At 64.4% G+C, this 55,731-nt stretch carries 55 protein-coding genes (2 of these 55 only partly in view); 39 read left to right on the top strand and 16 right to left on the bottom strand.

The window, feature by feature from the left end; translation table 11 throughout:
• The 5 genes from HV765_RS17905 to HV765_RS17885 all read left to right on the top strand — a co-directional run.
• On the top strand, positions 1-716 hold the 3' portion of the coding sequence (locus HV765_RS17905; protein ID WP_175170496.1) for a phosphodiesterase. Its footprint begins 82 nt before the window's first position; 716 of the gene's 798 nt are visible here — the last part of the coding sequence; its start codon lies off the left edge, out of view; it ends in the stop codon at positions 714-716.
• Positions 717-839: 123 nt separating this feature from the next.
• Complete coding sequence (locus tag HV765_RS17900; protein WP_054421001.1) at positions 840-1,895, top strand: ABC transporter ATP-binding protein; 1,056 nt, start codon at positions 840-842, stop codon at positions 1,893-1,895.
• A gap of 34 nt (positions 1,896-1,929) precedes the next feature.
• Positions 1,930-3,225, top strand: coding sequence for an ABC transporter substrate-binding protein (locus HV765_RS17895; RefSeq protein WP_054421000.1), 1,296 nt, complete (start codon positions 1,930-1,932; stop codon positions 3,223-3,225).
• A gap of 13 nt (positions 3,226-3,238) precedes the next feature.
• Entirely contained in the window at positions 3,239-4,114 is an 876-nt protein-coding gene (locus HV765_RS17890; protein ID WP_054420999.1) for a carbohydrate ABC transporter permease, read from the top strand.
• On the top strand, positions 4,111-4,911 hold the full coding sequence (locus tag HV765_RS17885) for a carbohydrate ABC transporter permease (RefSeq protein ID WP_006224480.1): 801 nt from the start codon (positions 4,111-4,113) through the stop codon (positions 4,909-4,911). The genes HV765_RS17890 and HV765_RS17885 overlap by 4 nt, the downstream gene beginning before the upstream one ends.
• 10 nt (positions 4,912-4,921) lie before the next feature.
• On the opposite strand, the gene HV765_RS17880 is transcribed toward HV765_RS17885, so the two are convergent.
• Both HV765_RS17880 and HV765_RS17875 read right to left on the bottom strand, forming a co-directional pair.
• A complete protein-coding gene (locus tag HV765_RS17880; protein WP_054420998.1) occupies positions 4,922-5,239 on the bottom strand; it encodes a hypothetical protein in 318 nt (105 codons plus the stop codon).
• A gap of 78 nt (positions 5,240-5,317) precedes the next feature.
• Positions 5,318-5,656, bottom strand: coding sequence for a DUF1840 domain-containing protein (locus tag HV765_RS17875; RefSeq protein WP_054420997.1), 339 nt, complete (start codon positions 5,654-5,656; stop codon positions 5,318-5,320).
• Between the two features lie 303 nt (positions 5,657-5,959).
• On the opposite strand from HV765_RS17875, the gene argS reads away from it, so the two are divergent.
• The 5 genes from argS (at position 5,960) to HV765_RS17850 (ending at position 11,507) form a co-directional block, all read left to right on the top strand.
• On the top strand, positions 5,960-7,645 hold the full coding sequence (gene argS, locus HV765_RS17870; RefSeq protein ID WP_054420996.1) for an arginine--tRNA ligase: 1,686 nt from the start codon (positions 5,960-5,962) through the stop codon (positions 7,643-7,645).
• Positions 7,646-7,654: 9 nt separating this feature from the next.
• Positions 7,655-8,392 (top strand): SPOR domain-containing protein, encoded by a 738-nt coding sequence (locus tag HV765_RS17865; protein ID WP_054420995.1) that lies wholly within the window; start codon positions 7,655-7,657, stop codon positions 8,390-8,392.
• Positions 8,393-8,495: 103 nt separating this feature from the next.
• Entirely contained in the window at positions 8,496-9,128 is a 633-nt protein-coding gene (locus HV765_RS17860; RefSeq protein ID WP_054420994.1) for a thiol:disulfide interchange protein DsbA/DsbL, read from the top strand.
• Between the two features lie 160 nt (positions 9,129-9,288).
• Positions 9,289-10,512: an ABC transporter substrate-binding protein gene (locus HV765_RS17855; protein WP_175170495.1), complete on the top strand. Its 1,224-nt coding sequence runs from the start codon at positions 9,289-9,291 to the stop codon at positions 10,510-10,512.
• Positions 10,491-11,507, top strand: a complete 1,017-nt coding sequence (locus tag HV765_RS17850) for an alpha/beta hydrolase (protein ID WP_420840125.1) — start codon at positions 10,491-10,493, stop codon at positions 11,505-11,507. Before HV765_RS17855 ends, HV765_RS17850 begins: the two co-directional genes overlap by 22 nt.
• Before the next feature lie 52 nt (positions 11,508-11,559).
• Here HV765_RS17850 and metC read toward each other — a convergent pair whose 3' ends face one another.
• Both metC and HV765_RS17840 read right to left on the bottom strand, forming a co-directional pair.
• A complete protein-coding gene (gene metC / locus HV765_RS17845) occupies positions 11,560-12,753 on the bottom strand; it encodes a cystathionine beta-lyase (protein ID WP_175170494.1) in 1,194 nt (397 codons plus the stop codon).
• A 115-nt stretch (positions 12,754-12,868) separates the two neighbouring features.
• Positions 12,869-13,657 (bottom strand): nitroreductase, encoded by a 789-nt coding sequence (locus tag HV765_RS17840; RefSeq protein ID WP_254600625.1) that lies wholly within the window; start codon positions 13,655-13,657, stop codon positions 12,869-12,871.
• Between the two features lie 113 nt (positions 13,658-13,770).
• On the opposite strand from HV765_RS17840, the gene HV765_RS17835 reads away from it, so the two are divergent.
• Entirely contained in the window at positions 13,771-14,397 is a 627-nt protein-coding gene (locus HV765_RS17835) for a LysE family translocator (RefSeq protein WP_054420989.1), read from the top strand.
• A 45-nt stretch (positions 14,398-14,442) separates the two neighbouring features.
• Here the strand turns inward: HV765_RS17835 and HV765_RS17830 are convergent, their stop codons facing one another.
• Entirely contained in the window at positions 14,443-15,510 is a 1,068-nt protein-coding gene (locus HV765_RS17830; protein WP_054420988.1) for an MBL fold metallo-hydrolase, read from the bottom strand.
• Between the two features lie 73 nt (positions 15,511-15,583).
• Here HV765_RS17830 and HV765_RS17825 point away from each other — a divergent pair, with 73 nt between their 5' ends.
• From HV765_RS17825 to HV765_RS17815, 3 genes are all read left to right on the top strand, one after another.
• Complete coding sequence (locus HV765_RS17825; protein WP_006216751.1) at positions 15,584-15,964, top strand: MerR family transcriptional regulator; 381 nt, start codon at positions 15,584-15,586, stop codon at positions 15,962-15,964.
• Positions 15,965-15,974: 10 nt separating this feature from the next.
• Complete coding sequence (locus tag HV765_RS17820; RefSeq protein ID WP_175170493.1) at positions 15,975-16,307, top strand: YnfA family protein; 333 nt, start codon at positions 15,975-15,977, stop codon at positions 16,305-16,307.
• A 137-nt stretch (positions 16,308-16,444) separates the two neighbouring features.
• Entirely contained in the window at positions 16,445-17,536 is a 1,092-nt protein-coding gene (locus tag HV765_RS17815) for an FmdB family zinc ribbon protein (RefSeq protein ID WP_175170492.1), read from the top strand.
• 46 nt (positions 17,537-17,582) lie between these two features.
• On the opposite strand, the gene HV765_RS17810 is transcribed toward HV765_RS17815, so the two are convergent.
• The gene (locus HV765_RS17810; protein WP_054420985.1) at positions 17,583-18,557 is read right to left on the bottom strand and encodes a Bug family tripartite tricarboxylate transporter substrate binding protein; all 975 of its coding nucleotides are present in this window, start codon (positions 18,555-18,557) and stop codon (positions 17,583-17,585) included.
• A 90-nt stretch (positions 18,558-18,647) separates the two neighbouring features.
• A complete protein-coding gene (locus HV765_RS17805) occupies positions 18,648-19,826 on the bottom strand; it encodes a M20 aminoacylase family protein (RefSeq protein WP_054420984.1) in 1,179 nt (392 codons plus the stop codon).
• A gap of 247 nt (positions 19,827-20,073) precedes the next feature.
• Here HV765_RS17805 and HV765_RS17800 point away from each other — a divergent pair, with 247 nt between their 5' ends.
• From HV765_RS17800 to HV765_RS17770, 7 genes are all read left to right on the top strand, one after another.
• A complete protein-coding gene (locus HV765_RS17800; RefSeq protein ID WP_054420983.1) occupies positions 20,074-21,252 on the top strand; it encodes an isovaleryl-CoA dehydrogenase in 1,179 nt (392 codons plus the stop codon).
• 22 nt (positions 21,253-21,274) lie between these two features.
• On the top strand, positions 21,275-23,194 hold the full coding sequence (aceK, locus tag HV765_RS17795) for a bifunctional isocitrate dehydrogenase kinase/phosphatase (RefSeq protein WP_175170491.1): 1,920 nt from the start codon (positions 21,275-21,277) through the stop codon (positions 23,192-23,194).
• Positions 23,195-23,196: 2 nt separating this feature from the next.
• The gene (locus HV765_RS17790) at positions 23,197-24,378 is read left to right on the top strand and encodes an acetyl-CoA C-acetyltransferase (RefSeq protein ID WP_054420981.1); all 1,182 of its coding nucleotides are present in this window, start codon (positions 23,197-23,199) and stop codon (positions 24,376-24,378) included.
• Positions 24,379-24,596: 218 nt separating this feature from the next.
• On the top strand, positions 24,597-26,204 hold the full coding sequence (locus HV765_RS17785) for a carboxyl transferase domain-containing protein (RefSeq protein WP_054420980.1): 1,608 nt from the start codon (positions 24,597-24,599) through the stop codon (positions 26,202-26,204).
• Between the two features lie 57 nt (positions 26,205-26,261).
• Positions 26,262-28,289, top strand: a complete 2,028-nt coding sequence (locus tag HV765_RS17780) for an acetyl/propionyl/methylcrotonyl-CoA carboxylase subunit alpha (protein WP_175170490.1) — start codon at positions 26,262-26,264, stop codon at positions 28,287-28,289.
• A gap of 154 nt (positions 28,290-28,443) precedes the next feature.
• A complete protein-coding gene (locus HV765_RS17775; RefSeq protein ID WP_054420978.1) occupies positions 28,444-29,685 on the top strand; it encodes an MFS transporter in 1,242 nt (413 codons plus the stop codon).
• A 121-nt stretch (positions 29,686-29,806) separates the two neighbouring features.
• Complete coding sequence (locus tag HV765_RS17770) at positions 29,807-30,181, top strand: glutaredoxin family protein (RefSeq protein ID WP_175170489.1); 375 nt, start codon at positions 29,807-29,809, stop codon at positions 30,179-30,181.
• Positions 30,182-30,233: 52 nt separating this feature from the next.
• Here the strand turns inward: HV765_RS17770 and HV765_RS17765 are convergent, their stop codons facing one another.
• Positions 30,234-31,451, bottom strand: a complete 1,218-nt coding sequence (locus HV765_RS17765; protein ID WP_254600624.1) for a hypothetical protein — start codon at positions 31,449-31,451, stop codon at positions 30,234-30,236.
• A 57-nt stretch (positions 31,452-31,508) separates the two neighbouring features.
• On the opposite strand from HV765_RS17765, the gene HV765_RS17760 reads away from it, so the two are divergent.
• On the top strand, positions 31,509-32,006 hold the full coding sequence (locus tag HV765_RS17760) for a hypothetical protein (protein WP_175170488.1): 498 nt from the start codon (positions 31,509-31,511) through the stop codon (positions 32,004-32,006).
• Here HV765_RS17760 and HV765_RS17755 read toward each other — a convergent pair.
• Positions 31,984-32,598 carry an ABC transporter ATP-binding protein gene (locus tag HV765_RS17755; RefSeq protein ID WP_175170487.1) on the bottom strand — a complete coding sequence of 205 codons (615 nt, stop codon included), beginning with the start codon at positions 32,596-32,598 and terminating at the stop codon, positions 31,984-31,986. The genes HV765_RS17760 and HV765_RS17755 overlap by 23 nt on opposite strands.
• A 75-nt stretch (positions 32,599-32,673) precedes the next feature.
• Between HV765_RS17755 and HV765_RS17750 the strand changes: the two genes are divergently transcribed.
• From HV765_RS17750 to HV765_RS17730, 5 genes are all read left to right on the top strand, one after another.
• Entirely contained in the window at positions 32,674-33,468 is a 795-nt protein-coding gene (locus HV765_RS17750; RefSeq protein ID WP_254600623.1) for a hypothetical protein, read from the top strand.
• Complete coding sequence (gene gph / locus HV765_RS17745) at positions 33,465-34,157, top strand: phosphoglycolate phosphatase (RefSeq protein ID WP_254600621.1); 693 nt, start codon at positions 33,465-33,467, stop codon at positions 34,155-34,157. The genes HV765_RS17750 and gph overlap by 4 nt, the downstream gene beginning before the upstream one ends.
• Positions 34,154-34,630: a hypothetical protein gene (locus HV765_RS17740; RefSeq protein ID WP_175170486.1), complete on the top strand. Its 477-nt coding sequence runs from the start codon at positions 34,154-34,156 to the stop codon at positions 34,628-34,630. The genes gph and HV765_RS17740 overlap by 4 nt, the downstream gene beginning before the upstream one ends.
• A gap of 197 nt (positions 34,631-34,827) precedes the next feature.
• Entirely contained in the window at positions 34,828-35,646 is an 819-nt protein-coding gene (locus HV765_RS17735; protein WP_175170485.1) for an SDR family oxidoreductase, read from the top strand.
• 6 nt (positions 35,647-35,652) lie between these two features.
• Positions 35,653-37,569 carry a glycoside hydrolase family 15 protein gene (locus tag HV765_RS17730; RefSeq protein ID WP_175170484.1) on the top strand — a complete coding sequence of 639 codons (1,917 nt, stop codon included), beginning with the start codon at positions 35,653-35,655 and terminating at the stop codon, positions 37,567-37,569.
• Between the two features lie 26 nt (positions 37,570-37,595).
• On the opposite strand, the gene HV765_RS17725 is transcribed toward HV765_RS17730, so the two are convergent.
• On the bottom strand, positions 37,596-38,036 hold the full coding sequence (locus tag HV765_RS17725; protein ID WP_054420969.1) for a DUF3806 domain-containing protein: 441 nt from the start codon (positions 38,034-38,036) through the stop codon (positions 37,596-37,598).
• Positions 38,037-38,168: 132 nt separating this feature from the next.
• Entirely contained in the window at positions 38,169-38,942 is a 774-nt protein-coding gene (locus HV765_RS17720; protein WP_254600620.1) for a class I SAM-dependent DNA methyltransferase, read from the bottom strand.
• Between HV765_RS17720 and HV765_RS17715 the strand changes: the two genes are divergently transcribed.
• Positions 38,937-39,527, top strand: a complete 591-nt coding sequence (locus HV765_RS17715; protein WP_175170483.1) for an HD domain-containing protein — start codon at positions 38,937-38,939, stop codon at positions 39,525-39,527. The two genes, HV765_RS17720 and HV765_RS17715, sit on opposite strands and share 6 nt — an antisense overlap.
• Here HV765_RS17715 and HV765_RS17710 read toward each other — a convergent pair.
• The 3 genes from HV765_RS17710 to HV765_RS17700 all read right to left on the bottom strand — a co-directional run bounded on the left by HV765_RS17710 (position 39,506) and on the right by HV765_RS17700 (position 41,748).
• A complete protein-coding gene (locus tag HV765_RS17710; protein WP_054420966.1) occupies positions 39,506-39,826 on the bottom strand; it encodes a hypothetical protein in 321 nt (106 codons plus the stop codon). The two genes, HV765_RS17715 and HV765_RS17710, sit on opposite strands and share 22 nt — an antisense overlap.
• 122 nt (positions 39,827-39,948) lie before the next feature.
• Entirely contained in the window at positions 39,949-40,308 is a 360-nt protein-coding gene (locus HV765_RS17705; RefSeq protein ID WP_054420965.1) for a cupin domain-containing protein, read from the bottom strand.
• 246 nt (positions 40,309-40,554) lie between these two features.
• Complete coding sequence (locus HV765_RS17700; RefSeq protein ID WP_054420964.1) at positions 40,555-41,748, bottom strand: acetylornithine transaminase; 1,194 nt, start codon at positions 41,746-41,748, stop codon at positions 40,555-40,557.
• Positions 41,749-41,964: 216 nt separating this feature from the next.
• On the opposite strand from HV765_RS17700, the gene HV765_RS17695 reads away from it, so the two are divergent.
• From HV765_RS17695 to HV765_RS17665, 7 genes are all read left to right on the top strand, one after another.
• Positions 41,965-42,930 (top strand): Bug family tripartite tricarboxylate transporter substrate binding protein, encoded by a 966-nt coding sequence (locus HV765_RS17695; RefSeq protein WP_175170482.1) that lies wholly within the window; start codon positions 41,965-41,967, stop codon positions 42,928-42,930.
• Between the two features lie 190 nt (positions 42,931-43,120).
• Entirely contained in the window at positions 43,121-43,894 is a 774-nt protein-coding gene (locus HV765_RS17690) for an SDR family oxidoreductase (protein ID WP_175170481.1), read from the top strand.
• An 18-nt stretch (positions 43,895-43,912) separates the two neighbouring features.
• Complete coding sequence (locus tag HV765_RS17685) at positions 43,913-44,821, top strand: LysR family transcriptional regulator (protein ID WP_175170480.1); 909 nt, start codon at positions 43,913-43,915, stop codon at positions 44,819-44,821.
• 233 nt (positions 44,822-45,054) lie between these two features.
• On the top strand, positions 45,055-45,837 hold the full coding sequence (locus HV765_RS17680; protein WP_054420960.1) for a transporter substrate-binding domain-containing protein: 783 nt from the start codon (positions 45,055-45,057) through the stop codon (positions 45,835-45,837).
• Positions 45,838-45,855: 18 nt separating this feature from the next.
• Entirely contained in the window at positions 45,856-46,524 is a 669-nt protein-coding gene (locus HV765_RS17675; protein WP_054420959.1) for an amino acid ABC transporter permease, read from the top strand.
• A complete protein-coding gene (locus tag HV765_RS17670; RefSeq protein ID WP_175170479.1) occupies positions 46,521-47,177 on the top strand; it encodes an amino acid ABC transporter permease in 657 nt (218 codons plus the stop codon). Before HV765_RS17675 ends, HV765_RS17670 begins: the two co-directional genes overlap by 4 nt.
• Positions 47,158-47,895: an amino acid ABC transporter ATP-binding protein gene (locus HV765_RS17665; RefSeq protein ID WP_175170478.1), complete on the top strand. Its 738-nt coding sequence runs from the start codon at positions 47,158-47,160 to the stop codon at positions 47,893-47,895. The genes HV765_RS17670 and HV765_RS17665 overlap by 20 nt, the downstream gene beginning before the upstream one ends.
• A 45-nt stretch (positions 47,896-47,940) precedes the next feature.
• On the opposite strand, the gene HV765_RS17660 is transcribed toward HV765_RS17665, so the two are convergent.
• Entirely contained in the window at positions 47,941-49,080 is a 1,140-nt protein-coding gene (locus HV765_RS17660; RefSeq protein ID WP_054420956.1) for a DSD1 family PLP-dependent enzyme, read from the bottom strand.
• Between the two features lie 326 nt (positions 49,081-49,406).
• Here HV765_RS17660 and HV765_RS17655 point away from each other — a divergent pair, with 326 nt between their 5' ends.
• The 4 genes from HV765_RS17655 (at position 49,407) to gluQRS (ending at position 54,241) form a co-directional block, all read left to right on the top strand.
• Complete coding sequence (locus tag HV765_RS17655) at positions 49,407-50,366, top strand: TAXI family TRAP transporter solute-binding subunit (protein ID WP_175170477.1); 960 nt, start codon at positions 49,407-49,409, stop codon at positions 50,364-50,366.
• A gap of 104 nt (positions 50,367-50,470) precedes the next feature.
• The gene (locus HV765_RS17650; RefSeq protein WP_054420954.1) at positions 50,471-52,504 is read left to right on the top strand and encodes a TRAP transporter permease; all 2,034 of its coding nucleotides are present in this window, start codon (positions 50,471-50,473) and stop codon (positions 52,502-52,504) included.
• Between the two features lie 341 nt (positions 52,505-52,845).
• The gene (locus HV765_RS17645) at positions 52,846-53,304 is read left to right on the top strand and encodes a Smg family protein (RefSeq protein WP_050447430.1); all 459 of its coding nucleotides are present in this window, start codon (positions 52,846-52,848) and stop codon (positions 53,302-53,304) included.
• 49 nt (positions 53,305-53,353) lie between these two features.
• Positions 53,354-54,241 carry a tRNA glutamyl-Q(34) synthetase GluQRS gene (gene gluQRS / locus HV765_RS17640; protein WP_175170476.1) on the top strand — a complete coding sequence of 296 codons (888 nt, stop codon included), beginning with the start codon at positions 53,354-53,356 and terminating at the stop codon, positions 54,239-54,241.
• A 95-nt stretch (positions 54,242-54,336) separates the two neighbouring features.
• Here gluQRS and HV765_RS17635 read toward each other — a convergent pair whose 3' ends face one another.
• Positions 54,337-55,731, bottom strand: the 3' portion of a protein-coding gene (locus HV765_RS17635; RefSeq protein ID WP_175170475.1) for a GDYXXLXY domain-containing protein. 1,233 nt of this gene lie beyond the right edge of the window; the window shows 1,395 of its 2,628 coding nt (coding positions 1,234-2,628); the start codon falls outside the window, past its right edge; it ends in the stop codon at positions 54,337-54,339.

Below are 55,731 nucleotides of genomic sequence, written 5' to 3'. Positions count from 1 at the left end.
TGGCACCTGCCGTGCGCGCGCTCAATGCCCTGACGCCGCGCCCCGACTGCGTACTGATCACGGGCGACCTGACCGACCTTGGCCGCCCGCACGAATACGCGGTGCTGCGCGAACACCTGCAAGCGCTGGAGATTCCGTACTTTCTCTTGCCCGGCAATCATGACGACCGCGCACAGCTGCGCGCCGCCTTCCCCGACCATGCTTACCTGCAAGATGGCGGCGACTTTATCCAGTACGCCATCGAAAACTATCCGCTGCGCATGCTGTCGCTGGACACGGTGGTGCCAATGAAGAGCCATGGCGAGCTATGCCAGGACCGCCTGGACTGGCTCGCCGCGCGCCTGGCGGAGCAACCTGACCGGCCCACGCTGGTGCTGATGCACCATCCGCCATTCCTGACGGGCATCGAACACATGGACGCCATCGGCCTGTTGGCCGGCGCGCCGGAACTGGAACGCATCATCGCGCGCTTTCCGAACGTTGAACGCGTGCTGTGCGGGCACTTGCACCGCACCATCTTCCAGCGCTTTGGCGGCACCATTGCGTCGACCTGTCCCGGCACCGCGCATCAGTTGGCGCTGGAGCTGGGGCCGCGCCCCACGCTGCAATACATCATGGAACCGCCGGGCTACCAGCTGCATTGGTGGCAAGGCAAGAACCTCGTCACCCACCACGCCGTTATCGGGGATTACCCCGGGCCTTATCCGTTTGCCTGAGCCGTAGAACGGGGGCTATAACCCCCGGGCATTGCCACGAATCCGTCATGTTTGCGCTGCACAATGAAAAGGTTTTCATAACAGGCAACAATGCGGATCTAACAATTAGATCGTCGAGACAGCATGTCATCCATCGTTCTGGATAACCTCACCAAACAGTATGGCGGCGCCGCCGCGATTCACGGCGTGAGCTTCACCGTGCCAGCGGGCAGCTTCACGGTGCTGCTGGGCCCGTCGGGCTGCGGCAAGTCGACCACGTTGCGCATGATTGCCGGATTGGACACGCCCACCTCGGGCACCATCCACATCGGCGACCGCGACGTCACCCAACTGCCGCCGGCCAAACGCCGCATATCGATGGTGTTCCAGTCGTATGCGCTGTTTCCGCATCTGTCGGTGCGCGAAAACATTCTGTTCGGCCTCAAGGTGCGCAAGGAACCGGCGCGTGATTTCGACCGCCGCCTGCAACGCGTGGCCGGGCTGTTGGGCCTGGGCCATCTGCTGGACCGCAAGCCTTCGCAATTGTCGGGCGGCCAGCAGCAGCGCGTAGCGCTGGGCCGCGCGGTGATTTCGGAAGCGCCGGTGTGCCTGATGGATGAACCGCTGTCGAACCTGGATGCGCAGCTGCGTCACGAGATGCGCCGCGAGATCCGGGCGTTGCAGCAAGACCTGGGCATCACGATGGTGTACGTGACGCACGACCAGACCGAAGCCATGAGCATGGCGGATCAGGTGGTGCTGTTGCGCGGCGGCCAGATCGAACAGCACGATACGCCCGACGCCTTGTACGCGCGTCCGGCCAGCGAATTTGCGGCGCGCTTCATCGGCACGCCCCCCATGAATCTGATCGGTCTGGCGAGCCCGCAAGGCGCCACCGTCATCGCCGGCACGCAGGGCCCCGTCATCGCGAATGCGCCGGCGGGTGCGGTCAAGCTTGGCGTGCGCCCCGAACACATCCGCATTGATGGCGACGGCATTCCCGCCACGGTGGAAAGCGTCGAGTACTTCGGCGCGGACTCCATCGTGGTCTGCCGCGTCGGCGATACCAGCGGCGTGGCCGTGCGCGTCGGCGGCCATTTACGCGCCCGTGCAGGCGAGGCCTTGCGCCTGTCCTGGCAGGACGCGCAGCAGCATTTCTTTGCCGCCGATTCGGCGGTCATCAACACCGTCGGGCGCTAGAAGACGCCCACATCCACAGGAAGGAAACGCCACCATGCGACGCATCGTACTGAAGACCCTGGCCGCCAGCCTGGCCGCCGCCTGCCTGTCCCTGCCTGTGCAGGCGCAGAACAAGCCCGTAGAAGTCGAGTTCTATTACCCGGTTGCCGTCGGCGGCCCGATCACGAAGATCGTTGACGACATGGTGGCGGACTTCCAGAAGGAAAATCCCGACATCAAGATCAAGCCGATCTACGCCGGCTCGTATCAGGATTCCATCGCCAAGGCGCTGACGGCGCTCAAGGGCGGCACGCCGCCGCAGCTGGCCGTGCTGCTGTCCACCGACATGTTCACGCTGATCGACGAAGACGCCATCGTGCCGATCGATTCGCTGGCGAAAAGCGACGCCGACAAGAAATGGCTGGGCGGCTTCTATGACGCCTTCATGCAGAACAGCCGTTCGGGCGGACACACCTGGGGCGTGCCGTTCCAGCGTTCGACCATCGTCATGTACTACAACAAAGACCTGTTCAAGGCCGCGGGCCTGGACCCCGAGCGCGCGCCCGCCACGTGGGCAGAGCTGGTCGACTACGGCAAGAAGCTGACCAAGCAGGATGCGTCCGGCAACACCACGCAATGGGGCATCGAGATCCCGTCGGGCGGCGCGTTCGCGTACTGGCTGTTCCAGGCACTGACCACGCCCAACGGGGCCATCCTGATGAACGAGGCGGGCAACGAGGTCTACCTGGACAAGCCGGCGGTGGTGGAAGCCGCGCAGTTCTGGCGCGACCTGTCGGCCAAGCACAAGATCATGCCGACCGGCACCATCGATTGGGGCACCACGCCGAAGGACTTCCTGGAGAAGAAGGCGGCCATGGTCTGGACCACCACCGGCAACCTGACCAACATCCGCAAGAACGCCGACTTCCCGTTTGGCGTGGCCATGATGCCGCAGCAAAAGCGCGGCGGCAGCCCCACGGGCGGCGGCAACTTCTACATCTTCAAGAGCGGCACGCCGGCGCAACAGCAAGCCGCGCTGAAGTTTGCGCAGTGGGTCACGACGCCGGAACGCGCCGCCGACTGGAGCATCGCCACGGGCTATGTCGCCGTGACGCCGGCCGCCTGGCAAACCGAAAAGATGAAGAAGTATGCGCAGGAAGTGCCGGCAGCGGCGGTCGCGCGCGACCAGTTGGAAGTCAGCGTGGCGGAGTTCTCCACGCATGAAAACCAGCGCGTCACCAAGACCCTGAACGACGCGCTGCAAGCGGCGCTGACGGGGTCGAAGACGCCGCAGCAAGCGCTGACCGACGCCCAGCGCGAGGCCGATCGCATCCTGCGTCCTTACAAGTAAACCGACAAGCACGATGAGCCGCTCTTTGAATGCGCTTTATGGCTGGCTGCTGTTGCTGCCAGCCATCGTGCTGCTCGCCGCGTTCACGCATTACCCGGCGGTGGCGACGCTCTGGCACAGCTTTTTCTCCACGCCCAAGGGCGCGCGCCCGGCGCGCTTTGTGGGCCTGGATAACTATGCCGTCATGCGTGACGATCCGGTGTTCTGGCAGTCGCTGTGGAACAACCTGTGGTTTGCGCTGGGCACGATCCCCACGTCAATCGGCATTGCGCTGATCATGGCGCTGTGGGTAAACCGCAATCTGCGCGGGCGCGGCTTTTTGCGCATGGCGTACTTCACGCCGACGGTGTTGCCGATGGTGGCGGTGGCCAACATCTGGCTGTTCTTCTACACGCCGCAGTACGGGCTGATCGCGCAGGTGATGGGCTGGTTCGGTTCGCCCGGCCCCAACTGGCTGGGTAACCGCGACACGGCGCTGCCGGCGCTGATGCTGGTGACGGTGTGGAAGGAGTCGGGCTTCTTCATGATCTTCTACCTGGCCGCCTTGCAGACGGTGTCGCCGTCGCTGCGCGAGGCCGCCATGCTGGAAGGCGCATCGCGCTGGCAGTATTTCCGCCGCATCCTGTGGCCGCTGCTGATGCCCACCACGCTCTTCGTGCTGATCAATGCGCTGATCAACGCGTTCCGTCTGGTGGACCACGTGGTCGTCATGACGCGCGGCGGGCCGGACAACGCCAGCACCTTGCTGCTGTATTACATCTACCAGGTGGGTTTCAGTTTCTGGGACACGGCTTACGCCGCCACGCTGACCGTCGTGTTGCTGGTGGTGCTGGCGCTGACCGCGCTCATCAAGTTCCGCTGGCTGGATCGCAGGACGCACTATCAATGAAAGACAAGCTCGATACCCTGGGCGCGTGGGCGCTGGGCCTGTTGTGGATTCTGCCGCTGGCCTACGCCATGTGGGCGGCGTTCCACCCGCCGGCCTATGCGACCCGCTTTGAACTGTTCGCCCCGCTGACGCTCGATAACTTCGCCCGCGCCTGGCAGGCCGCGCCGTTTCCGCGCTACTTCCTGAACACCTTCCTGCTTGTCACGATGGTGCTGGCGGCGCAGCTGGTGCTGTCCACGCTGGCCGGCTACGCGTTCGCGCGCTTCGAGTTTCGCGGCCGCGATTTCGTCTTCATGCTGGTGCTGTTGCAGCTGATGATCATGCCGGACGTGCTGCTGGTGGAGAACTACCGGTCAATGAGCCAGCTGGGCATTCGCGATACGGTGTTCGCGATCGGCCTGCCGTACTTTGCGTCGGCCTTTGGCATCTTCCTCTTGCGCCAGACGTTCAAGACGGTGCCGCGCGAGCTTGAAGAAGCCGCGCGCATGGAAGGCGCGAACGCCATGCAGATTCTGTGGAAGGTGTACGTGCCGCTGGCCAAGCCGATCTACGTGGCCTATGGGCTGGTGTCGGTCAGCCACCACTGGAACAACTTCCTGTGGCCGCTGATCATCACAAACTCCGTGGAGTCCCGGCCGCTGACGGTGGGGTTGCAGGTGTTCTCGTCGACCGATCAGGGTATCGATTGGTCGGTGATTACCGCGGCCACGCTGATGTCGGCCGCCCCCTTGCTGATCGCCTTCCTGCTGTTCCAGCGGCAGTTCGTGCAATCGTTCATGCGGGCGGGAATCAGGTAGCCGTGGCGGGTCAATAGCCGACCGTCAGCCCCGGCAAGTCCACCGTGATGCGCGGTCGCTCCAGCGCCAGCGCCAGGTTCTCTGCGAACTCACGCGCTTCTTTTTCGTCGGTGGACAGGGTGTCGTAGCCCAGGGCGTCGGCCACGCCCAGCACCTTGTCCAGCAACAGCACCTTGCCGCTGGGCCGCAAAGGTTCGCAGCCCAGGGTTTCCCAGGCGCCGTCGAACCAGTCGCGCGCTTGGGCTTGGCGTTGCGGAGACGTTTCCACGGTGGCGGTCAGGTCCAGCGAACGCCGGGGGTCAAAAACAATGGTGATGTCGCTGCGCATAGGGAATTCCTTGAAAAGGCGTCAGGCCGAAAGGGTAGGCAAAAAAAGCCGGTCAGATTGTCTGCCCGGCGACATTGCCTACCAGCCGCGTGACGCCTCCCAGGTGACCTCGACATTGGCGGCTTGGGATTGCCGCATCATGTCCAGCAAGGGGAAGGCGCGTTCCTTCATGCCGACTGCGCGGGCCATGGGGGAGCGGGGCGCCTTGTCCTCGTCGTCTTCGTCGGCGGGGTGTTCGGCGATTTCGATGGCTCGTTCGATGCCTGCGATGGCGGGGCCCAGCTGGTCGACGGTGAAAACGCCGCGCTCGGGAATCTTGTCACCGATGGACTTGCCCGCAGCCTGCAGAATGGGACCGGCGTGGTCGGACAGCATCAGCACCTCGGCAACCGCCTTGGAGTGAAAGGTAATCAGCATATTGCGGTCTCCCTCATTGAGTACGTTACATACACTACCGCAACGCCCGGGGGATGCCAACTGGCCCCGAAGCGCCCGCCGCCAGGGCGCCGTCGCCCCGGGCTAGAGGTTTGATTTTATTGACAGTTCCGGCGGCCCGGCGAACGCTTGCCGGACGGTTTGACGCCCGTTGGCCGCCGATTGGCCCGCCAAATCAACTATCATTCAGCATGATTCCCGTGACATTGCCGGCCCGGACCGCGTCCGCTTGATCCCCGCCAGATCTCCGCATCGGTCACTCACCCAGAACTTCTCCAGACGCCCATGCTCCCCGAGCAACAAAAACAGCTTATCTCCCTGATCCAGGCCGCCGTTGCGCAGAGCCTTCCCGACGCCCAGCCCAACGTGCTGCTGGAGCGCCCCAAGGTCGCCGCCCACGGCGACGTCGCCACCAACGTGGCCATGCAGCTGGCCAAGCCCGCAGGACGCAACCCGCGCGAACTGGCCCAGGCCATCGTTGACGCGCTGATGGCCGCCCCCGGCGCGCGTGATCTGGTCGACAGCGCTGAAATCGCCGGCCCCGGCTTCATCAACCTGCGTATCACCGCCGCCGCCCGTCAGGCCGTCATTGCGACGGTCGCCGAGCAGGGCGCAAGCTTTGGCCGCGCCGCGCGCAGCGGCGAGAAGATCCTGGTCGAATTCGTGTCGGCCAACCCCACCGGCCCGCTGCACGTGGGCCATGCCCGCCAGGCTGCGCTGGGGGACGCCCTGTGCCGCCTGTACGACGCCAGCGGCTGGGACGTGACCCGCGAGTTCTATTACAACGACGCTGGCAACCAGATCGAAAACCTGGCCATCAGCGTGCAAGCGCGCGCCCGCGGCCTGACGACCGACTCCCCCGAATGGCCGGCCGACGGCTACAAGGGCGACTACATCGTCGACATCGCCCGCGACTTCCAGGCCGGCAAGACCCTCCAGGCGTCCGACGGCCAGCCCGTCACCGCCACCGGCAACATCGACAGCCTGGACGACATCCGCGCCTTCGCCGTGGCCTATCTGCGCCGCGAACAAGACCTGGACTTGCAAGCGTTCGGCCTGAAGTTCGACAACTACTACCTGGAAAGCTCGCTGTACACGTCGGGCCGCGTCGAAGCCACGGTCAACGCGCTGATCGCCGGCGGCCATACCTATGAAGAGGGCGGCGCGCTGTGGCTGCGCACCACCGAATTGGGTACGGGCGACGACAAAGACCGCGTGATGCGCAAGAGCGAAGGCGGCTACACCTACTTCGTGCCTGACGTGGCCTATCACAAGGCCAAGTGGGAACGCGGCTTCCACCGCGCCGTCAACATCCAGGGCAGCGACCACCACGGCACCGTGGCCCGCGTGCGCGCCGGCCTGCAAGCGCTGAACGAAGGCATCCCGAAGGACTACCCGTCTTACGTGCTGCACAAGATGGTCAAGGTGATGCGCGGCGGCGAAGAGGTCAAGATCTCCAAGCGCGCCGGCAGCTACGTCACCATGCGCGACCTGATCGACTGGGTGGGCCGCGACGCCGTGCGCTACTTCCTGATCCAGCGCCGCGCCGACACCGAATTCGTGTTCGACGTGGACCTGGCCTTGTCCAAGAGCGACGAAAACCCGGTCTATTACATCCAGTACGCCCACGCGCGCATCTGCACGATGATCAACAACGCCGGCATGCCCGCGGCCGATGTGGCCGCCGCCGACGTGTCCGTGCTGACCGCGCCGTCGGAATTCGCGCTGATGCAGCGTCTGGCCGAATTCCCGCACGTGGTGGCGTTGGCCGCCCAGGACCTGTCGCCGCACCACATTGCCTTCTGGCTGCGTGACTGCGCGTCGGACTTCCACGCCTGGTACAGCGCCGAACGCGTGCTGGTCGACGACGTGGCCCTGAAGCTGGCCCGCCTGCGCCTGGCCGCCACGACGCGCCAGGTGCTGGCCAACGGCCTGGAGCTGCTGGGCGTGTCCGCCCCCGAGCGGATGTAACATCGGTTCATGGCAACCAAGCGCAAACCCACCCGCCGTTCCTCAGGCGAAAGCGGCAGCACCCTGTACGGGGCGCTCGCCGGCCTGCTCATCGGTCTGATCGTGGCCGCCGTCGTGGCCTTTTATGTCACCAAGGCCCCGGTGCCCTTCGTGGACCGCGCCAGCCGTCAGGGCGACACGGGCAAGCTGCCCGACCCCCGGCAGGCGCCGGACCCCAACGCGGGCCTGTACGGCCGCGACGGCGCGGCGGGTGCGCCGCCTACCGGCCCCACCGCCACGGCGCCTGCGCCCTTACCTGGCGCCGGCACGGGCGCGGCCAAGCCGGACGAAACACCGTCACGGCTGGACGACCTGGGCGCGCTGATCGCCACCTTGCCGTCGACCGCCAAACCGCAGGCCACAGCTCCCGCGGCGGTCGCCATGGCGCCCAGCCAGGCCCCCACGCCGATCTCCAAGCCCGCGGCAACACCCGCGCCTAAAGCCGCTGCGCCCGCTACGGCCACGGCGTCCGCCGCCACCGGCACGTACTTCCTGCAAGCTGGCGCCTTCCGTGGCGAAAACGACGCGGAATCGCTCCGCGCCCGCATCCTGCTGCTGGGGCTGCCCGTGAACGTGCAAAAGGCGGAAGTGAACGGCAAGCCGATCAACCGGGTCCGGGTGGGTCCGTTTGCGCGCCTGGACGACATGAATCGCGCCCGCGGCCGATTGGGCGAGAACAAGATTGAAACCGCCGTGGTGCGCCAGTAGTGCGCCAGTAGTGCGCCAGTAATGCACTCTGGCGCCATTTTTTCGATTGAACTTATCCGCGTTTGAACCTGTCTGTAACTTTTTACTCAGGAACCTCTCATCCATGCTGTCCCCCAAGATTGTTCGTATCCTGGCCGCGGCCGCACTGACGGCCACCGCGTTCTTCAGCCCGGTCAGCCACGCTCAAGGCACGCAAGCCTATGTGGCGATCAACCCGCCGCTGCCCTCGGATACCCCGGGCAAAGTGGAAGTGCTGGAATTCTTCGCCTACACCTGCCCGCATTGCGCCGCCATGGAACCCATGGTTGAAGACTGGGCCAAGACCGCCCCGTCTGACGTCGTGCTCAAGCAAGTGCCGATCGCCTTCAACGCCGGCATGAAGCCGCTGCAACAGGTCTACTACACGTTCCTGGCTCTGGAACGCCCCGACCTGCACGCCAAGTTCTTCACCGCCATCCACGGTGAACACAAGCGCCTGTTCGACAAGAAGGCCATGGGCGACTGGGCGGCTTCGCAAGGCGTGGACCGCGCCAAGTTCGATTCGATCTTCGATTCGTTCAGCGTGCAAACCCAAGTGCAGCGCGCCACCCAGCTGGCCGACGCCTACCGCATCGACGGCACGCCGTCGTTTGCCGTCGGCGGCAAGTTCATGACGTCCCCGGTCATGGCGGGCAACAGCTACGAAGGCGCCCTGAAGGAAGTGAACCAACTGATCCCGATGGCGCGCAACAAGTAATCCGCGTCCTCCGCATCACCGCAAAGCGCCTCGGCCAATCTGGCCGGGGCGTTTTCTTTTGGGAAATCGTTAAGAAAGTGCTGCGCTCCGGCGCGGGGGCAGCGCTAAACTTTCACCACAAAATTCGCCGCAACGACGGCATAAAACGGGTGGAAGACAAATGACATCGCAATCTCTGCGCGCACGCGCGGCATTGAGCCTTGGGCTGGGCCTCAGCTTGGCGCTCGGCGCCTTCACCACGCACGCCAGCACGGCCGACGGCGTGAAGATCGGGGTCCTGACGGACATGGCGGGCGTCACCGCTGACGCCACGGGCAAGGGGTCGGTGGAAGCCGCCCGGCTGGCCATCGAGGAAATGGGCGGCACGGTGTTGGGCAAGCCGATCTCGCTGGTTTCGGGCGACCATCAACACCGCCCCGACATCGGCAGCAGCATGGTCCGCAAGTGGTACGACACCGACGGCGTTGACGTCGTGGTGGACGTGCCCAACTCGTCCGTCGCGCTGGCCGTGCAGGGCATCGCGCGCGAAAAGAAAAAGCTGGTGCTGTTCTCCAGCCCCGGCACCACCGCGCTGTCGCAAGCGCAGTGCTCGCCCTACGGCGTGCAATGGACGTACACGACCTACGCCTTGTCGCGCGGCACGGCCACCGCCGTCGTCAATGAAGGCAACAAGCGCTGGTTCATCCTGGCGTCCGACTACGCCTTCGGCAAACAGTTGGCGGCCGACACCGAAGCCGTCGTCAAAGCCAACGGCGGCGAAGTCGTAGGCACCGTTTTCCATCCGTTGAACGCGTCGGACTTTGCGTCCTTCCTGCTTCAGGCCCAAGGCTCCAAGGCGCAGATCATCGCCATTGCCAACGCGGGCGGCGACACGATTTCCGCCATCAAGCAGGCGGCGGAATTCGGCATTGGCGGCACGCAGCAGCTTGCGGCCATGCTGCTCTTGATCACGGACGTGCACAGCCTGGGCCTGCAAGCGGCGCAGAAAACGTATTTGACCGTGCCGTCGTACTGGGACATGAATGACGGCACGCGCGCCTTCACCAAGAAGTTCGAAGCGCGCGTCGGCCGTCCGCCCACCTTCTTGCAGGCGGGTGTGTACAGCTCGGTGCGCCACTACCTGCAAGCCGTGAAAGCGGCCGGCACGGCGGATGCCGACGCGGTGATGGCGAAGATGAAATCGCTGCCCATCGACGACCCGTTCAGCTTGAATGCCCACATCCGTGAAGACGGCCTGGTGGTGCGCGACATGATGCTGGCGCAGGTGAAGACGCCCGCGCAATCCAAAGCGCCTTGGGACTACTACAACATCGTGCGCAACATCCCCGGCGACACGCTGGCGTGGCCGCTCGCGGAAAGCCAATGCCCGCTGGTCAAGAAATGACCAAACAGGCGCATCAACCGGGGGGGCAACGGCCGGGGCAACAACCAGGGCAGCAACCCCTCTCGCTCGCTGACTTCGGCAGCTTCTACGCGGGCGGCAGACCGGTGCGCATTGCCGGGCTGCCACAGCGCGAGATTGCGTTCACGAAAAGCGCGTCGCTGGCCTACGACCCGAACGGGCTCTACCACTTCGAACAGGCGTACGTGCAGTACTTCATTCCGTCGCGCCTGACGCATCCCTTGCCCATCGTGCTGCTGCATGGCGGCGGCATGACGGGCGCAATGTGGGAACAGACGCCTGACGGACGCCCCGGCTGGACGCAGCATTTTCTGCGCCAGGGCCATGCGGTGTATGTGGTGGACAACGTTGAGCGCGGCCGCGCCGGCTGGGCGCCGTTTGAGCAGGTCTGGCCCGAACCGCCCATCATCCGCACCGCCGAAGAAAGCTGGTCGTTGTTTCGCTTTGGCCGCGCCGAAGACTACGCGTTGCGCCGCGCGTTCGCGGGGCAACGTTTTCCGGTTGATGCGTTCGATGATTTCATCCGGCATGCCGTGCCGCGCTGGCTGGGCAACAACGATGCGGCCCTGCACGGTTTCTGCGCCGTGCTGGACCGCATCGGCCCATGCCTGGTGCTGGCGCACAGCCACGGCGGCGAAGTGGCGTACCGGGCGCTGCATGCACGGCCCGATCTGGTGCGTGGCGTGATCGGCATCGAGCCGTCGGGGTTTTCGGGCGACGTCACGGCCGCCGCCGTGGCGGGCAAACCGTTCCTGTTTGTCTATGGCGACTATCTGGATGCCACGCCGCTATGGCAGCGCCTGTGCGCAAGCGGGCAGGACTACGCCGAATCACTTGCCCGGCATGGTGCGCGGGTGGATACGTGGCGGCTGGCGGACCAGGGCATTGCGGGCAATTCCCACATGCCGATGATGGACGACAACAGCGATGACATCGCCGCGCGCATCGGCGCGTGGATACGCAGCGCGGCAGTCTGAACCCGTCGCACCGCATTCCGAAATATGGCGCGGCGGGTTCAGACCTTCGCACTTACTCGCCGACCGCCGCCGCCTTTTCCAGCGCCTGGGTCAGATCCGCGATGATGTCTTCCGGCGATTCCAATCCGATGTGCAAGCGCACCAACGCGTTGTCACCTTCGCCCCAATAGCGGTGATGGGACAAGTCCTTGGGCGATACGAGCTGCACCAGGCTTTCGTAGCCGCCCCAGGAAAAGCCGATGCCAAACAAGGTCAGTGCGTCCACAAAGGCGCGCGCGGCCGCGGGCGACAGGCGCAGCTCAACCGACAGCATGCCGTTGGAGCCGGAACAATCACGCTTCCACAGCGCATGGCCGGGGTCGGCCGGCCAGGCCGGATGGAACAAGCGCACGGTCTCGGGGCGGCTCTTGAAGAACTCGCATACTTGCAGCGCATGGCGCGCGTGCTGCGCCATACGGATGGGCATCGTGCGCACCCCGCGCAGCGCCAGCCACGCGTCGTCCGCGCTGATGGAATACCCCATCGCGTACTGCGTGCGGTTGAGCTTCTTGGCGATGGCCTCGTCGTTGGTCACCACCGCGCCCAGCATCAGGTCGGAGTGGCCGCCCACGTACTTCGTGCCTGCAATGACGGACACCTGCGCGCCCAACGTCAGCGGGCGATAGATGTAGCCGGAGCCCCAGGTGTTGTCAGTCGCCAGCACCAGGCCGTGCGCGTTGGCAAAGGCCGCCATCGCGCCCATGTCCAGCATTTCAAACAACAGCGAACCCGGCGACTCCACGTACAACAGCTTCGTGTTCGGCTGCACCAGCGATTCCAGGTCATCACTGGTTGAGAAGTACGTGATGTCGATGTTCATGCGCTTGAGCACGGCGTCGTCCAGCTCACGCATCGGGCCGTACACGCAATCGGAAATCAGGGCGTGGTCACCCGCCGAGCACAACGCCATCATCACCATCGTCATGGCCGACAGGCCCGACGACGCCAGATAGCAATGCGTGCCGCCTTCCAGCTGCGTGAAGACTTCCTCCAGCGCGGCGTGGGTGTCCATGCCCATGCGGCCGTAGGTGGTGGCGCGGCCGCCAGCGGCCTTGCTGCGCTGCGCCTGTTCCAGCGCGGCCAGGTTCTCGAAACGCACGGTGCTGGCGCGCATCGGCGGCAGCGGCACGGGCGCGGTGCCGGTCTCGGGGTTGAACGGGGCGGTGCCCGCGTGCTGCAAAACCGTATCGATGTGTTTGGAAGTCATCTGCTGAGGGAATGCGGTAGTGTGAACAAGGCCGAATCGGGGCGAATAGGAGCGAATAGGGGCGAATAGGGTGAACCTTATCAGGCGCGCGGGCGCCTGTCCCTAGCCCCTGTCCCTAACTCGTGACCCAGTTGACGGTTTCCGGCAGCTCGGCGCGCCGGGTGCGGTAGCTGTTGGCGGGATGCGCGGTATCGGCGTAGCCAAAGGAAATGCCGCAGACCACGCGCCGGTCGGGCGCAATGCCCAGCACGTCGCGCAGCACTTCGGGGTACATCGCCAGCGACGCCTGCGCCACGGTGGCCACGCCATTGGCCTGGGCCGCCAGTAGGAAGTTGGCGACGTACCCGCCGCAGTCCATCGCGCCGTATTCGCCCAACGCCTCGTCGGTCGTGATGATGGCCACGTGCGGCGCGTCGAACAATTGGAAGTTGCGCATCTCTTGCTGGCGGTAGGCCTCGCGGTCGCCGCGCGCCACGCCCACCGCACCGTACAGCTGAAAGCCCGACTCGCGGCGGCGGGCCAGGTATTCGTTGCGGTACTCGCGGGGGAAGGGGAAGTCGGGCGTGAAGCCGGCGTGTTCGGCTCGTGCGGTAAGCGCCGCCCGTAAACGATCAGTGCCTGCGCCTTCGGTAATCGCCACCTGCCAGGGCTGGCAGTTGCACCACGACGCCGTGCGCTGGGCCAGGGTCAGAATCCGTTCAATGACGCCGCGTGGCACAGGCGCGGGCAGGAACGCGCGGCAGCTGTGGCGCGCCAAGAGCCACGCTTCGAGCGCGGCGTCGCCACCGGCCGGCTGGGCTGTTGCATCAGCGCTTGCGTCGAGCTTTGCGTGAAGGTTAGGGTCAAGACTGGCGTCAGGGTTTGCGCCAGGGGTAGTGTCAGCGCTTGCAGCATGAGTCGTCATGGCGTGTCTCTCTCTCCTTGTATGTCCGGTGGTGCGGGGTGGACGGCGTGGATTTTGCCCTTATGATGCCATTCTCCGGCTGACCGGAACCCACCCGAACCAGGCGAAATCCCATGCTGCCCCTTGATACCTTGATCGCTTTTTTCGGCATTGCCGTCCTGTTGGCCTTGACGCCCGGGCCGGACAATCTGTTCGTGCTGATGCAATCGGCTATCTGGGGACGCAAGGCGGGCATGCTGGTGGTGCTGGGCCTGTGCACCGGCCTGTTGGGTCACACGGCGGCCGTGGCGCTGGGTTTGGCGGCGGTGTTCGCCGCGTCGCCCATGGCGTTCACGGCGCTGAAGCTGGCGGGCGCCGCATATCTTGCGTATCTGGCGTGGCAGATTTTGCGCGCGCCCGTCGAAGCGGAAGATGGCAAGCGGCCCGAACCGCTCAAGCCCGGCGCGCTGTACCGGCGCGGCATCGTCATGAACCTGACGAACCCCAAGGTGCTGCTGTTCTTCTTCGCGTTTCTGCCGCAGTTCACCACCCCCGCGCTTGGCCCCGTCGGCGTTCAGGTCATGCAGCTGGGCGCGGTGTTCATGGTGTCGACGTTGCTGGTGTTCGGCGCCATCGCATTCTTCTCGGGCGCGTTCGGCGAACTGCTGCAACGCTCGGTGACGGCCAAGCGTTGGCTGAACCGCATCGCCGCGCTGGTGTTTGTGGGCCTGGCCGTCAGGCTGGCCACCGCCACGCGCTAAGAGGGGCCGCAACGCCCCCATCAGCGCGGCGGTGTGAGTGGCCGATCACGCCGCCGTGAAGCGCACGATGCCATCCGCCCCGGTCGCGCGTTTCAGCTTGCCTTCGAAATACAGCGCGTGCAGATGCGCCAGCGCCTCGCCCATGGCGAAGGTCAGCTGATGCAGATCCAGCTTGCGCTTGAATAGCACCGGCACGATGTCGGACGTGGACTGCGGCTGCACCGTGCACGCTTCCAGCACTTCCGCCAGCCGGTCACGGTGATGCTCGTGCTGTTGCGCGATGCGCTCGTGCAAACCGGTGAACGGCCGGCCATGCGACGGCAGCACCAGCGTGTCATCCGGCAAGCCGTCATAGCCATCCAGCGACCGCAGATACAAGGGCAGGGGATTGGCGTCGGGTTCGTAATCGAACACGCTGACGTTGGTCGAGATGCGCGGCAACACCATGTCGCCAGAGATCAGCACGTTCAGGCCGGGCGAGTGCAGCGACGCATGTTCCGGCGCATGGCCGTAGCCGACAATCACGCGCCAATCGCGGCCGCCGATGCGGACCTGATCGCCGTGCATGATGCGCGTGTAGCGCGCGGGCACGGCGGGCACCAGGTTCGGGTAGTAGTTGGCGCGCTGGCGGATTTGCTCCTGCGCGTCCGGGTCGGTCAGGCCGTGGCGGGCGAAATGCGCCACCGCCGATTGGCCGCCTGGGCCGCCGCCGGCCTCATTGCGGCGCGACGACCACAACGACGCCACCATGAAGTCCGTCATCGTCATCCACAGCTGTGCGTCCCAGCGCTCGCACAGCCAATGGGCCAGGCCGATGTGGTCAGGATGCATGTGCGTGACCAGCACACGCAACACCGGCAGCCCTTCCAGTTCGTTCTTGAAAACGTCTTCCCACAACGACTTGACCTCGTCGCGCGAGATGCCACAGTCAACAATCGTCCAGCCGTCGCGGCCGTCGATGTTGTCGCGCAGCAGCCAGAGGTTGATATGATCCAGCGCGAACGGCAGCGGCATCCGAATCCATTTGACGCCCTCCGTCACCACATGGGCATGGCCGGCTTCGGGCTGGAAGTCCGCCCAGGGATACTGCAATTTCTGTTCGTTGGGGTTCATTGCCTCTCGCTCCACGCTTGACGTTCACGTCAAGTCATCATAATTTACGTTTACGTAAACTGCCACACGTCGCATGCCCTCGTCAACCTGGACCATCTCTGAACTCGCCCGCGAGTTCGACGTCACGCCCCGCACGATCCGCTTCTACGAAGACCAGGGGATCGTCAGCCCGGCGCGCGAGGGCCGCAACCGCATCTTCGGTCCGCGCGACCGCACGCGCCTGAAGCTGGCGCTGCGCGGCAAGCGGCTGGGGCTGCAACTGTCCGAAATCCTGACCCTGATCGACATGTATGACGGGCCGGGCGATACCGAAGTGCAGCTGCGTCAGTACCTGAGCGTACTGGAACAGCATCGCGCCACGCTCGAACAACAACGCCGCGACATCGAAGACACCTTGCAAGAGATTGCACAGCAGGAACGCGAATGCCGCGTGCTGCTGGCGCAAAAGCCATAAGGGCCGACTCATGGCCGCCCTGCAAACCGTTGCGCTGTTCGTCCTGACCGCGCTGGCCGAAATCATCGGCTGCTATCTGCCTTATCTGTGGCTGCGCAAGGGCCATTCCATCTGGCTGCTGGCGCCCGCCGCCATCAGTCTGGCGCTGTTCGCGTGGCTGCTGACCTTGCATCCCACCGCTTCGGGCCGCGTCTACGCGGCGTATGGCGGTGTGTACATCGGCATGGCGCTGCTGTGGCTGTGGGCGGTAGACGGCGTGCGGCCCAGCATCAGCGATTGGGTCGGCGTGGGCCTGTGCATCGCGGGCATGCTCGTCATCATGTTCGGGCCGCGCAGCGCGTAAACCTTCGGGCCTGCATCGGCCGTTGATCAAGCGCGCGGCCGCCCGCGTGGCGTCACCGCGATCGGCGTTGATAGTTCCGACCCAAAATCGGATTCATCCAATATCTTTGCGCACGGCGGGAAGGCAAGATCGGCTCCATGCACAAGAGCCGTCCTCACCCCATTCTTGACCGCCAGCCGCAGCTTCGCGCAACCGCCGACGCCGCAGGCTTTGAGTGCCTGGATAGCGACTGGCGCGGCTTGTCTGCGATGTACCGTTTTCAATGCCGCGCAGGGCACCGCTTTGACCGCACCTTGCAAACGTTTGGCCGCGCGCGCGAGACCAAATGCCCCGTCTGTACGGCAGAAGCAAACTTCACCCGCTTGCGCGCCTTGTCGCAAGAGGCCGGCGTGCAATGCCTGGAATCGCACTGGCTCGGCTGGGACAGGCCGCATCGCTTCCAATGCCAGGCCGGTCACCGCTGGACCCGCAACGGCAACAAGGCGCTGGATCGTACCGGTTGCCCCGTCTGCGGACGCGATGCCGGCTACCGGCGCAGGCGCGACGATCTGCTGACTCGTATTCATCAAACGGCAGCGGCGCGCGGCGGCGTCTGCCTGGACACGGCAAGCCCTCGCGGGCAACGCGTGTTCCGCTTTCGCTGTGGCGCGGGCCATGAATGGAACGCCCCCGGCGCCGACGTCCTGCGGCGCACCTGGTGCCCGGAATGCGCGCGGCTGCGCAAGGTTGAAGGGTATCGGCACCCGGACGGCCTGGAACGCCTGCAACGCAAGGCCGCCGAACGTGGCGGCGCCTGCTTGTCGGACGCGTATCACGGGCTGGGCGTGCGCTACCGATTCCGTTGCACAGAAGGCCATGAATGGCTGACAACGGGCGGCAAGATACTGTTGGGAAGTTGGTGCGGCGTGTGTGCGAACGTCAACAAGCGCCTGGGCATCGAAGCGGCGCATCACGCAGCGCGCGAACGCGGCGGGCAATGCCTGTCATCCAGCTATGTAAACACCACCAAGAAGCTGCATTGGCTATGCCATCGCGGGCACGATTGGTATGCGCCATTCGCGTCGATCCGGGCCGGGCATTGGTGTGCGCAATGCGCGCACATCGCGCGGATCACCAAAGCAGATTCATTGGCCCGAATGCGGTATCGGGTGGCGCCGCTGCCCGTGGATGATCGGGGTGCGCCACAAAAATCGCGTAAGCGCCCCACGCTGGAGGCCTTAAAGCCGTAGGCCCAACACGGGGACGCTTACGCAATCGGCACGATTGAACCCAGGCTTACTCAGCCTTGATATTGCCTTCCTTGATGATGCGGGCGTTGTTCGTGAATTCCGCCTGCACTTGCTTGACGAACGCATCGCCCGATGCCGTACCCGGTTGCAGGTACGACTTCGCCAGCAAGTCCTGGAATTCGGCGCTGGCAACGGCCTTGGTCAACGCCGCTTGCAGCGGCTGCGACACAGCCGGCGGCAGGTTGGCCGGCGCGAACACGCCAAAGTTCGAGTAGTACTGCGCTTGCGGCATCTTCAGTTCGGCCATCGTCGGCACGTCGGGCCAGGCGGCCAGACGTTGCGGCGCCATCACGGCCAACGGCTTCAATGCGCCATTGGCCACATGCGGCAACACCACATCGCTATTGACCACCAGCAGTTCAATCACGCCGCCCAAGCCATCGGTCAGCGCCTGGCTGTTGCCGCGATACGGCACGTGCAGCATCTTGGTGCCGGTCTGCGTGGTGACAGCGGCCATGCCGATGTGGGCCACGGTGCCTTGGCCCGGGGTGCCATAACGCACCCCTTCCGGATGCGACTTGGCGTACTCGACCAGCCCCGCGAAATCCTTCACCGGCAACGACTTGGTGGCAACGATCGCCACCGGCGCCACCGCCACGCTGGCCACCGGCGTCAGGTCCTTCATCGGGTCGTAGTTGGTCTTGGCCAGATGCGGGAAGATGGTCAGCGGGCTGGTGGACGCCAACAACAGCGTGGTGCCGTCCGGCTGCGCGCGAGCCACAAAGTCCGTACCCACAGACGCGCCCGCGCCCGGCTTGTTTTCAACGATCACGGTCACGTTGGCTTCCTTGCGCAACGCGTCGCCCAGGCGGCGCCCGATCGCATCGGCGCTGCCGCCGGCGGTGTAGGGCACGACCAGCGTCACAGGCTTGGCGGGCCAGCTTTGCTGGGCCATCGCGCCGCTTGCCATGATTGCCAGGGCCGCCCCCGCGGCCTTGATCAGCAATGTCTTCTTTTTCATATCGTCCTAGTGATGTTGCGTAGCACTGCGGTGGGTAAAGCGTCGAACGTAATCCGTGTAGCGGTGAAGCCCATCAAGCGGGCGCGGCGCTCAGGCCGCAAGGTAGCGTTGCGCCAGGCGAACCCAGTACGACGCGCCCGCCGGAATCAAAGAATCATTGAAGTCATAGCTGGCGTTGTGCAGCATGCACGGGCCCAGGCCGTGGCCGGCCATGCGGTGCTCGCCATCGCCGTTACCCAGGAACACATAGCAGCCGGGCTTTTCCTGCAACAGAAAAGCGAAATCTTCCGAGGCCATGGCGGGTTCGATCGTCAGCGCGCGCTCGTCGCCCACGACGTCACGCATGACGTTCATGCAGAACTCGGTCTCGGCCACCGTGTTGACCAGCGCCGGGTAGCGGCGCTCGAAGAACACATCGGCCTCGCAGCCGTGCGCGGCCGCGATGTTGCTGGCGATTTCCTTCATGCGGCGTTCGATCAGGTCCACCACATCGGTGCTGTACGCGCGCACCGAACCGCCCAGCCACGCCGTGTTGGGGATGACGTTGATGACGGTGCCACCGGCCTGCACCTGCGTGATCGACAGCACGGCCGCATCCAAGGGGCGCTTGCTGCGGGTCAGGATGGTTTGCAGCGACTGGCCGATGGCGAACAACGCAGGCACCGGGTCGGCGCAGTCTTGCGGCGCGGCGGCGTGGCCGCCCTTGCCCTTGACGGTGATCTTGAAGCCATTGGCCGCCGCCATCATCGGGCCGGCGCACACGCCGAACGATCCGGCGGGCAGGCCCGGCCAGTTGTGCATGCCGAACACGGCTTCGCACGGAAAGCGCGTGAACAAGCCGTCCTGGATCATCGCGCGCCCGCCCGCGCCGCCTTCTTCGGCCGGCTGGAAGCACAGGTACACGGTGCCATCGAAGCCGCCTGCCGTTTGCAAATGCTGGGCCGCGGCCAGCAGCATGGCCGTGTGGCCGTCGTGGCCACAGCCGTGCATCTTGCCGTCGTGGCGCGAACGATGTTCGAACTGGTTTTCTTCCTGCATGGGCAGCGCGTCCATGTCGGCGCGCAGCATGATGGCGCGGTCCGACGTGCCCCGCTTGATCACCCCGACCACGCCCGTCTTGGCGATGCCGGTATGCGTTTCGATGCCCCAGCCTTGCAGCGTATCGGCCACCACCTTGGCCGTGCGGTGCTCTTCATAGCAGAGCTCCGGGTGCATGTGAATATCGCGCCGCAGCGCCACAATTTCTTCCAGATTGGATAGTTCGAGCACGGCAAACTCCGACTTGTCGAGGCAGATTTCAGGGACAGAGACGGATATTACTCACCGTTACTCCCTGGGAAATACGCATTTCCCTAGGGATAACCCGACTCCAATTTACGTTTACGTAAACGTAATATTTGCGGTGCATCATTGCGCAGCGACGCCGTGTCGGCGCATGATGAGCCACGCGATGCAAATAAGGCGCAGACCACAGGCGCCCATAAGAATGTAAGTACCCACTATCACGGAGACATCGATGAATCTTCCCGGCCTGAACTTCGACCTGGGCGAAGACCTGGACATGCTGCGCGACGCGGTGCGCAATTTTGCGCAGGCCGAGATCGCGCCGCGCGCGGCGGAAGTGGATCGCAGCGACCAGTTCCCCATGGACCTCTGGCGCAAATTTGGCGAACTTGGCGTGCTGGGCATGACGGCCGACGAAGAATATGGCGGCGCCAACATGGGCTATCTGGCCCACATGGTGGTGATGGAAGAAATCTCGCGCGCCAGCGCCTCGGTGGGCTTGTCCTACGGCGCGCACTCCAACCTGTGCGTGAACCAGATCAACCGCAACGGCACGGCCGCGCAAAAAGCCAAGTACCTGCCCAAGCTGATCTCGGGCGAACACGTGGGCGCGCTGGCCATGAGCGAACCGGGCGCCGGGTCGGATGTCGTCAGCATGAAGTTGCGCGCCGAGAAAAAGGGCGACCGCTACGTGCTGAACGGCACCAAGATGTGGATCACCAACGGCCCCGACGCCGACACGCTCGTCGTCTACGCCAAGACCGACCCCGAAGCCCACCAGCGCGGTATCACCGCGTTCCTGGTCGAAAAGGGCTTCAAGGGTTTCTCGGTGGCGCAAAAGCTCGACAAGCTGGGCATGCGCGGCAGCCACACGGGCGAACTCGTGTTCCAGGACTGCGAGATTCCCGAAGAGAACGTGCTGGGCCAGGTCAACGGTGGCGTGAAGGTGCTGATGAGTGGGCTGGACTACGAACGCGCCGTGCTGTCTGGCGGCCCGCTGGGCATCATGCAGGCCGTGATGGACGTGGTGGTGCCGTACATCCATGACCGCAAGCAATTCGGCCAGGCCATCGGCGAATTCCAGCTGATCCAGGGCAAGGTCGCCGACCTGTACACCACGCTGCAAGCCAGCCGCGCCTTCTGCTACCAAGTGGGCAAGAACCTGGACAAGCTGGGCGCCGAACACGTGCGCCAGGTGCGCAAGGACTGCGCCGCACTCATCCTGTACACCGCCGAGAAAGCCACATGGATGGCGGGCGAGGGCGTGCAGATCCTGGGCGGCAACGGCTACATCAACGACTACCCGGTGGGCCGCCTGTGGCGCGACGCCAAGCTGTACGAGATTGGCGCGGGCACCAGCGAAATCCGCCGCATGCTGATCGGCCGCGAACTGTTCAACGAAACCGCCTGATCCGCCGGCCGAGCGCTCCGCCATGATCCGCCTGTCCGACGTCCAGCATATCGAGCCGGCCCCCGCCCCGGGGCCGTCTCCGCTGGATGTCGCGCGGCGGATTCTGGCGGGCTTTGATCGCCACTACGCGCTGTTTCGCTACAGCGCGCAGCGCGCCAAGGCGCTGTTCGAATCCGGCGACTGGCACGGCATTCAGCACCTGTCGCGCGAACGCATCGAGTACTACGACATGCGCGTGCGCGAATGCGCCACGCAACTGGAAGGCGTGTTGCGCGGGCGCCCCGAGAGCGCGCTGGACGACATCCCCAGCCACAACGGCACCAGCAACGGCAACGGCGCGGCCGTGCCCGCGCTGACCGACACCCAGACCGCCTACTGGCAACAGATCAAACAGGAATTCGTGGGCCTGCTGGGCGAACACAAGCAGCCCGAATGCGCCGAAACGTTTTTCAATTCGGTAACGTGCCGGCTGCTGCACCGCGACTATTTCCACAACGATTTCCTCTTCGTGCGGCCCGCCGTTGCAACGGAATATCTGGACAGCAGCATGCCGTCGTACCGGGTGTATTACCCGGCCACCGACGGCATGGAAAAAAGCCTGATCCGCATGGTGGCCGACTTCGGCCTGGCGCTGCCGTTTGAAGACCTGCCACGCGACACCCGCATGCTGGCGCGCGCCGCGGTCAAGCAATTGCGTACGCTGCTGCCGCGCCATGTGGGCCGGCGCATCGCCAGCGACTGCCAGATTCATGCGCTGGGCTCGCTGTTCTTTCGCAACAAGGGCGCCTACATCGTCGGCCGCCTGATCAACCAAACCACCGTCTACCCCTTTGCCGTGGCGCTCACGCGCAATCCGGCAGGGCAGGTGACGCTGGACGCGCTGCTGTTGGGCGCGGATGACCTGAGCACGCTGTTCAGCTTCACACGCGCGTATTTCCTGGTCGACATGGAAACGCCCGCGGCGGTGGTGAACTTCCTGGCGAGCCTGTTGCCGCGCAAGCCCAAGGCCGAGCTCTACACCATGATCGGCCTGCAAAAGCAGGGCAAGACACTGTTCTACCGCGACTTCCTGCATCACCTGACCCATTCGCGCGACGCCTTCGACATTGCACCCGGCATCAAGGGCATGGTGATGTGCGTGTTCACGCTGCCGTCTTACCCGTACGTGTTCAAGCTGATCAAGGACCGCATCGACAAAGACGGCATGGACCACGCCACCGTGCGGCGCAAGTACCAGATGGTAAAGCTGCACGACCGCGTCGGCCGCATGGCTGATACCTGGGAGTACTCGCAGGTGGCGCTGCCGCGCAGCCGTTTCGCGCCGGCGCTGCTGGATGAATTGCGGCGGCTTGTGCCCAGCCTGATCGAAGAAACGGATGACACCGTCGTCATCCGCCACGTCTACATCGAACGGCGGATGACGCCGTTGAACATCTATCTGCGCCAGGCGTCCGACGCGCTGCTGGAACCCGCCGTGCGTGAATACGGCGATGCGATCCGTCAGCTGGCGGCGGCCAATATTTTCCCGGGCGACATGCTGTACAAAAACTTCGGCGTCACGCGGCTGGGCCGGGTCGTCTTTTATGACTACGACGAAATCCAGCGCATGACCGAGATGAATTTCCGGCGTATCCCGCCGGCCCCCAACGAAGAAGCGGAAATGGCGTCCGAACCCTGGTACGCCATCGGACCGAACGACGTATTCCCCGAAGAATTCGGCCGCTTCCTGCTAGGCGACGCGCGCGTGCGCGGCGCCTTCATGCGTCACCATGCCGACTTGCTGGAGCCGGACTGGTGGCAGGCCTGCCGCACCCAGGTGGCGCAAGGCCGAATTGAAGAATTTTTCCCTTACGATACGGACAGACGGCTGCGATCGGCACGCCCTTCAGGCACCCTCGCAGTTCCGACTCCCAGACGCTGTCCCGACCCTCACAGGAGCTAGTCATGTCAGATCCCATCGTTATCGTTTCCGTCGCCCGCACCCCCATGGGCGGCATGCTGGGCAGCTTGTCCGGCCTGGCCGCGCATGAGCTTGGCGCGGTGGCCATCAAGGCCGCCATCGAGCGCGCCGGCATCAAGCCCGAGCAAGTTGATGAAGTCATCATGGGCAACGTGCTGCAAGCCGGCCAGGGCCAGGCGCCCGCGCGTCAAGCCGCACTCGGCGCAGGCCTGCCGCTGGGCGTGGCGTGCACCACGATCCACAAGGTGTGCGGTTCGGGCCTGAAGGCAGCCATGTTCGGCCACGACCTGCTCGCCGCCGGCAGCGCCGAAGTTGTCGTCGCGGGTGGTCAGGAAAGCATGAGCAACGCGCCGTACCTGCTGCTCAAGGCGCGCCAGGGCTACCGCTTTGGCCACAACACCGTGTATGACCACATGGCGCTGGACGGCCTGGAAGATGCCTACGACAAGGGCAAGGCCATGGGCGTCTTCGCCGAAGACTGCGCCACCAAATACGAATTCACGCGCGAACAGCAAGACGCGTTCTCGCTGGAATCGCTGCGCCGCGCCCGCGCCGCCACGGAAGATGGCAGCTTCAAGTGGGAAATCGCCCCCGTCACCGTCGCCGGCCGCAAGGGCGACACCGTGATCGATACCGACGAAGCCCCCACCAAGGCCATGCCGGAAAAGATCCCGACCTTGAAGCCCGCCTTCAAGAAGGACGGCACCATCACCGCCGCGAACTCGTCGTCGATCTCCGACGGCGCTGCCGCCATGGTGCTGATGCGCGCGTCCACCGCCGAAAAGCTCGGCGTGAAGCCGCTGGCCCGCATCGTGGCGCACAGCCAGCACTCGCAAGAACCGGGCTGGTTCACCACCGCCCCGGTTGGCGCGCTGAAGAACCTGTTCGCCAAGACCGGCTGGAAGGCCGAAGACGTGGACCTGTACGAAATCAATGAAGCCTTCGCGGTGGTCACCATGGCCGCCATGACCGACTTCAAGCTGCCGCACGACAAGGTCAACGTCAACGGCGGCGCCACGGCCCTGGGCCACCCGATCGGCGCATCGGGCGCGCGCCTGATGGCCACGCTGGTTGGCGCGCTGCGCAAGACTGGCGGCAAGCGCGGCGTCGCCACGCTGTGCATCGGCGGCGGTGAAGCCGTCGCAATGGCCATCGAAATGGTCTAAGGCAATGCCTGGGAGACGGACTCACCCTCCGTCTCCCGATTGGCTTTTCGCCGCGCCTTTCTTGTGTGGCTTCCGGACGCGACAACGAGTCGCGGGCCATGCTTGGAAAGGCGCAACGAAAACCCAATCGACAAGAATGCCCGGCCCACCGGGCAGCGAGACAAACCGCTCGACCAGAGCGCCTTCAAATTCCAATCAAGCAGGACGGGTGGAACCCCATGCCCATCATCGAATCCCGCATCAATCCGCGGTCGCAGGACTACACCGACAATGCGCGCGCCATGCAGGCGCAGCTGGATGATCTGAATCAGAAACTGGCGCAGACCGCGCTGGGCGGCAGTGAAGCCGCGCGCGCCAAGCACGTGGCGCGCGGCAAGCTGTTGCCCCGCGACCGCGTCGAGAACCTGATCGATCCGGGCACCCCGTTCCTGGAACTGTCGCCCATGGCGGCGCACGATATGTACGACGGCGACGCGCCGGGCGCCGGCGTCATCACCGGCATCGGCCGCGTGTCGGGCACCGAATGCGTCATCGTCTGCAACGACGCCACCGTCAAGGGCGGCACGTACTACCCGATGACGGTCAAGAAGCATTTGCGCGCGCAGGAAATCGCCGCGCAAAACCATCTGCCTTGCGTCTACCTGGTGGATTCGGGCGGCGCCAACCTGCCGCAACAAGACGAAGTCTTCCCAGACCGCGAACACTTCGGCCGCATCTTCTACAACCAGGCGCAGATGTCTGCGCAAGGTATTTCGCAGATCGCCGTGGTGATGGGTTCGTGCACCGCGGGCGGCGCGTACGTGCCCGCCATGAGCGATGAATCCATCATCGTGAAGAACCAGGGCACCATCTTTCTGGGCGGCCCGCCGCTGGTGAAAGCGGCCACCGGAGAAGAAGTCAGCGCCGAAGACCTGGGCGGCGGCGACGTGCACACGCGCCTGTCCGGCGTGGTCGACCATCTGGCGGCCAACGACATGCATGCGCTGCAACTGGCGCGCAACGCTGTGGCGCGCCTGAACCGGAAGAAGCCCGCGCCGCTGGCGACCATTCCCGTGCGCGAACCGCGCTACGACCCCAGCGAATTGAACGGCATCATCCCCGCCGACACCCGCAAGCCCTACGACGTGCGCGAAGTGATTGCGCGCATCGTTGACGGCTCCGAGTTCGACGAATTCAAAGCGCGCTTCGGCCCCACGCTGGTCACGGGGTTTGCGCACATCCAGGGCATGCCGGTAGGCATCGTCGCCAACAACGGCATCCTGTTTTCGGAGTCCGCGCAAAAGGGCGCGCACTTCATTGAACTGTGCGCGCAGCGCAAGATTCCACTGGTGTTCCTGCAGAACATCACCGGCTTCATGGTGGGCCGCAAGTACGAAAACGAAGGCATCGCGCGCCACGGCGCCAAGATGGTGACGGCGGTGGCAACGGCCGCCGTGCCGAAGTTCACCGTGCTGATCGGCGGCTCGTTTGGCGCGGGCAACTACGGCATGTGCGGCCGCGCCTACTCCCCGCGCATGCTGTTCATGTGGCCCAACGCGCGCATCTCGGTGATGGGCGGCGAGCAGGCTGCAAGCGTGTTGGCCACCGTCAAGCGCGATGGCATCGAAGCGCGCGGCGGCAAGTGGTCGGCCGACGAAGAAGCCGCCTTCAAGGCGCCCATCCGCGAACAGTACGAACACGAAGGCCATCCGTATTACGCCACGGCGCGCCTGTGGGACGACGGCATCATCGCCCCGGCGGACACGCGCCGCGTGCTGGGCCTGGCGTTGTCGGCCGCGCTGAATGCGCCAATTGAAGACACGCGCTTCGGCGTGTTCCGCATGTAGGGCAGGCGCCACCGCCGCCCCCGCAGATCAAGAAGAACACCAGCCAGGATGACATTCATGTTCGACACTTTGCTGATTGCCAATCGCGGAGAGATTGCCTGCCGCGTCGCCGCCACCGCCCGACGCATGGGCATCCGCACCGTTGCCGTGTATTCGGATGCGGACGCCAATGCGCGCCACGTGGCGGCCTGCGATCAGGCCGTGTACATCGGCGGATCGGAACCGCGCGCGAGCTACCTGCGCGCCGGCGCCATTCTGCAAGCCGCCATCGACACCGGCGCGGGCGCCATCCACCCGGGCTACGGCTTCCTGTCGGAAAACGAAGCCTTTGCCGAAGCCGCGGAAAAAGCCGGCATCTCGTTCGTGGGCCCGCCCGCCTCGGCCATTGCCGCCATGGGCAGCAAGTCGGCCGCGAAGTCGTTGATGGAAAAGGCCGGCGTGCCGCTCGTGCCGGGCTATCACGGCGACAACCAAGACCCGCAATTCCTCAAGACCCAAGCCGATGGCATCGGCTACCCCGTGCTGATCAAGGCCAGCGCGGGCGGCGGCGGTAAGGGCATGCGCGTCGTGGAATCATCGGACGCATTCCTGGATGCATTGGCCTCGTGCCAACGTGAAGCCGCGTCCAGCTTCGGCGACGACCGCGTGCTGATCGAACGCTATCTGCAAAAGCCGCGCCACATTGAAATCCAGGTGTTTGCCGACACGCACGGCAATTGCGTCTATCTGTTTGAACGCGATTGCTCGGTGCAGCGCCGCCACCAGAAGGTCATTGAAGAAGCCCCCGCGCCGGGCATGACGGAAGAACGCCGCCGCGCCATGGGCGAGGCCGCCGTGGCCGCCGCGCGCGCCGTGGGCTACGTAGGCGCAGGCACCGTCGAGTTCATCTCGGAGCCCGACGGCCGTTTCTACTTCATGGAAATGAATACGCGCTTGCAGGTCGAACACCCGGTCACCGAAATGATCACGGGTCACGATCTGGTTGAATGGCAATTGCGCGTAGCAGCCGGCCAGCCGCTGCCTGCTCGTCAGGAAGACCTGCGCATCAATGGCCACGCCATCGAAGCCCGCATCTACGCTGAGAACCCTGAAAAGGGCTTCCTGCCGTCGATTGGCACCTTGGCCTACCTGGGCCTGCCCCCGCACACCGCGTTCACCAACGGCGATATCCGCGTAGATGGCGGCGTGCGCACGGGCGACACGATCACGCCGTTCTATGACCCGATGATCGCCAAGCTGATCGTGCACGGCGCTGACCGCGACCAAGCGCGTGCCCGCATGCTGCAAGCGCTGGCGCAAACGCAGGCCGTGGGCGTGCAGACCAACGTCGCGTTCCTGTCGCGCCTGATGAGCGACAGCGCCTTTGCCGCCGCCGACCTGGACACGGGCCTGATCGAACGCCAGCGCGCCACGCTGCTGCCGGAACCGCAAGCCGCCAATGCCGCCACGCTGGCGCTGGCCTCGGCCGCCGTGCTGGTGCGCCAGGGCCTGGCCCAGCCCGGCCTGGCATCCTCCGGCAAGGGTCCGGCAGACCCCTGGGACGCGCGCGACGGCTGGCGCCTGGGCAACCAATATCAACGCCATCTGCAATGGGTGGACAACGGCGAGACGCGACGCGTCACCGTGGCCCGCCAGGGCGGCGCGTGGACGCTGGACACCGGCGCGGGCGCCCAACCGTTCCTGTGGCGCTCTCACGCCAGCGCCAACCCGAACCTGGCCTATGGCCTGCGCATCACGCTGGCAGGCCACGAGAACGCCGGCACGGTCGTGCTGCATGGCGACCGCGCCCACGTCTTCGGCGAAGGCGGCGTGCACGTCCTGGAGCTCTACGACCCCCTCACGCACGCGCAGGACACGCAAGGCGAGCACAGCGGCGGCCTGACGGCCCCGATGCCCGGCAAGATCATCTCGATCTCGGTCAAGGCGGGCGACACCGTCGAAAAGGGCCAACCGCTGCTGGTGATGGAAGCCATGAAGATGGAACACACGATCTCCGCCCCCGCCGATGGCAAGGTCGAAGAAGTGTTCTACGGCGTGGGCGACCAGGTCACCGAAGGCGCTGAACTGGTGTCGATCGGGGCGTAGGCGCTTGCCCTGGCGCGCCATCGCGGTGGTCGTCAGGCTTGCCTCATTGACCGCAGGCTATCGCCCTGCCGGCTGGCGCTTTAGTTTCGCGTCAGCCGGCTGTCACTAGAATGTGCCTTCCGGCGCCGCCCGCGCGCCTGCCGCGCACGCTCCCATGCCCGCCCCCGATTCCCCCAGTCCGCTTACCCGCCCCCCGTTTCTGCACTTCCTGTTCGCGCGCGTCAGCGCGTCGTTGGCCTTTCAGATCGTCTCGGTGGCGGTGGGCTGGCAGATCTACGCGCTGTCCGGCAGCGCGATCGACCTGGGGCTGATCGGCCTGGCGCAGTTTCTGCCCATGGCCGCGTTGACGCTGGTGGTGGGCCACGTCGCCGACCGCTACGACCGCCGCAAGATCGTCGCCCTCTGCATGGCGCTGGAAACGCTGGCCACGCTGGTGCTGGCCATTGCCGCCTTGCACGGCGTGGGCGGCAAGACGCTGATCTACGCCACCATCATCATCATGAGCTCGGCGCGCGCCTTCGAAGCGCCGACCTTGTCCACGCTGATCCCCGCCGTGGTGCCCCGCGAATGGCTGCCACGCGCTACCGCCTTGGCGTCTTCGGGCGGCCAGATCGCGCAGATCGCCGGCCCCGCGCTGGGCGGCATCGGTTATGGATTTGGGGCAGGGTGGATCTATTGTGTCGCCGCGGCGTTGTACCTGTCGGCCTTCGCGTCGATTGCCACGCTGGTGATCGAACGCGCCCCGCCGCGCAAGGAACCGACGACGTGGCGCACGCTGTTCGCCGGCATCACGTTCATCTTCCAGCGGCGCTTGCTGCTTGGCACCTTGTCGCTGGACTTGTTCGCCGTGCTGCTGGGCGGCGCCACGGCGCTGCTGCCGATCTTCGCCAAAGACATCCTCAATGCCGGCCCCTGGGCGCTGGGCGCGTTGCGCGCGGCCCCAGCCTGCGGCGCGGCGTTGATGTCGCTGACGCTGGCCCGCTTGAGCCTGGGCGAACACGTGGGCCGGTTGCTGTTTGGTTCGCTGATCGTGTTCGGGCTGGCGACCACGGTGTTTGGCTTGTCGACCTCCATTCCGCTATCGGTCGCCGCGCTGGTGGTGCTGGGCGCGGCGGACGCGGTGAGCGTCGTGGTGCGCTCGTCGCTGGTGCAGCTGAACACGCCCGACCACATGCTGGGGCGCGTCAGCGCGGTAAACACCTTGTTCATTGGCGCGTCGAATCAGCTGGGCGAATTTGAATCCGGACTGACGGCGGAACTGTTCGGCGCCGTGCCGGCGGTGGTGATTGGCGGTATGGGAACCATCGCGGTTGCCGGGTTATGGATGCGATGGTTCCCGGAATTAAGAAAGCTGAAGACCTTGCAGGGGCACGAGACGGCGCAGAAGCAGGCGTGAAGCCATGGGCGTGAAGCCATCGGCTTGAGGTCATGGGCTTGAAGTCATCGGCTTGAGGTCACAGGGCTGAAGGCACACAGGGTAGACTGGCTGCCTCTTTCTTCCTTTCGAGTCCCCCACCATGTTTGTGAAAGCCCTACGTGTCGGCCTGGGTCAGTTGATTGTGCTGGGCGACGCGTTGACGCGCCCGCGCCCGCAGAAGCGCTCGGCACAAGGCCAGGCGGCGGTCAATAAAGACGCCGCCGCGCTCGCGCTCTATCAATTCAATGCCTGCCCGTTCTGCGTGAAGACGCGTCGCGCAATGCATCGCCTGAATGTGCCGGTCGCGCTGCGCGACGCCAAGAATGATCCGCAAGCGCGTGAGCAATTGCTGACGGGCGGCGGCAAGGTGAAAGTGCCTTGCCTGCGGATCGACGACGCGGACGGCACGCGCTGGATGTATGAATCCAACGAGATCATTGCGTATCTGGATAAGCGGTTTGGTGGGGTGGCGTGACGATGGGGTAGGGGCGTAACCCGCGCGTAACCCATTACCCCTCCAAGCCTGGCTATCGGAATGCCTCGATCACGTTTGGCGACGCCTTGTCTATCGGCTTTCCGTATACGGTTGGCTTTCTGTAGACCATGCCGCGCAGCAACTCATCCATCTTGGGCATCTTGAAACTCGTGGCGCTGGGCGCCTGACGAAAATTCTCGATGCTGGCGGGCAAGCGCTGCACGGTCAGTGACTGAATCAGGCACATCGTGTCACGCGCGGTTTTCTGGCACTTGTCCATGTTCAGCACGGGTTGGTCGTCCATCAGTACGAAACCATCGGTCAACACGACCTCGCCTTCTTTCAAGGTGATTGACGCGATCGGAGCAAAGTGCAGTTGCACAGTCATGCCTCGCACCTCTAGCTCCTCGGCCGTGCCGGCCTCGACGCCGCGCTGGGCGCTGCGCTGCCACCGGAATTCACGAGCGGCTTCATCGCAGCCGCCCCCCAGACGTACTACCACTTCGCAACCCTCGCCCAATCCGTCATCGGTTGCTTTCTCGTACTGCGGCCACGGACCCGTTTTCTTGTAGCCGATATCCGTCGTCTCGATCAGCGTAGACACGCCGACTTCTTCCAACGCCTCATCTATTGTCCAACTCCGCGTCCCGTTGGGAGTCGTGGCTCCTGGCTGACGATAAGTGATGACGTTGAGACGGTATTCGCCCGGCCACACGGGAATCACCTGATATGTGATCGCGCCATTCGGTGTTTGGAACCGAGGCCCAAGGTCGAAGTGATCGAACTTGTGTTTGCCATGGCCGGCGGTGATGGCATAGTCGCGCTCGGTCTTATTATTCCAACGCATCATCAGGCTTTGCTGGCGCAGAAACTTCTCACGCGTGGCTGCGTCGTCGAAATTACGCGGCCCCCCCGCATCAAGGTTGATGGTCGGAATCACCAACAAAGCCATGCCGTCGCGCACAAGACTGCCAATCGAGTTATCGAAGCTCGACCGTTGCCGCTCCGTTGCTTCGGCCACTTTCGCGACCCATTCGGGGTCGGGCGGCGACAGCGCAAGGGCGACCGCAGGAGTGAAAAGTCCAATCAGGCAAACTCGGGCGAGCACGGGAACAAGCGACATCGTTCTTCTTTCCTTTTTCTGATTCAAGGATGGACGGCGAGGGCGTGCCAGCGCGGCCTCGCAGAAAAAACGGCCCGGCCATGATATCGCGATGCCGCCAGTGCGCCAGCGCGCCAGGAAATCGTTGCATTTGTCATGTTTTGCCACGCACGATGGGCGAGTTCCGTGTTGAATGTCGCGCAAGAAAACCCATCAGACGCTCACATGCCTATCGACTTCGAGCCCATCGAAAACGGCTTTATGGAAACGCTGCGGCCGCATCCCGCCTTTGCCGGCTGGCGCAAGAAGCGCAAGCGCTGCCTGTGGCGCAAGGTGGGCGACGTCGAGCAAGGCGTGGAGCTGATCCGCTACAAGGACTCGTTTGAGAACCGGCAGCGGGTGTCGCTGGGTCTGTACGTGTCCGTGCCTTATGAGCGGGAATGGCCGGTGTATGTGCCCACCGAAATCTGGGACAAAGGCCGCTTGTATCGGCGTGCCTACCTGGTGCCGAATCAAGGTCTGGTGGACGACAACAGCTTTGCCAGCGGCGCGCTGATTACGCTGACCTCAGAGGAAGAACTGGCGGCGTGGCTGGCAACGTTGGCGGCCGATATCGACCCGCACGTCGCCCCATGGTTCAAGCAGTACGAGACGCTGGAAGCGGCGTCCTATGAATATGAGATTCCCAGCTGGCGCAACGTCAGCGCAAGTCCGCCACGTTGACCGTGCTGGCGCCACAGGCCTCGACAAGTTCGGCGTCGTAGCTGGCGAACAGCACAACGCGGTCCTGCGCCCAGGTCTTGAACACGTCGGCCAGCACGGCGCGGGCCTGCGCATCCAGGCCGCTGCTGGGGCCATCCGCGATGACAACCGCGGGATTCCCCAGCGCCGCGGCCGTCAGATACACCTTGCGGCGCGTACCGGTCGACATCTGTTCGAAACGCTTGTCCAGATGCGGCTCCAGGCCCAGACGATACGCAAGGTCAAGCACAGCAGCATCAAGCGGCACGTGCTTTTCGTCAGCCACTTGCCGCAGCAGCTCACGCCCGGTCAGGGTGGGAAACGCCAGGCAATTGTCGGGCACATAGGCCAGACGGGCCCGGGCTTGTTGCGGTGCGTGGGCGAGCGAATGTCCGTCGATCCAGACGTCGCCGTCATCCGGCGCCACCGCGCCCGCGATGATGCCCAGCAAGCTGGATTTGCCGGTGCTGTCTTCTTCGCATAGCGCCACGCATCCCGGCGTGAACGTATGCGTCAGGCCTTGGAAGACGAGATAGTCGCCGTAGCGTTTGCTGAGATTGTCGATGCGTAGCATGCCCGAAGTTTACGCAGGAAAGCGGGGGCTGCGGTATAAACAACCCGCCATTTTTTTCCAAAAAAAAGGAATCTTGTGTCGATCAAACTTGGGGCCGGCCGTCTTGTGGCGGCAACCGCCAGCGTCCTCCGCCGCCAGGGCCGCGCCATGCTGGCCGCAGCGCCCTGGTCGTTGGCCGCGTTCACGTTAACGCTGCCGTTTGCGTTGACGTTTTCACGCTTGAACCAGCCATCGGATTTGCTGTGGGCCGCGCTGGCCCTGATCAACCTGATCGCGTTTGCCCGCATGACGTACGCCTGGCACCGGATTGCTGCCGCGGGCGAGGCCAGCCGCTTGCCCGCGGCGCGTGGCGGCTCGGGCGAGGCGCGGTACCTGGTTCTGCTGAGCGCAATCGCCATCGTCATCACGGCCCTGGCGCGCGCAACCGGCGACCTGCCGTATGCGGTCTACATGTTGCTGGACGCACCGTCCGACGGACGCTTCTATGCCGCATTGCTCGCCGCGCTAGCGGTGATCTGGCTGCCGGTGTTGTACGCGCTTGCCGTGTACGGCGTGAGCCTGTCACGCGCTGCGGTAACAGGGGAGTATGGATTGGGTGGGATACGCGCTGACGAGGCCGGCACTGGCGGTGTACGTGCCCCGATGCACTATCCGCGTTGGCCATTGATGGTGTGTCTGCTCGCACTGATCGCGATGACCAGCTTTGCCGCCATCAACCTCGAACCGTTGACCTACGGTGCCTTCGAAACCGAACACTGGCCGATGGCCGCACTAAGCGTGTTGCTCTGCGTCCCGATCATGTTCGTGGTGACGGCGATGTACGCGGTGGCGTATCGCGATTCTGTCGGCGAGGCGCACGAAGGAACATGATGACGACGGATCTCAACGCACTGGACGGCGCCACCATCGCCTTCGATCTTGACGGCACGTTGGTCGAATCGGCCCCCGACCTGATCGGCGCCGTGAATGCCATTCTGACCGCCGAGGGCTACCCGCCTCTGGCCTATGAAGCCGGCCGGCCCTTCGTCAGCCGTGGTGCCCGCTGGCTGCTGCAAACCGGCCTTGCGGCGGCAGGCGAACAAGACCCTGCCGCCCGTACCGCCGCGCTCTTCGGCCGCTTCATCAGCCACTACAGCGCGCATATCGCCGACGAAACCCGGCCCTTTCCCGGCGTCGTCGATGCGTTGAAAGTGCTGAAGGACCGCGGCGCAACGCTCGTCGTCTGCACCAACAAACCCACCGGCTTGTCGCGAACACTGCTGAGCAAACTGAGCATGGCGCAATGGTTCGACGGCGTCGTCGGCATCGACGCCGTCACCGCAGCCAAACCCGACCCCGCCCATCTGATCGAAGCGGTCCAGGCGGTGGGCGGCGATCTGGCCCGCACCGTCATGGTGGGCGACGCCGACACCGACGCCGGCGCGGCGCGGGCTGCCGGCACGCCGTTGATTCTGGTCGATTTCGGCTACTCCGACGTTCCGGCTGCGGAACTCGCGCCGGACGTTCTGCTCCATCATTTCGACGATTTGGTCGACGCGTGCGCGAGCTTGCTGAAATGAGCCTTGCTCCCGAACCCTACGCTCCCCGCCGCATCGCACCCCTTGAAATCTGGCGCGGCGCCGGTCATGCCATCAAGGTCTACGGTATTCATCGCGATATCGATGCGGGTTCAGTCGTGCTGGCCGATAAGGTGCTCGCCTCGGTGCGTGCTGCGATGGTGGAAGTGCTAACCGAACCTGCTCTTGACGAGCGCAGCCATGGCCTGGGATTCTGCATCGTCCACGTCGGCGAAGAAGCCGTGTGGTTGCTGGTGGACTGGTGGATCTCAGGCGGCATCGTGTGCCAGTGCATGCTATCGGCGCCGCTGGAGCGACCCGAAGTTTTCACGCCCGTCCATGCGCCGGCACTTGCCTGCGTCTGGGAACTAGTCATCACGGCGCACGAGCGCGATGCATGGGTGCGGCACATGCTCACGGCAGAACCGAATCCGGGCGCTTACCTGGACGACATCTTGCCTGCGGGTTGTTATTGATGGGGTTGGGTATCGACAACAGCGGCTGGTACGTCAGCTGAGCCGAAGCGCCGGAGCACGGCGGCGGGAGAAGGCTTGAAGCCGAAGGTTGAAGCCGCACGCGTTCGGGACTAAGCTGAACTTTCGCTATCGAACGCGGCGCGACAAGATCCGCACGGCCATCGCCCCGGATCGGCTCGCCGCAAGGAGAGAGCAGCATGCGGCATGCAGTGGACTTATCCGGGCGTGTGGCCATCGTCACCGGCGCCAATTCAGGCATTGGGCGCGGCGTGGCGCTGGAACTCGCGCGGGCTGGCGCGAAAGTGGTCGTCAACCATCGCCCCAACCAAGACTCCGAACAACGCGGCCATGCCGTCGTGCAGGACATCACCAACGCAGGCGGACAAGCCGTTGCAATCGCCGCCGACATCAGCCGCGAAGACGATGTCGAGCAATTGTTCCGCGCGGCAAGCAATCACTTTCAAGACATCGACATCCTGGTCAACAACGCGGGCATCGAGCAGCCTGCTCCCATCCAGGACATGACGCTGGCCCAGTGGCAAAAGGTGATTGACACCAATCTGACCGGCCAGTTTCTGTGCGCACGCGCGGCCGCACGGGCGTTTTTGAATCGCACGCCGAAGCCGCCCGCCGAAGCCGCCGCCGGAAAAATCATCTTCATCAGCTCCGTTCACGAAGTGATTCCGTGGGCATTCCAATCCAACTATGCGGCCTCGAAAGGCGGCGTGTCGCTGCTGATGCAGTCGCTGGCGCAAGAGCTTGCGCCGATGAAGATACGCGTGAATTCCGTTGCGCCCGGCGCCATCCGCACGCCCATCAATGCTCCCGCCTGGAACACGCCGGAAGCCCTGGCGTCGCTGCTCAAGCTGATTCCGTACGGACGCATCGGCGAACCGGAAGACGTGGCGCGCGCCGTGGCGTGGCTGGCCAGCGACGATTCTGATTACGTCACGGGGTCGACCTTGTTCGTCGATGGCGGCATGACGCTGTACCCCGAATTTCGCGGCGCGGGTTAAGCGCATATGTCCAAACCCCTGGAAGACTACGGCTTGATCGGCAATATGTTGTCGGCGGCGCTGGTTGCGCGCGACGGCTCCATCGATTGGCTGTGCCTGCCGCATTTCGATTCGCCCGCCTGCTTTGCCGCCTTGCTGGGCGACGACAGCCATGGACGCTGGCTGCTTGCGCCGCGCAATACGGCGCCTGCCGTGGAAAACCCCACGGACAATTCCACGAACCATCCCACGGGCGACAACACGGGCTGCGATACGGGCTGCGATATGGGCTCTGATACGGGCTGCAACACCACCCGCCGCTACCTGCCCGAAACCGCCGTGCTGGAAACCCGCCATGAAACGCCTACCGGCGCCGTGCGGGTCTACGACTTCATGCCGCTTAGCGACGATGAAGAACGCGTGGACGTGGTGCGTATCGTGCAAGGCGAGTGGGGCCACGTCGACATGCATATGGAACTGACGCTGCGCTTCAACTACGGGCAGGCGGTGCCTTGGGTACGTCGGCGCGATTACGGTTTGAGCGCCATCGCCGGACCCGACGCCGTCGAGCTGCACACGGCCGTGCCGCTGGTTGGCCGCGACATGAAAAGCGTGGCGGATTTCACCGTGCGGCAAAACGAGACCGTGCCGTTCACCTTGTCGTATCACCGCTCGCACAAGATGCCGCATTTCGTGCCAGACCGCATGGAAAGCATGGACCGCACGATTGCGTGGTGGCATGAATGGGCCAAGCGCTGCCATTGGGAGAACGGCCCCGGCGAGCGGCGCGACGCGGTAGTGCGGTCACTGATCACGCTCAAGCTGCTGACGTTTCAACCCACAGGCGGTATCGTCGCAGCACCCACCACGTCGCTGCCCGAGCAACTGGGCGGCAGCCGCAATTGGGACTATCGCCACTGCTGGCTGCGTGATTCGGCGCTGACCTTGTACGCGCTGCTGAACGCCGGGTATCGTGAAGAGGCCGAGGCCTGGCGGCAATGGCTGCTGCGCGCCGCGGCGGGCCACCCCAATCAGTTGCAGATCATGTACGGCATTGCCGGCGAACGCTGGCTGCCCGAACACGACATTCCCTGGCTGCCTGGTTATGAAGGCAGCGCGCCCGTGCGTGTGGGCAACGCCGCGGCCGGGCAAATGCAGCTGGACGTGTATGGCGAACTGATCGAAACCCTGCACGCTGGCCGTGTGGCCGATCTGGCGCCGCTGGCTGAAGCATGGCGCATGCAAAAAGTGCTGCTCACGGCGCTCGAGGACTTGTGGCGCGAGCCGGATCACGGCATCTGGGAGGTGCGCGGACCCCGCCGCGCGTTCACGCATTCGCGGCTGATGTGCTGGGTGGCGTTGGATCGCACCGTGAAATCCTGCGAACGATTTGGCCTGGAAGGCCCGGTAGACCGTTGGCGTGCGCTGGCCGACGAAATCCGCCAAGACATCTGCACGCACGGCTTTGACGCGCAGCGCAACACCTTCGTGCAGTACTACGGCGGCACGGCGCTGGACGCGAGCCTGTTGCTGATTCCCCAAGTGGGCTTTCTGCCGCCGGATGATCCGCGCGTGACCGGCACTGTGGACGCCATCGAACGCGAACTGCTGCGCGATGGCCTGCTGCTGCGGTATTCCACGCAGCACAGTGACGACGGCCTGCCCGGTGACGAAGGCGTGTTCTTGGCGTGCAGCTTCTGGCTGGCCGATGCGTACATCATGCAAGGCCGGCTTGCCGACGCGCACCAATTGTTTGGGCGCCTGCTGTCGCTACGCAATGACCTGGGGTTGCTGTCCGAAGAATACGACGTGGTGCGCAAGCGCTTGGTCGGGAATTTCCCGCAAGGGTTCTCGCACATTGGCTTGGTCAATACGGCGTACAACCTGAGTGCGGCAGGGGGGACCGCGCATCAGCGATCATCGCGCAATGCGCCGCACGACTGACGGGCCGTTGCGCACGTCGAAGTGAGTCAACGATATTCGTGCGCTTTGTCTTCGATGAACGTTTTCAGCCATTGCGCCAGATGCGCGACGTTGATCACCTCGTTCGCCTCGGCGCGCTTGAGCAGCATGGTGACCACGCCAATCTGCAACGTCGTCGCCTGATAGCGCAGCACGGCATCCGTGCCGAATTGGTCGGTGACCTGCGCCCACGCCAAGCCCGGGACCATCGTCGTCAAGCCATCGCCAAACGCAATGCCCATGGCTTCCCATCCCGCCACGTCTTCCGCTTCCAGGAGATCGGCATCGACGATGCGTTGCAGCAGTTCAAAGTCCGCGGCGGAGTGCGTCAGTTCGCTGTCGGGAAAATTCAGGGCAACCAGCGCATGGAGCTGGGCGCGTCGCGCTTGCATGTATTCCAGGGTGGATGTGGGCAACGGCTGGAAATCGGCAGTCATTTCTTGGGTCATGCAGTCTGCTTCCTGATGCGGGGTATTTGCATGCCGCGAGGGGTTGCGGCGGGTTTACGGGCGGGCCTTAGTGGTGGGCTTAGTGGCGGGCTTAGTGACGGCTCGGTCGGCTCGGTCGGCCGTCATTGTCGCTCAACGCGTGCCAACTTCCCGCTGCGCCAGCCACACCGTGGCGCCCCCGCAAGCCGGATCGTTTTCTACATAGTGCTTCACGGCAAACCCATTGGCGTTGAGCAGCTGCCGATACTCCTCGCGATCCAAACTGCCGTGATAAAGCGGCTTGCCTTCGAACTGGCCAATGGCTTCTCCCAGCGACGTGCCGCTGGTGAACATCAGCACCGCCCCGGGCGAAGCAAGACGCCGAAAGGTGCTGAACATGGGCCGTTGATCTTCGGGGCTCAGATGGAAAAAACTATGCCAGGCAATCAAACCGTGAAAGGGCTCGGTGAACGGCAACCGCCGCATATCAGCGGCGATCCATCGATGGTTGGGGAACGCGGATTGCGCCCGAGACAACAAGGGCAACGAGGTATCGATACCCGTGATCGAGCAACCGTTTTCGATCAGATGGCGCGCGATGGGGACACCGCTTCCGCAACCGATGTCGAGCACTTGCGGGTGCGGGACGGGCAGTAAAGACAGGAACTGCGTCAACCAGCCGAGTTCGACAAGCGTGGTTCCACGCTGCGCTTCAAACGCGGCGGCGTGGTCTTGATATAGCGCGATAACGCCATCGGCGGGTGAGGGCATGGTCGTTAACCGAGAAGGGAGTTCAGGAGGTGCAATCGGATGGAACTTTAAGGTGTCAGACGGCAATTTCAAAGCCCGCATAACTTCTGAGATGTACGCCGCCGCACGTAAAATCAGCCCATGCGCACCGATACCCACATAGGCCCTGGCATGCATTCAACCCCTCTGGAAAGCCAGCTTAATTTCTTAAGAGAAATCGATCGGCTGAAATCCGTCGTCCGGCAGTCTCCGCTGCTGGACCGCAGCCGAAAGGAAAACTCTGCCGAACACTCATGGCACTTGGCGATGTACGCGTTGATCCTGAACGAGTACGCGAGTGGCGCGGTGAATACGAACCGGGTCATCCAGATGCTCTTGCTGCATGACATCGTTGAGATAGACGTGGGTGATTTTCCGATTCACGGCGGGTCATCCGCCGCGTTGCAGGCCGAGCAGGAATTCAAAGCGGCCGAGCGCTTGTTTGGATTGTTGCCCTCGCCGCAACGCGATGACTATCTCAGCCTGTGGCAGGAATTTGAACGGGCAGAGAGTGAAGACGCGCAGTTCGCGAAGGCGCTTGATCGCTTTCAGCCGCTACTCACGAATATTTATACCGGCGGGGGAACGTGGACCGAGAACGGCGTGTCTCTGGAACAGGTTTTTTCGCGGTACGGGCCGGTCATCAAACGAGGCGCACCCCAGCTGTGGGACGAGTGCGAACGATGGGTGACGCGGCATTTTCAGCTGAGTAACGGTTCCTGAAAGGACGCCCAAGCCTCGTCTTCGATTCCCTCTATCACGTTCCCATCTTCATCGGCAATCGTGAAGGCCTGTTGATCTCCGCCAATGCTGGCGGCGCCATCCAGCCCCAACAGCAGCGTGTACATCGTGTCCCGAAGCACGCCGTCCAGCACGACCCGCATCTGTTCGCCCTGCTCGGCTGACAAGCCCATCGCCCGCACCCTGGCTGCGACGTCGCTGGCGCCTTCTGGCGCCATGAACGACTCCAGCAATTCCGCCCTTAGCGCATTCCAATTCGCGACGAACTCCTTCGCGTCCATTTCAATTCCTTTATCAACCCATCACCAAGCAACGGCATCACCTTCACAGCCGCCACGCCCAAGAACACAAGGGCCGCGATCTCTGCAGCCCTTAGAAAAAATGCAGTCAGACTGCATTTTCGCTACCCCTCCCGAGGTTGCCATCGACCCGGAAGATTGTGCATCAGCGTGAGCAGCGCAACCGATGGCACGCGCGCGTACAGGCTGTGGGGCTCGTCGCCCGGCAACATGACCAATTGGCCTTCAACGAGCGTGCACTGGCCAGCCGACGCCTCGATGTCGATCTGCCCGTTCAGGCATTGCAGGGTCATCACACCCTGAACGTGATGTGAGGGCATGCGATGTCCCGCTGGCAACACAAGCCGAATAATCTGCACATCCGTCGTGCGCAGCAGACTGATGCTGACGGGCGGGTCCGGTTCCGCGCTCGGTCTATGAAGCAGGTCGACGACGTCCAGCGGGTTCGCGTGCTTGAGGGCCATAAGGACTCCGATTCAGAACCGAAAACGATGCGCTTTCGTGCATAAGCAATCTGCGCACAAGCAATCAGACTGCATTATGGAAATTGCAGTCTGACAGCAATTCAAATTGCAGCCTGACACCAATACCACGGACACCAATACCACGCACGATAGGCGATCCGCCGCGTCACACCATGGGTGGCGTTCCAAATAAACAAGGGCCGCATTGCTGCGGCCCTTGGCTTATTCCCTACCTACCTGACGAAATCACGCCTTACGGACCTGTGCGATCAGCGCGTCCAGTTGCGTCAGCATCAGGTCGATTTCTTCGGCCGTGACGTTCAGCGCCGGCATGAAGCGCAGCAGGTTGGGGCGCGGGGCGTTCAGCAGCAGGCCTTGCGGGTTCTGGTTGCGGGCGGCTTCGACGATGGCGGGGCCGTCGTCGCGGTCCATGATCAAGGCGCGCAGCAGGCCTTGGCCGCGCTCGCCCTTCATGCCGTACTTGGCCGACAGGGCCAGCAGGCCTTCGGACAGTTGCTTGGCGCGCGCGTTGACGGCGTCCATGAAGCCCGGGGCGGCCAGCGCGTCGAACACGGCGACGCCGACGGCGGTGGTCAGCGGGTTGCCGTTGTACGTGCCGCCCTGGTCGCCATGCGAGAACACGCAAGCGTCCTGGCGCGCCAGCAGCGCGGCCAGCGGCACGCCGCCGCCGATGCCCTTGGCCAGCGTCATGATGTCAGGCGTGACGTCGGAATGCTGGTAGGCGAACATCTTGCCCGTGCGGCCCATGCCGGTCTGGACTTCGTCAACGATCAGCAGCAGCTGGTTTTCGTCGGCCAGCTTGCGCAGGCCTTGCATGAATTCGCGGGTGGCGGGGATGACGCCGCCTTCACCTTGCACCGGCTCCAGCATGATGGCGACGGTCTTGTCGTCGATCAGCTTCTTCACCGATTCCAGGTCGTTCAGCTCAGCCTTGGGGAAGCCTTCGACTTGCGGGGCGAACATCTTGTCCCAGCCCGGCTTGCCCGATGCGGACATCGTGGCCAGCGTGCGGCCGTGGAAGCCGTGGTTCATCGTGATGATCTTGTAGGCGCCGTTCTTCTTGACCTGGCCCCACTTGCGCGCCAGCTTGATGGCGCCTTCGTTGGCTTCGCCGCCGCTGTTGGCGAAGAACACGCGGTCAAAGCAGGACGCGCCGGTCAGGCGTTGCGCCAGCTCGATCGAGGGGATGTTGTAGAACGCCGGCGACGGGTTCATCAGCTTTTGCGACTGTTCGATCAGCGCGCGCTGCATTTCCGGCGCCGAGTGGCCCAGCGTGTTCACGGCCCAGCCCTGCACGAAGTCCAGGTATCGCTTGCCCGCGTGATCCTCCAGCCAGGATCCCTTGCCGCTGACGAACACGAGGTCCGGGCGGGAGGTGATATCCATGAGGGTGTTGACGTTGAACTGGCTGAATTCCATGGCGGTTCCTGCGGGGTGAAAGGACAGGGGAAGAAGAAAACTTCGCGGGGGAAACGCGAAAGGGCAAATGTAGCACCGACAGAGGGATGCTATCGTGACGCACCCCCGCCGATTCGCCCCGGGCCGCCTCAAAAGGGCCGCCGTCTCGGGCGCTCTATTTTATGCAAGTGGCGCGCCCTGCGCGCGCAGCCCGTTGTCGCTTTTTACTGACCAATCATGAAACGTATCCTTTCCAGTCTTGCAGCCGGCCTGGCGCTGGCGGCGGCCGGCGCGCCCGTGCACGCCGAATATCCCGAACGACCCATCCGCCTGATCGTGCCGTTCCCGCCCGGACAGGCCACCGACATCTTCGCCCGCGCGCTGGCTGAAAAGCTGGGCGCGGCCGTGAAGCAGCCGATCGTGGTGGAAAACCGCGCTGGCGCCGGCAGCAACATCGGCATGGAACAAGCCATGCGCGCCCCCGCCGATGGCTACACGCTGGTCATTGCGGGCAGCGCCGCCGCGGTCAACCAGACGCTGTACAAGACCATCAACTACAGCCTGACCAAGGATTTCGCGCCGGTGTCGGGCGTGTTCTCGGTGCCGCTGATGTTCCTGGCCACGCCGGCATCCGGCATCACGTCGCTCAAGCAGCTGGTGACGCAGGCGCGCGCCAATCCCGGCGAACTGGCCTACGCGAGCGCCGGCATCGGCGGCACGCAGCATCTGTCGGCCGAGATGTTCAAGGCCGCAGCCGATATCGACATCCGCCACATTCCGTACAAGGGCAGTGGCCCGGCCCAAGCGGATTTCCTGGGTCACCAGGTGCCGTTGATGGTGGATTCGGTGACGGCCGGCCTGCCGCACGTGCAGAACAAGAAGGCCGTGGCGCTGGCCGTGACCACCGCCAAGCGCCTGCCGCAGCTGCCCGACGTGCCGACCGTGGCCGAATCCGGCTACCCCGGCTTTGAGGCGATTGGCTGGGCCGCCGTGCTGGCCCCGCGCGACACGCCGCCTGCGGTGACGAACTACCTGAGCAAGCAGATCGGCCAGGCGCTGTCGACGCCGGAAATGCAGAAGTTCCTGCGTGACCGGGGCGCCGAACCGATGCCGCTGACGCCCGAAGCCACCGGCGCATTCATCGCGGCGGAAGTGGACAAGTGGGGCCGCGCGGTCAAGCAGTCCGGCGCGCAGGTGGACTAAGCACGCCGTCGGCCACGCCGAAAAGCCGTCCCTGTTTTTCAGGGGCGGCTTTTTTATGGCCCGCCCGTCGTGCACGCCCGCCCCCGGGATTGGGCGGTTTTTCTGGATGATCCATCTCGCCTCAGCCGGTTTATCCACAGCAAGCCCTTGCCTAAGCTCGAAGCTCCATTGATTCATGAAGGGGTTTTCCATGGCAGACCATTCCATCAAAGGCAAAGTCGTGCTGATTGCAGGCGGGGCGAAGAACCTGGGCGGGTTGATTGCGCGCGACTTGGCCGCGCACGGCGCCCGCGCCATCGCCATCCACTACAACAGCGCTGCGTCCAAAGCCGATGCCGACGCGACCGTGGCCGCCGTTGAAGCGGCGGGCGCAAAGGCCGTGGCCTTGCAAGCTGACCTGACGACGGCGGGCGCGGTCGAGAAGCTGTTTGCGGATGCGATCGCAGCCGTGGGCAAACCCGATATCGCGATCAATACCGTTGGCAAGGTCTTGAAGAAGCCGTTCACCGAGATCAGCGAAGCCGAGTACGACGAGATGACGGCGGTGAATTCCAAGACGGCGTTTTTCTTCCTGCGCGAAGCGGGCCGGCACGTGAACGACCACGGCAAGATCTGCACGCTGGTGACGTCGTTGCTGGGTGCGTTCACGCCGTTCTATGCCGCCTATGCGGGCACCAAGGCGCCGGTTGAGCACTACACCCGCGCGGCGTCGAAAGAGTTTGGCGCGCGCGGCATTTCGGTCACGGCAGTCGGCCCCGGCCCGATGGACACGCCGTTCTTCTACCCGGCCGAAGGCGCCGATGCGGTGGCGTATCACAAGACCGCCGCCGCGCTCTCGCCCTTCAGCAAGACGGGGCTGACCGATATCGAAGACGTCGTGCCGTTCATCCGCCACCTGGTCAGCGACGGCTGGTGGATCACCGGCCAGACCATTTTGATCAACGGCGGCTACACGACAAAGTAAGCGGCTACTCTGTCACGCATGGACAGATTCGACCAATACCGCGTCTTCGCCCACGTCGCCGAAATGGGCAGCTTCATCAAAGCCGCCAACGCGCTGGACGCGCCGCGGGCGTCGGTGTCGGCCGCCATCCAGCAGCTGGAAACGCAGCTGGGCGTGCGCCTCTTGCACCGCACGACGCGGCAGGTTCGCCTGACGGCCGACGGCGAACAACTGCTGGCGCGCGTGCGCCCGTTGCTGGCGGAAGTGGAAGACATCGACCAGCTGTTTCATGCCAGCCAGCGCCAGATGTCGGGCCGGCTGAGCATTGATGTGCCCAGCCGTATCGCCCGCCGCCTGATCGCGCCGGCGCTGCCTGGCTTGCTGCGCCGCCACCCCCGGCTGGAACTGGCGTTGACCTCTACTGACCGCGCGATCGATCTGGTGCAGGCAGGCGTGGACTGCGCCGTACGCATCGGCGCGCTTGCCGATAGCAGCCTGGTGGTTCGGCCGCTGGGCCGGATCGCCCTGATCAACTGCGCCAGCCCCGGCTATGTGCGCGAGCATGGCGAACCACGCCAGCCCGCCGACTTGTCCAGCGGCCATTGGGCCGTGGGATATGCGTCGCCCAAGACGGGCCGCGAACTGCCTTGGGAATTGCCGCCCGGCGATGACACCGGGCTTCCCGCGCCGCTGCCCAGCCGGGTGACCGTGGACAACGCCGAAAACTACATCGCCTGCTGCCTGGCCGGCCTGGGGCTCATCCAGATTCCGCGCTTCGATGTTCAGCATTTGCTGGATGCCGGCGAGCTGGTCGAAGTGATGCCGGCGTATCGCGCGGCGCCCATGCCGGTGTCGTTGATCTATCCGCACCGGCGGCAGCGCACGCGCCGGCTGACCGTCTTTCAAGAGTGGTTTGACGCGCTGATGCGGCCCCACTTGGACGCCTGATCCGCACAAGCGCCCCGAGTTATCAACACCCACCAAACCGGTGCGGCGCATGCCCGGTTCCGGCGCATGCGCGGCACCAAAACAGGGCAGAGCGCAAACGCATCGCAAGCCTCGCGCAGCGCAATCCCCTGCCACGCGAAATGGCACGGAACTTGCTTTTCCAGCTTTGTATACCGAATTGGTGTGCAACGCATCGACCCGCCCCGGGCGATGTGCGCCCTGGAGAGTTCCTCATGAACCGTAGAACCCTGTTGTTGTCCCTTTGCACCGCCGCCAGCCTGCTGGCCGCGCCGCTGACGCACGCCGACACGCTGGACGATATCGTCAAAGCGGGCACCATCAAGATTGCCGTGCCGCAGGATTTCCCGCCGTTCGGCTCGGTGGGCGCCGATATGAAGCCGCTGGGCTATGACATCGACACCGCCGCGCTGATCGCCAAGCAGCTGGGCGTGAAGCTGGAACTGGTGCCGGTCACCAGCGCCAACCGCGTGCCGTACTTGCAAACCCGCAAGGTGGACCTGGTGATCTCCAGCCTGGGCAAGAATGCCGAGCGCGAAAAAGCCATCGACTTCTCTGACGCCTACGCGCCGTTCTTCAATGGCGTATTCGGCCCGGCGGACCTGAAGGTCTCGTCGGCCGCCGACCTGGCGGGCAAGACGATTGGTGTGACACGCGGCGCGGTGGAAGATATCGAGCTGTCGAAGATTGCGCCGGAATCCGCCACGTTGAAGCGCTATGAAGACAACAACGGCACCATCACCGCCTTCCTGTCGGGCCAGGTGCCGATGATCGCCACGGGCAACGTGGTCGCCGCCGCCATCCTGGCGCGCAACCCGGCGAAAAAGCCCGAGACGAAATTCCTGATCAAGAACTCGCCGTGCTACATCGGCATGAACAAGGACGAGCCCAAGCTGCGCGCCAAGGTCAACGACATCCTGGCCGCCGCCAAGCGTGACGGTTCGCTGTCGGCAATCTCGCAGAAATGGCTGGGGGCCGAGCTGCCCAAGGATCTGTAAGTACCGAAGGCGGCCATCATGGCTTATCAATACGACTTCGCGTCGGTATTCGATTACACGCCGGTGCTCGTGAAGGGCATCGGCGTCACCGTCGAACTGATCGCGTTCGGCGCGGTGGCGGGCGTGGCGCTGGGCATCGCCTGCGCCTGGGTCCGCACGCAAGGCCCGGCGTGGTTGCGCGCGCCGGTCACGGCGTACGTTGAACTGATCCGCAACACGCCCTTTCTGATTCAGCTGTTCTTCGTGTTCTTCGGCTTGCCATCGCTGGGCGTGCAGCTGGGCGAGATGCAAGCGGCCTGCATGGCGATGGCGCTGAACCTGGGCGCCTATAGCGCCGAGATCATCCGCGCCGGTATCGACGCCACGCCGAAAGGGCAGTACGAGGCGGGCGCGAGCTTGGCGATGACGCGCTTTCAGGTGTTCCGGCACGTGGTGCTGAAACCTGCGTTGAAACGCATCTGGCCGGCGCTGTCTTCGCAGATCGTGATTGTGATGCTGGGCTCGGCGGTGTGTTCGCAGATCGCGGCCGAAGACCTGACCTTTGCGGCCAACTTCATCCAGTCGCGCAACTTCCGCGCGTTCGAGGTCTACCTGGTCACGACCGGCATCTACCTGGCGCTGGCCATCCTGTTGCGCCAGTTGCTGCGCATGGTGGGCCAACGGCTGTTTCGCAAGGCGGCGCGATGATTGAATTTTCAACCTGGGACATCGTCCGCAACTTGCTGCTGGCCGCGCGCTGGACGGTCGTGCTATCGCTGGTGGCTTTCGCCGGCGGTGCGGCGATGGGCGTGCTGGCATTGATGATGCGCACGTCGCGCGTGGCGCTGATGCGCCGCGCCAGCTGGGCCTATATCGAACTGTTCCAAGGCACGCCGCTGCTGATGCAGCTGTTCCTGGCGTTCTTCGGGCTGTCTTTGCTGGGCCTGGAAGTGCCGCCCTGGCTGGCTGCGGGCGCGGCGCTGACGCTGTGGTCGGGCGCGTTCCTGGCCGAGATCTGGCGCGGCTGCGTGGAAGCCATCCCCAAGGGCCAATGGGAAGCGTCCGCCAGCCTGGCGCTGGGCTATGTGCAGCAGATGCGCTACGTGGTGCTGCCGCAGGCGCTGCGCATCGCGATTGCGCCCACCGTCGGGTTTGCGGTGCAGATCGTCAAGAGCACTGCGCTGACCTCCATCATCGGGTTCACCGAGCTGTCGAAAGCCAGCACGGTGATCACCAACGCCACGTTCAGTCCCTTCACCGTCTATGCCTGCGCCGCGCTGATTTACTTCGCGCTGTGCTGGCCCCTGTCGCGCCTTAGCCTCCGGCTGGAAAGGAAGTTGCATGCCCCTCATCGCCCTTGAAGACGTCCGCAAAAAATTCGGCGACAACGAAGTCCTGAAGGGGGTGACGTTACGCGTCGAACCCGGCGAGGTCATCGCCATCATCGGCAAGAGCGGCTCGGGCAAGAGCACGCTGCTGCGCTGCGTGAATGGGCTGGAGCAGATTGATGGCGGCGCGATCATGGTGGCCGACGCGCAACTGGCCGACGACGAATTGCGGCTGCGTGCGCTGCGGCTCAAGGTGGGCATGATCTTCCAGCAGTTCAACCTGTTTCCGCATCTGACGGTGGGGCGCAATGTGATGCTGTCGCCCATGGTGGCCAAGCGCATGCCCGAAGCGGAAGCGGCCGACATGGCGCGCGCCATGCTGACCCGCGTGGGGCTGGCGCACAAGTTCGACGCGTGGCCGGAAGAGTTGTCAGGCGGGCAGCAGCAACGTGTGGCGATTGCCCGTGCGCTGGCGATGCAGCCACTGGCCTTGCTGTGCGATGAGATCACGTCGGCGCTGGACCCGGAACTGGTCAACGAAGTGCTGGCGGTGGTGCGCGAGCTGGCCGCCGATGGCATGACGCTGTTGATGGTCACGCACGAGATGCGCTTTGCGCGCGAAGTGTGCGACCGTGTCGTCTTCATGCATCAGGGCCGCGTGCATGAGATCGGGCCGCCGGAAGAATTGTTCTCGGCGCCCGCCACCCCCGAACTGCGGCAATTTCTGGGGATGACGAATCTGGCGCCGTGACTACCGCGCTATCAGTGTTGCGCGATGAATATTGATTGACGGCGATCAGCGCGAAAAGCCGCGCGCCGCGATCTCCCAGATGTCTTGCACCACGCCGTCCCGCACCACGACCAGCCCGTCATGCAAGTTGAAGGTGGGGTCCACATGCGACGGCACCAGGCGCAGCACATCACCCAACGCGGGTGCGGTGGCGCCAGGCGCCACGCGCACCACGCCGTGCTCGTCGTTGATGGCGGCATAGGTCAGCCCTTCAGCATCAAAGACGGCAGGCGGGCCGCATTCGGCGGTAGTCGATTTCAAGCCTGCATCCAGGATCACGCGGTCGGCGGCGGGCACGCTCATCACCGTGGACAACACGAACAGGCTGTTCTGGAACGTGAGCGGGCCGTCCCATTCGTTGGCGCCGTAGTCGCCATCCATGAACGCGTATGAACCCGCCTGCAATTCGGTGTAGACGCCGCTTGCCGCGTCGAACTCCGCGCTGCCCGTGCCGCCTCCTGTGATGATGTCGCACGCAATGCCGTTCTCGCGCAAGAGCTGCGCATGGGACGCCGCGATGCGCGCCGCTTGCTTGCAGACCTGTGCGCGTTCTTCGCGCGTGCGGTAGTGCTGAACCGAGCCGTGATACGCCTGCAGCCCCACGAAGTTCACGCCGGGCAAGTCCCGCGCCTGCTGCGCCAGCGCCAGCACCAAGGCGTCGTCAGACACGCCGCAACGGCCTTGTCCGACATCGACTTCCACCAGCACATCGATCTCGGCCCCGGCCTGCGCCATGGCGTGGGAAATCTGCGCCAGGTTCTGCGCGTTATCGACACAGACGCTCATCTTGGCCGTGCGCGCCAGTTGCGCCAGCAAGGCCAGCTTTTGCGGCCCGACGACTTCATTGCTGATGTGGATGTCGCGAATGCCGGCCGCCACAAAGGGCAGGGCTTCGCTGACCTTCTGGCAGCAAATGCCACGCGCGCCCAGCGCAAGCTGCCGCAACGCGATCTCGGGGCATTTGTGCGCCTTGGCATGCGGACGCAAGGCAACGTCGTGACGGTCGGCCCAGGCTTGCATGGCGCGCAGATTGGCCTCAAAGGGCGTCAGGTCCAGCACCAGGCTGGGCGTGTCGACGCGGGCCAACGGGTCGCCCGGTTGCGCGGGCGGGGGCAGCGCTATGCCGCGTATGACTTCCTGGGACATCGGGGTAACTCCGTTGTTGGGAACCGCGTGGGATGTAACCGTAGGGCCGAATGCATAACCAAACGAAGACCATCCATAACCCAAAGGCCCATCGACCCCCAGGTAAACGATAGCTCCGTAACCATTGGCTACGCATGCCCCGCATGCCAGAATTTCAACATAGAAATAGGCCCCCACGGTGCGCCCGCTATGCGGGCTTCCTGCCCCCCAAGGGGGCTCCTTTTGCCTTGGGACGGCCCGGCGGCAAAAGGCGCTTAGAACGATAACCGTCCGCACTGAACGTATCAACTCTAACAACACCAGCAACAAGACCCGGAGAAGCTCGCATGAAACTCAAGCACTGGATCACCGCCCTGACCGTCGCCGTTGCCGCAGTCGGCACCGCAGGTTCCGCGCAGGCTCAGCAGTTCTTCCGCATTGGCACGGGCGGCACGGCGGGCACGTACTACCCGATTGGCGGCATCATCGGCAACGCCGTGTCGCAACCCGGCAAGCTCATCGCCACGGCGGTGGCATCGAACGGGTCGGTCGCCAACATCAACGGCATTCTGGGCGGTTCGTTCGAAGCGGGCTTCACGCAATCCGACGTGGCGTACTGGGCTTATAGCGGCACCGGCACGTTCGAAGGCAAGCCCAAGGCGCAAGACCTACGCCTGATCGCAACGCTGTATCCGGAAAGCATCCACCTGGTGACGCGCAAGGGCGCGGGCATCAAGAGCGTGGCTGACCTGAAGGGCAAGCGCGTGTCCATGGACGAGCCGGGTTCCGGCACGCTGGTCGATGTGCGCCTGATCCTGGGCGCCTACGGCATGACCGACAAAGACATCAAGGCCGAATACCTGAAGCCGAACCAGGCGGGCGACAAGCTCAAGGACGGCGGGCTGGATGCGTTCTTCTTTGTGGGCGGCGCGCCGGCAGGCGCCATTGCCGAACTGGCCTCCACCGGCAACATCGAACTGGTGCCGCTGGTGGGCAAGGAAATCGACGAGCTGCGCGCCAAGCAGGAATTCTTCACGCCTGACGTCATCACCGCCAACACCTACCAGAACATGCCCGAAGTGAAGACCATCTCGGTCAACGCGCAGATGGTCACGTCGGCCAAGATTCCTGAGCAGACCGTCTACGACGTCACCAAGGCGCTGTACAGCGACGCCACGCGCAAGACGCTGGACGCCGGCCACGCCAAGGGCAAGCTCATCACCCGCGAAAACGCCATCAAGGGTGCGGGCATTCCGTTCCATCCGGGCGCCGAGAAGTTCTACAAGGAAATCGGACTGCTGAAGTAAGCCGTCCCGCTTTATACGGAACGACCACGGCGCGCGTTGCGCCGTGACAGGGCAGGGCCGCCGCGCGCGGCCCTGTTCGCGGCATCACCCTGAGAAATTCAGCGATGGAAATAGATCACGAAAAAACCCAGAAGCTGGCGGAAAAGTACGACTCCGAAATCCGCTTCCGGCCGCTGGACAAGACGGCTACCTGGATCGTGTCGGGCCTGCTCGTCACCTTGTCCCTGTTTCACTACTACACCGCCGGCTTCGGCCTGCTGCGCGAAGCCACGCACCGGGGCGTGCACCTGGCCTTTGTGCTGAGCCTGATCTTCCTGGTGTTCGGCTTTTCAAAGTCGCACTATCAGCGCGAGCCCAAATCCACGTGGTTCGCGCCCGGCGGCATCCCGCTGTATGACTGGATCATCGCCATCGCGCTGGCGTTGTCGGTGCTGTACATCCCCTACATTTTTGAAGACCTGGCGTTCCGCGTGGGCAACCCCATGCCGATGGACGTGTTCATGGGGTCCATCCTGCTGATCGGTTTGCTGGAAGCCACGCGCCGCGCCATGGGCTGGCCGCTGCCGATCATTGCGCTGGTCTTCATGGCTTATGCGATGTTCGGGCCATACTTTCCCGGCCTGCTCAAACACGCAGGCAACACGTGGCCGCAGATCGTCAACCACATGTACCTGACGAGTCAGGGCGTGTATGGCGTGGCGGTCGGTGTGGTGGCGACGTACGTCTTCCACTTCGTGCTGTTCGGCGTGCTGGCCACGCGCATCGGGCTGGGGCAGCTGTTCCTGGATGTGGCCTCCACCGTGGCCGGCCGCTACGCGGGCGGCCCCGCCAAGGTGTCGGTGTTTGGTTCGGCCATGTTCGGCATGCTGTCGGGCTCGTCGGTGGCCAACGCCGTGACCGTGGGCTCGCTGACCATTCCGGCGATGATCCGCGTGGGCTATCCCCGCCACTTCGCCGCGGGCGTGGAAGCGGCCAGCAGCACGGGCGGGCAGATCACGCCGCCCATCATGGGCGCGGCCGCGTTCCTGATGATCGAATTCCTGGGCATCCCGTATCAGCAGATTGCGATTGCCGGCATCTTCCCGGCGTTCCTGTATTTCTTCGGCATGTTCATGCAGGTGCACTTCGAAGCCAAGCGCGAAGGCCTGCGCGGGCTGACGCCGGAAGAAATGCCCAAGCTCAAGCAGTCGTTCAAGATGCGCTGGCCGACGCTGATTCCGCTGTTCCTGCTGGTCGGCGTGCTGGCCAGCGGCCGCACGCCTTACCTGGCGGCGTTCGCGGGCATCACGGGCTGCATCGTCGTGGGCCTGTTGAATCCGTATCAGCGTCTGCGCTGGCGCGATCTGTACGAAGCCTTTGAAACCGGCGCGAAGTACGCGCTGGCGGTGGGCGCGGCAGCCGGCGCAGTGGGCATCGTGATCGGCGTGGTGACGCTGACGGGCGTGGGGTTCAAGATCTCGTACATCGTGATCTCGGCCTCGCAAGTGATGGCTAGCGGCGTGGCCATGGTCCTGCCTGACGCCCTGGCCAACATGCAATCGCTGACGCTGATGGCTGCGCTGATCATGACCGGCATCGTCTGCATCCTGATGGGCTGCGGCGTGCCCACAACCGCCAACTACCTGATCATGGTGGCGGTGGCCGCCCCCACGCTGGTGCAGTTGGGCGTGCAACCGATTGCCGCGCACTTCTTCGTGTTCTATTTCGGCATCCTGGCCGACATCACGCCCCCCGTGGCGTTGGCGGCCTACGCGGCGGCGGGCATGGCGGGCAGTGATCCGTTCAAGACCGGCAATACGGCGTTCAGGCTGGGCATCACGAAGCTCATCGTGCCGTTCGTGTTTGTGTTTTCGCCGTCGCTGCTGATTTCCGTGCAGGGCTTCACCTGGTACGACTTCTTCGTGACGCTGTTTGGCTGCATGGTCGGGCTGGTGCTGCTGTCGGCGGCGTTCTCGCGCTACATGCTGGTAGGCATGAAGAGCTGGGAGCGCTGGCTGTGCACCGTCGGCGCCTTGCTGACGATCATCCCCGGGCTGGCGAGCGGCCTGGTCGGCCTGGTCATCTGCATCCCGGTATTCATCCGGCAGCTGGCGGAACTGAAACTGGAAAACACGGCGAAGGCGGCGAAAGCGGCTTAGGCGGCTTAGGCAGCGAAAGCGGCCGAGGCGGCTGAAGGCGCATTAAGGCGGGTTAGGGGGCTGAAGGAGGCTCGTGCGGCCGCGGGCGGCTGAAGGCCAATCCCGGCTCCCGATAAAAAAGGGGCGGACTGTTGTGTCCGCCCCTTTTTCTTTTAGGGGAATCACGCATTTTGTCAGCAAATACCGGCAGAATGGGGGCCTTCGAATACACGATGACGCCATACAACATTCCGCCTTTTCGCTGGTTGCCCGGCTAAATAAATCAGCGTAAAGTAAAATTCATGTTTGCTGGTCTGCCGATATGCGGGCCGACTGTGCAAACAGGCACAAAACTGCGCCATATGTTCGATATCCTGGTTTATCTGTTCGAGAATTACTACACGCCGCAAGCCTGTCCTGCGGCCGATGTGCTCGCAAAGCGGCTTGCCGCCGCCGGTTTCGAGCACGAAGACATCGACGACGCCCTCGGCTGGCTGTATGGCTTGGCCGAGACCACCGAACGATGTGTCGACCTCGCTCAGGCGCCCAACACCGGAACCCGGATCTACACCGACAACGAATACAGCCAACTCGGCACCGAATCCATCGGCTTCATCGCCTTCCTGGAATCGGCTGGTGTGTTGCCTGCGCCCTTGCGCGAAATCGTCATCGACCGGGGCCTGGCTTCGCCGGAAACGCCCGTGCCGCTGTCCAAGATCAAGATCATCGCCCTCATGGTTCTCTGGAGCCAGGAAGCCGAGATCGACAACCTGGTCCTGGAAGAGCTGCTGGACGAAGAGGGCGTGCGGCTGCTGCATTGACCCCGCTGACTCCCGCGTGGCGAACGCCGCGCGGGTTTTTCGTTTTGCCGTGACCTACGTAGGCCGATTCGCCCCCAGCCCCAGTGGCCCGCTGCACGCGGGTTCGCTCGTGGCCGCGCTGGCCAGTTGGCTGGATGCGCGCGCCCACGACGGGCGCTGGTTATTGCGCATGGAAGACGTCGACACCCCCCGCACCGTGGCGGGCGCGGCAGACGCCATCATGGCGCAGCTGGACGCGCTGGGATTGCACTGGGACGGCGACATCCTGTGGCAGTCGCAACGCAACGCCGCCTACCAATCCGCTTTTGACTCGCTGGCCGCACGCGGCCTGATCTATGGCTGCGGCTGCACACGCCGCGAAATTGCCGATTCCGCCTTGCGCGGGCAGACAGTGCCGGGCGCCGATGGCGAACGCCCCTATCCCGGCACCTGCCGCCACGGGTTGCCAGCAGGCCGCCAGGCCCGCGCGTGGCGGCTGCGCGTACCAGAAGGCATCGAACGGTTTGAAGACCGCTGGCTGGGTCCGCAGGAACAGGACGTGGCGCAAGCGGTGGGCGCCTTCGCCCTCCGGCGCGCGGATGGCTTGTGGGCGTATCAGCTCGCCGTAGTGGTGGATGATGCCGAACAAGGCGTGACGGATGTGGTGCGCGGCGCCGACCTGCTCAGTTCCACGGCGCGCCAGCGCGTGCTGGGCCGCATGCTGGGGCTGCCCCCGGTGCGCTACCTGCACGTGCCGCTGATTCTGGATGCCGCCAGCGGGCTGAAGCTGTCCAAGCAGAACGGCGCCCCCGCCATCGATACGGACGCGCCGCTACAGGCGCTTCAGGGCGCGTGGCGCGCATTGGGATTCGCGCCTATCGCCGCGCAAGATCGCGCTGCGTTTCTGCGGGAAGCCACTGCGCACTGGGCGCAGCGCTTTCCCCGCCTTCCGGCTTAACGCACCCGCATTCTCGCTTGACGCACCCGCCTTCCCGCTTAGCGCACCCGCCTTCCCGCTAAACGCGCCCGCCTTCTCGCTTCACGCACCCGCCGCTACAGCGGCTGCAAATCCGCGCCCAGCATCCGCACCAGCAAGGCCTCGCCGTTATCCCCCACGCGCAGCTCGCCATAGCGGGCCACCTCGTAACGCTTGGCTTCGCCTTCGGGGAAGAAAAATGCGTTGGTCACGATGCGCACGCCCCGATCGCGGACGCGATAACGCAGCGGCACCTCGCCATCGGTATGCGGATGCACGTCGGGCTGGATACGCAGCGGCGTGGCGACGCCACGCGCATCGGGTTGCAGCATCACATAGCCATCGGGCTCGAAACCCATGAGGGAATCGTCATCACTCGGGCGGTCGCCCCCCAGGCGCAGACGCGTGATGTCCCGGCTGGCGGCGAAGTTCAGCGCCATGTAGTCGCCTTGCATCAGCGAACGGGGATCGACAGGCGCCAATTCCAGAATGACGACGCGGCCCGTGGCCAGCAGCTTCTCGCGCTGCCAGATGCCGCCGTTGGCGACCACCAGCACCAGCGCCAGGCCGCCCAGGATGGCCAGCGTGCGCAGGCGCAGCGAGCCCGAGACGGGCGGCAACGGGGCGCGCCGGTCAGGCGTCTGCGTACGCATCAACCGGGGCACAAGCCAGACCAGGCCGCGCAACACGAACAGCAGCAACGCTGCGCCGCCCAGCCACAACGCCTTTTGCAGCAGCGACACATCCAGCTGGTAGTAATAGATGCCCAGATACGCCAGCAGGCTCAGCACCCCGAAAATCACCAGCCGCAGCTGGTTCAGCCCAAACCCCAGCAGCAGCCAGGCCAGCGCAAAACCCACGCCGGGGCTGGGCAGCCAGAACAGCGCCAGCACCAACAGGGCGATCGGCACGCCCCAGGTCACGCCTGACGTCAGCACGTGGCGACGCGGCCAAAGCACCGCCAGCGCCGCGGCAGCCGGCAGCAGCGCGCCGGCCACGGCAAGTACCGCCCCTTGGGGGTTGAGTTGCCACATGGCGGGCAGATGCAGGGCCGAAACCCCGCCCGCCAGCCACACCATTCCTTGCACAGACAGCAGGAAAGCCCAGGCCAGCGGCTCCAGCGTGTGGGCACGCTTGCCACCCTGTCGATGGCCCCAAGTCAGGATGACGGCCGTGGCCCACGCGCCGATCACGGCGATGGGCAGCCAGACAAACCCGACGCGGCCCGCGTCAAAGTAGAGCCAGGCGTCCAGCAGATCGTCGCTCATCAGTTCGGGGGCCAGCACGCGCCACATCAAGGCGGCGCCCGCCGCCGCGATCAGCAGGCCAGACAAAAAGCGCAAGATCACGTCGGGCCCCAGCGCATAGACCGCCGCGCCCAGCAGCAAGACAAAGAAGCAGGCGCTGGTGAAAGACGTGGAGCTGGACAGCCCGTAGATGATGAGGATCTGGCCGGTGAAGGCCATCGCGGT

This window comes from Achromobacter kerstersii (genome assembly GCF_902859595.1).
Taxonomy (GTDB): Bacteria; Pseudomonadota; Gammaproteobacteria; order Burkholderiales; family Burkholderiaceae_B; genus Achromobacter; species Achromobacter kerstersii.
The sequence above is the reverse complement of the archived record's forward strand: the minus strand, read 5'-3'. Positions and strand labels throughout refer to the sequence as shown.

What these genes read in the sequence shown, in the direction of transcription:
- HV765_RS17900 (WP_054421001.1), top strand. Translation starts at nt 840, where the DNA reads ATGTCATCCATCGTTCTGGATAACCTCACCAAACAGTATGGCGGCGCC.
- HV765_RS17895 (WP_054421000.1), top strand. Translation starts at nt 1,930, where the DNA reads ATGCGACGCATCGTACTGAAGACCCTGGCCGCCAGCCTGGCCGCCGCC.
- HV765_RS17890 (WP_054420999.1), top strand. Translation starts at nt 3,239, where the DNA reads ATGAGCCGCTCTTTGAATGCGCTTTATGGCTGGCTGCTGTTGCTGCCA.
- HV765_RS17885 (WP_006224480.1), top strand. Translation starts at nt 4,111, where the DNA reads ATGAAAGACAAGCTCGATACCCTGGGCGCGTGGGCGCTGGGCCTGTTG.
- HV765_RS17880 (WP_054420998.1), bottom strand. Translation starts at nt 5,239, where the DNA reads ATGCGCAGCGACATCACCATTGTTTTTGACCCCCGGCGTTCGCTGGAC.
- HV765_RS17875 (WP_054420997.1), bottom strand. Translation starts at nt 5,656, where the DNA reads ATGCTGATTACCTTTCACTCCAAGGCGGTTGCCGAGGTGCTGATGCTG.
- argS (WP_054420996.1), top strand. Translation starts at nt 5,960, where the DNA reads ATGCTCCCCGAGCAACAAAAACAGCTTATCTCCCTGATCCAGGCCGCC.
- HV765_RS17865 (WP_054420995.1), top strand. Translation starts at nt 7,655, where the DNA reads ATGGCAACCAAGCGCAAACCCACCCGCCGTTCCTCAGGCGAAAGCGGC.
- HV765_RS17860 (WP_054420994.1), top strand. Translation starts at nt 8,496, where the DNA reads ATGCTGTCCCCCAAGATTGTTCGTATCCTGGCCGCGGCCGCACTGACG.
- HV765_RS17855 (WP_175170495.1), top strand. Translation starts at nt 9,289, where the DNA reads ATGACATCGCAATCTCTGCGCGCACGCGCGGCATTGAGCCTTGGGCTG.
- HV765_RS17850 (WP_420840125.1), top strand. Translation starts at nt 10,491, where the DNA reads ATGCCCGCTGGTCAAGAAATGACCAAACAGGCGCATCAACCGGGGGGG.
- metC (WP_175170494.1), bottom strand. Translation starts at nt 12,753, where the DNA reads ATGACTTCCAAACACATCGATACGGTTTTGCAGCACGCGGGCACCGCC.
- HV765_RS17840 (WP_254600625.1), bottom strand. Translation starts at nt 13,657, where the DNA reads ATGACGACTCATGCTGCAAGCGCTGACACTACCCCTGGCGCAAACCCT.
- HV765_RS17835 (WP_054420989.1), top strand. Translation starts at nt 13,771, where the DNA reads ATGCTGCCCCTTGATACCTTGATCGCTTTTTTCGGCATTGCCGTCCTG.
- HV765_RS17830 (WP_054420988.1), bottom strand. Translation starts at nt 15,510, where the DNA reads ATGAACCCCAACGAACAGAAATTGCAGTATCCCTGGGCGGACTTCCAG.
- HV765_RS17825 (WP_006216751.1), top strand. Translation starts at nt 15,584, where the DNA reads ATGCCCTCGTCAACCTGGACCATCTCTGAACTCGCCCGCGAGTTCGAC.
- HV765_RS17820 (WP_175170493.1), top strand. Translation starts at nt 15,975, where the DNA reads ATGGCCGCCCTGCAAACCGTTGCGCTGTTCGTCCTGACCGCGCTGGCC.
- HV765_RS17815 (WP_175170492.1), top strand. Translation starts at nt 16,445, where the DNA reads ATGCACAAGAGCCGTCCTCACCCCATTCTTGACCGCCAGCCGCAGCTT.
- HV765_RS17810 (WP_054420985.1), bottom strand. Translation starts at nt 18,557, where the DNA reads ATGAAAAAGAAGACATTGCTGATCAAGGCCGCGGGGGCGGCCCTGGCA.
- HV765_RS17800 (WP_054420983.1), top strand. Translation starts at nt 20,074, where the DNA reads ATGAATCTTCCCGGCCTGAACTTCGACCTGGGCGAAGACCTGGACATG.
- aceK (WP_175170491.1), top strand. Translation starts at nt 21,275, where the DNA reads ATGATCCGCCTGTCCGACGTCCAGCATATCGAGCCGGCCCCCGCCCCG.
- HV765_RS17790 (WP_054420981.1), top strand. Translation starts at nt 23,197, where the DNA reads ATGTCAGATCCCATCGTTATCGTTTCCGTCGCCCGCACCCCCATGGGC.
- HV765_RS17785 (WP_054420980.1), top strand. Translation starts at nt 24,597, where the DNA reads ATGCCCATCATCGAATCCCGCATCAATCCGCGGTCGCAGGACTACACC.
- HV765_RS17780 (WP_175170490.1), top strand. Translation starts at nt 26,262, where the DNA reads ATGTTCGACACTTTGCTGATTGCCAATCGCGGAGAGATTGCCTGCCGC.
- HV765_RS17775 (WP_054420978.1), top strand. Translation starts at nt 28,444, where the DNA reads ATGCCCGCCCCCGATTCCCCCAGTCCGCTTACCCGCCCCCCGTTTCTG.
- HV765_RS17770 (WP_175170489.1), top strand. Translation starts at nt 29,807, where the DNA reads ATGTTTGTGAAAGCCCTACGTGTCGGCCTGGGTCAGTTGATTGTGCTG.
- HV765_RS17760 (WP_175170488.1), top strand. Translation starts at nt 31,509, where the DNA reads ATGCCTATCGACTTCGAGCCCATCGAAAACGGCTTTATGGAAACGCTG.
- HV765_RS17755 (WP_175170487.1), bottom strand. Translation starts at nt 32,598, where the DNA reads ATGCTACGCATCGACAATCTCAGCAAACGCTACGGCGACTATCTCGTC.
- gph (WP_254600621.1), top strand. Translation starts at nt 33,465, where the DNA reads ATGATGACGACGGATCTCAACGCACTGGACGGCGCCACCATCGCCTTC.
- HV765_RS17740 (WP_175170486.1), top strand. Translation starts at nt 34,154, where the DNA reads ATGAGCCTTGCTCCCGAACCCTACGCTCCCCGCCGCATCGCACCCCTT.
- HV765_RS17735 (WP_175170485.1), top strand. Translation starts at nt 34,828, where the DNA reads ATGCGGCATGCAGTGGACTTATCCGGGCGTGTGGCCATCGTCACCGGC.
- HV765_RS17730 (WP_175170484.1), top strand. Translation starts at nt 35,653, where the DNA reads ATGTCCAAACCCCTGGAAGACTACGGCTTGATCGGCAATATGTTGTCG.
- HV765_RS17725 (WP_054420969.1), bottom strand. Translation starts at nt 38,036, where the DNA reads ATGACCCAAGAAATGACTGCCGATTTCCAGCCGTTGCCCACATCCACC.
- HV765_RS17715 (WP_175170483.1), top strand. Translation starts at nt 38,937, where the DNA reads ATGCATTCAACCCCTCTGGAAAGCCAGCTTAATTTCTTAAGAGAAATC.
- HV765_RS17720 (WP_254600620.1), bottom strand. Translation starts at nt 38,942, where the DNA reads ATGCATGCCAGGGCCTATGTGGGTATCGGTGCGCATGGGCTGATTTTA.
- HV765_RS17710 (WP_054420966.1), bottom strand. Translation starts at nt 39,826, where the DNA reads ATGGACGCGAAGGAGTTCGTCGCGAATTGGAATGCGCTAAGGGCGGAA.
- HV765_RS17705 (WP_054420965.1), bottom strand. Translation starts at nt 40,308, where the DNA reads ATGGCCCTCAAGCACGCGAACCCGCTGGACGTCGTCGACCTGCTTCAT.
- HV765_RS17700 (WP_054420964.1), bottom strand. Translation starts at nt 41,748, where the DNA reads ATGGAATTCAGCCAGTTCAACGTCAACACCCTCATGGATATCACCTCC.
- HV765_RS17695 (WP_175170482.1), top strand. Translation starts at nt 41,965, where the DNA reads ATGAAACGTATCCTTTCCAGTCTTGCAGCCGGCCTGGCGCTGGCGGCG.
- HV765_RS17690 (WP_175170481.1), top strand. Translation starts at nt 43,121, where the DNA reads ATGGCAGACCATTCCATCAAAGGCAAAGTCGTGCTGATTGCAGGCGGG.
- HV765_RS17685 (WP_175170480.1), top strand. Translation starts at nt 43,913, where the DNA reads ATGGACAGATTCGACCAATACCGCGTCTTCGCCCACGTCGCCGAAATG.
- HV765_RS17680 (WP_054420960.1), top strand. Translation starts at nt 45,055, where the DNA reads ATGAACCGTAGAACCCTGTTGTTGTCCCTTTGCACCGCCGCCAGCCTG.
- HV765_RS17675 (WP_054420959.1), top strand. Translation starts at nt 45,856, where the DNA reads ATGGCTTATCAATACGACTTCGCGTCGGTATTCGATTACACGCCGGTG.
- HV765_RS17670 (WP_175170479.1), top strand. Translation starts at nt 46,521, where the DNA reads ATGATTGAATTTTCAACCTGGGACATCGTCCGCAACTTGCTGCTGGCC.
- HV765_RS17665 (WP_175170478.1), top strand. Translation starts at nt 47,158, where the DNA reads ATGCCCCTCATCGCCCTTGAAGACGTCCGCAAAAAATTCGGCGACAAC.
- HV765_RS17660 (WP_054420956.1), bottom strand. Translation starts at nt 49,080, where the DNA reads ATGTCCCAGGAAGTCATACGCGGCATAGCGCTGCCCCCGCCCGCGCAA.
- HV765_RS17655 (WP_175170477.1), top strand. Translation starts at nt 49,407, where the DNA reads ATGAAACTCAAGCACTGGATCACCGCCCTGACCGTCGCCGTTGCCGCA.
- HV765_RS17650 (WP_054420954.1), top strand. Translation starts at nt 50,471, where the DNA reads ATGGAAATAGATCACGAAAAAACCCAGAAGCTGGCGGAAAAGTACGAC.
- HV765_RS17645 (WP_050447430.1), top strand. Translation starts at nt 52,846, where the DNA reads ATGTTCGATATCCTGGTTTATCTGTTCGAGAATTACTACACGCCGCAA.